The organism is Planomonospora sp. ID82291, from assembly GCF_015711645.1.
Lineage (GTDB): Bacteria > Actinomycetota > Actinomycetes > Streptosporangiales > Streptosporangiaceae > Planomonospora.
On record NZ_JABTEX010000002.1, the window covers coordinates 1309750 to 1365808 of the forward strand.

General features: G+C 74.5%; 53 protein-coding genes (2 of these 53 running past the window's edge). 28 read left to right on the plus strand and 25 right to left on the minus strand.

The window, feature by feature from the left end:
- Together HS045_RS16795 and HS045_RS16800 are read right to left on the minus strand one after the other, a co-directional pair.
- A protein-coding gene (locus tag HS045_RS16795; protein WP_196452270.1) for a HipA family kinase crosses the window boundary here: on the minus strand, positions 1-552 show its 5' portion. The gene continues 270 nt to the left of window position 1, outside the view; only the first 552 of its 822 coding nucleotides appear in the window; the start codon lies at positions 550-552; its stop codon lies beyond the left edge, outside the window.
- A gap of 67 nt (positions 553-619) precedes the next feature.
- Positions 620-1036: an SRPBCC family protein gene (locus HS045_RS16800; protein WP_196452271.1), complete on the minus strand. Its 417-nt coding sequence runs from the start codon at positions 1034-1036 to the stop codon at positions 620-622.
- A gap of 62 nt (positions 1037-1098) precedes the next feature.
- On the opposite strand from HS045_RS16800, the gene HS045_RS16805 reads away from it, so the two are divergent.
- Positions 1099-1644, plus strand: a complete 546-nt coding sequence (locus HS045_RS16805) for a TetR/AcrR family transcriptional regulator (RefSeq protein WP_196452272.1) — start codon at positions 1099-1101, stop codon at positions 1642-1644.
- 99 nt (positions 1645-1743) lie between these two features.
- On the opposite strand, the gene HS045_RS16810 is transcribed toward HS045_RS16805, so the two are convergent.
- Both HS045_RS16810 and HS045_RS16815 read right to left on the minus strand, forming a co-directional pair.
- Positions 1744-2463 carry a hypothetical protein gene (locus tag HS045_RS16810; RefSeq protein ID WP_196452273.1) on the minus strand — a complete coding sequence of 240 codons (720 nt, stop codon included), beginning with the start codon at positions 2461-2463 and terminating at the stop codon, positions 1744-1746.
- Positions 2450-2962 (minus strand): SigE family RNA polymerase sigma factor, encoded by a 513-nt coding sequence (locus HS045_RS16815; RefSeq protein WP_196452274.1) that lies wholly within the window; start codon positions 2960-2962, stop codon positions 2450-2452. The genes HS045_RS16810 and HS045_RS16815 overlap by 14 nt, the downstream gene beginning before the upstream one ends.
- A gap of 130 nt (positions 2963-3092) precedes the next feature.
- Here HS045_RS16815 and HS045_RS16820 point away from each other — a divergent pair, with 130 nt between their 5' ends.
- The 3 genes from HS045_RS16820 (at position 3093) to HS045_RS16830 (ending at position 8775) form a co-directional block, all read left to right on the plus strand.
- Complete coding sequence (locus tag HS045_RS16820; RefSeq protein WP_196452275.1) at positions 3093-4133, plus strand: hypothetical protein; 1041 nt, start codon at positions 3093-3095, stop codon at positions 4131-4133.
- 92 nt (positions 4134-4225) lie between these two features.
- Complete coding sequence (locus HS045_RS16825; protein ID WP_196452276.1) at positions 4226-6373, plus strand: PASTA domain-containing protein; 2148 nt, start codon at positions 4226-4228, stop codon at positions 6371-6373.
- Between the two features lie 218 nt (positions 6374-6591).
- Entirely contained in the window at positions 6592-8775 is a 2184-nt protein-coding gene (locus tag HS045_RS16830; protein WP_307827558.1) for an MMPL family transporter, read from the plus strand.
- A gap of 112 nt (positions 8776-8887) precedes the next feature.
- On the opposite strand, the gene HS045_RS35885 is transcribed toward HS045_RS16830, so the two are convergent.
- Positions 8888-10546: a CHAP domain-containing protein gene (locus HS045_RS35885; protein ID WP_196452278.1), complete on the minus strand. Its 1659-nt coding sequence runs from the start codon at positions 10544-10546 to the stop codon at positions 8888-8890.
- Between the two features lie 380 nt (positions 10547-10926).
- Between HS045_RS35885 and HS045_RS16840 the strand changes: the two genes are divergently transcribed.
- On the plus strand, positions 10927-11604 hold the full coding sequence (locus tag HS045_RS16840) for a PaaI family thioesterase (protein ID WP_196452279.1): 678 nt from the start codon (positions 10927-10929) through the stop codon (positions 11602-11604).
- On the opposite strand, the gene HS045_RS35890 is transcribed toward HS045_RS16840, so the two are convergent.
- A complete protein-coding gene (locus HS045_RS35890; protein ID WP_196452280.1) occupies positions 11580-13517 on the minus strand; it encodes a serine/threonine protein kinase in 1938 nt (645 codons plus the stop codon). The genes HS045_RS16840 and HS045_RS35890 overlap by 25 nt on opposite strands.
- A gap of 392 nt (positions 13518-13909) precedes the next feature.
- Between HS045_RS35890 and HS045_RS16850 the strand changes: the two genes are divergently transcribed.
- From HS045_RS16850 to HS045_RS16860, 3 genes are all read left to right on the plus strand, one after another.
- Positions 13910-15382, plus strand: coding sequence for an EAL domain-containing protein (locus tag HS045_RS16850; RefSeq protein ID WP_196452281.1), 1473 nt, complete (start codon positions 13910-13912; stop codon positions 15380-15382).
- Between the two features lie 213 nt (positions 15383-15595).
- Positions 15596-16264, plus strand: coding sequence for a dihydrofolate reductase family protein (locus tag HS045_RS16855; RefSeq protein WP_196452827.1), 669 nt, complete (start codon positions 15596-15598; stop codon positions 16262-16264).
- A 38-nt stretch (positions 16265-16302) separates the two neighbouring features.
- Entirely contained in the window at positions 16303-16797 is a 495-nt protein-coding gene (locus HS045_RS16860; protein ID WP_196452826.1) for a dCMP deaminase, read from the plus strand.
- Here the strand turns inward: HS045_RS16860 and HS045_RS16865 are convergent.
- The 4 genes from HS045_RS16865 to glnII form a co-directional block, all read right to left on the minus strand.
- On the minus strand, positions 16721-18235 hold the full coding sequence (locus HS045_RS16865) for an ATP-binding protein (protein ID WP_196452282.1): 1515 nt from the start codon (positions 18233-18235) through the stop codon (positions 16721-16723). The genes HS045_RS16860 and HS045_RS16865 overlap by 77 nt on opposite strands.
- Positions 18232-19890 carry an FAD-dependent oxidoreductase gene (locus tag HS045_RS16870; protein WP_196452283.1) on the minus strand — a complete coding sequence of 553 codons (1659 nt, stop codon included), beginning with the start codon at positions 19888-19890 and terminating at the stop codon, positions 18232-18234. Before HS045_RS16870 ends, HS045_RS16865 begins: the two co-directional genes overlap by 4 nt.
- A 54-nt stretch (positions 19891-19944) precedes the next feature.
- Positions 19945-20706, minus strand: coding sequence for an SDR family NAD(P)-dependent oxidoreductase (locus HS045_RS16875; RefSeq protein ID WP_196452284.1), 762 nt, complete (start codon positions 20704-20706; stop codon positions 19945-19947).
- Between the two features lie 179 nt (positions 20707-20885).
- Positions 20886-21905, minus strand: a complete 1020-nt coding sequence (gene glnII / locus HS045_RS16880) for a glutamine synthetase (RefSeq protein WP_196452285.1) — start codon at positions 21903-21905, stop codon at positions 20886-20888.
- 464 nt (positions 21906-22369) lie between these two features.
- Between glnII and HS045_RS16885 the strand changes: the two genes are divergently transcribed.
- Genes HS045_RS16885 through HS045_RS16895 form a run of 3 tightly spaced genes read left to right on the plus strand, consistent with a single transcriptional unit; the run spans position 22370 to position 24419 of the window.
- On the plus strand, positions 22370-22807 hold the full coding sequence (locus HS045_RS16885; protein ID WP_196452286.1) for a DUF1048 domain-containing protein: 438 nt from the start codon (positions 22370-22372) through the stop codon (positions 22805-22807).
- A gap of 34 nt (positions 22808-22841) precedes the next feature.
- Positions 22842-23648, plus strand: a complete 807-nt coding sequence (locus tag HS045_RS16890; RefSeq protein ID WP_196452287.1) for an ABC transporter ATP-binding protein — start codon at positions 22842-22844, stop codon at positions 23646-23648.
- Positions 23649-23657: 9 nt separating this feature from the next.
- Entirely contained in the window at positions 23658-24419 is a 762-nt protein-coding gene (locus HS045_RS16895) for an ABC transporter permease (RefSeq protein WP_196452288.1), read from the plus strand.
- A 99-nt stretch (positions 24420-24518) separates the two neighbouring features.
- Here HS045_RS16895 and HS045_RS16900 read toward each other — a convergent pair whose 3' ends face one another.
- Positions 24519-25163: a MerR family transcriptional regulator gene (locus HS045_RS16900; protein ID WP_196452289.1), complete on the minus strand. Its 645-nt coding sequence runs from the start codon at positions 25161-25163 to the stop codon at positions 24519-24521.
- Positions 25164-25178: 15 nt separating this feature from the next.
- Complete coding sequence (locus tag HS045_RS16905; RefSeq protein ID WP_196452290.1) at positions 25179-25811, minus strand: HAD family phosphatase; 633 nt, start codon at positions 25809-25811, stop codon at positions 25179-25181.
- A 116-nt stretch (positions 25812-25927) separates the two neighbouring features.
- Here HS045_RS16905 and HS045_RS16910 point away from each other — a divergent pair, with 116 nt between their 5' ends.
- Entirely contained in the window at positions 25928-26914 is a 987-nt protein-coding gene (locus tag HS045_RS16910; RefSeq protein ID WP_196452291.1) for an iron ABC transporter permease, read from the plus strand.
- Positions 26911-27951, plus strand: a complete 1041-nt coding sequence (locus tag HS045_RS16915) for an iron chelate uptake ABC transporter family permease subunit (RefSeq protein WP_196452292.1) — start codon at positions 26911-26913, stop codon at positions 27949-27951. Before HS045_RS16910 ends, HS045_RS16915 begins: the two co-directional genes overlap by 4 nt.
- A 118-nt stretch (positions 27952-28069) precedes the next feature.
- Here the strand turns inward: HS045_RS16915 and fepB are convergent, their stop codons facing one another.
- The 3 genes from fepB to HS045_RS16930 form a co-directional block, all read right to left on the minus strand.
- Positions 28070-29098 (minus strand): Fe2+-enterobactin ABC transporter substrate-binding protein, encoded by a 1029-nt coding sequence (fepB, locus tag HS045_RS16920; protein ID WP_196452293.1) that lies wholly within the window; start codon positions 29096-29098, stop codon positions 28070-28072.
- A 142-nt stretch (positions 29099-29240) separates the two neighbouring features.
- The gene (locus HS045_RS16925) at positions 29241-29927 is read right to left on the minus strand and encodes a DNA alkylation repair protein (protein WP_196452294.1); all 687 of its coding nucleotides are present in this window, start codon (positions 29925-29927) and stop codon (positions 29241-29243) included.
- On the minus strand, positions 29924-30613 hold the full coding sequence (locus tag HS045_RS16930) for a TetR/AcrR family transcriptional regulator (RefSeq protein WP_196452295.1): 690 nt from the start codon (positions 30611-30613) through the stop codon (positions 29924-29926). Before HS045_RS16930 ends, HS045_RS16925 begins: the two co-directional genes overlap by 4 nt.
- A gap of 180 nt (positions 30614-30793) precedes the next feature.
- Between HS045_RS16930 and HS045_RS16935 the strand changes: the two genes are divergently transcribed.
- A complete protein-coding gene (locus tag HS045_RS16935) occupies positions 30794-31636 on the plus strand; it encodes a RimK family alpha-L-glutamate ligase (protein WP_196452296.1) in 843 nt (280 codons plus the stop codon).
- Between the two features lie 262 nt (positions 31637-31898).
- Entirely contained in the window at positions 31899-33290 is a 1392-nt protein-coding gene (locus HS045_RS16940) for a VCBS repeat-containing protein (RefSeq protein WP_196452297.1), read from the plus strand.
- A gap of 160 nt (positions 33291-33450) precedes the next feature.
- Here the strand turns inward: HS045_RS16940 and HS045_RS16945 are convergent, their stop codons facing one another.
- The gene (locus HS045_RS16945) at positions 33451-34212 is read right to left on the minus strand and encodes an SDR family oxidoreductase (protein WP_196452298.1); all 762 of its coding nucleotides are present in this window, start codon (positions 34210-34212) and stop codon (positions 33451-33453) included.
- An 81-nt stretch (positions 34213-34293) separates the two neighbouring features.
- Complete coding sequence (locus HS045_RS16950) at positions 34294-35592, minus strand: DUF2252 domain-containing protein (RefSeq protein ID WP_196452299.1); 1299 nt, start codon at positions 35590-35592, stop codon at positions 34294-34296.
- Positions 35593-36006: 414 nt separating this feature from the next.
- Between HS045_RS16950 and HS045_RS16955 the strand changes: the two genes are divergently transcribed.
- Complete coding sequence (locus HS045_RS16955; RefSeq protein ID WP_196452300.1) at positions 36007-36960, plus strand: family 16 glycosylhydrolase; 954 nt, start codon at positions 36007-36009, stop codon at positions 36958-36960.
- A gap of 305 nt (positions 36961-37265) precedes the next feature.
- Here HS045_RS16955 and HS045_RS16960 read toward each other — a convergent pair whose 3' ends face one another.
- Positions 37266-38414, minus strand: a complete 1149-nt coding sequence (locus HS045_RS16960; RefSeq protein ID WP_196452301.1) for an acyl-CoA dehydrogenase family protein — start codon at positions 38412-38414, stop codon at positions 37266-37268.
- Between the two features lie 388 nt (positions 38415-38802).
- Between HS045_RS16960 and HS045_RS16965 the strand changes: the two genes are divergently transcribed.
- From HS045_RS16965 to HS045_RS16975, 3 genes are all read left to right on the plus strand, one after another.
- Positions 38803-39549 (plus strand): GntR family transcriptional regulator, encoded by a 747-nt coding sequence (locus HS045_RS16965; protein ID WP_196452302.1) that lies wholly within the window; start codon positions 38803-38805, stop codon positions 39547-39549.
- A gap of 216 nt (positions 39550-39765) precedes the next feature.
- Entirely contained in the window at positions 39766-40464 is a 699-nt protein-coding gene (locus tag HS045_RS16970) for an N-acetyltransferase (protein WP_196452303.1), read from the plus strand.
- Between the two features lie 43 nt (positions 40465-40507).
- The gene (locus tag HS045_RS16975; RefSeq protein ID WP_196452304.1) at positions 40508-41182 is read left to right on the plus strand and encodes a copper homeostasis protein CutC; all 675 of its coding nucleotides are present in this window, start codon (positions 40508-40510) and stop codon (positions 41180-41182) included.
- Positions 41183-41236: 54 nt separating this feature from the next.
- On the opposite strand, the gene HS045_RS36180 is transcribed toward HS045_RS16975, so the two are convergent.
- Positions 41237-43078 carry a GGDEF domain-containing protein gene (locus HS045_RS36180; RefSeq protein WP_196452305.1) on the minus strand — a complete coding sequence of 614 codons (1842 nt, stop codon included), beginning with the start codon at positions 43076-43078 and terminating at the stop codon, positions 41237-41239.
- Positions 43079-43144: 66 nt separating this feature from the next.
- Entirely contained in the window at positions 43145-44632 is a 1488-nt protein-coding gene (locus HS045_RS16985) for an FAD-dependent oxidoreductase (protein WP_230884379.1), read from the minus strand.
- A gap of 275 nt (positions 44633-44907) precedes the next feature.
- On the opposite strand from HS045_RS16985, the gene HS045_RS16990 reads away from it, so the two are divergent.
- Positions 44908-45360, plus strand: coding sequence for a hypothetical protein (locus HS045_RS16990; protein WP_230884069.1), 453 nt, complete (start codon positions 44908-44910; stop codon positions 45358-45360).
- A 96-nt stretch (positions 45361-45456) separates the two neighbouring features.
- On the opposite strand, the gene HS045_RS16995 is transcribed toward HS045_RS16990, so the two are convergent.
- The gene (locus HS045_RS16995) at positions 45457-46530 is read right to left on the minus strand and encodes an acyl-CoA dehydrogenase family protein (protein WP_307827560.1); all 1074 of its coding nucleotides are present in this window, start codon (positions 46528-46530) and stop codon (positions 45457-45459) included.
- Between the two features lie 119 nt (positions 46531-46649).
- On the opposite strand from HS045_RS16995, the gene HS045_RS17000 reads away from it, so the two are divergent.
- The 4 genes from HS045_RS17000 to HS045_RS17015 all read left to right on the plus strand — a co-directional run bounded on the left by HS045_RS17000 (position 46650) and on the right by HS045_RS17015 (position 50727).
- Positions 46650-47258, plus strand: coding sequence for a hypothetical protein (locus HS045_RS17000; protein WP_196452306.1), 609 nt, complete (start codon positions 46650-46652; stop codon positions 47256-47258).
- An 87-nt stretch (positions 47259-47345) separates the two neighbouring features.
- Entirely contained in the window at positions 47346-49088 is a 1743-nt protein-coding gene (locus HS045_RS17005) for a proline--tRNA ligase (protein WP_196452307.1), read from the plus strand.
- Between the two features lie 173 nt (positions 49089-49261).
- Positions 49262-49564, plus strand: a complete 303-nt coding sequence (locus HS045_RS17010) for a hypothetical protein (RefSeq protein ID WP_196452308.1) — start codon at positions 49262-49264, stop codon at positions 49562-49564.
- Positions 49561-50727: a C40 family peptidase gene (locus HS045_RS17015; RefSeq protein WP_307827561.1), complete on the plus strand. Its 1167-nt coding sequence runs from the start codon at positions 49561-49563 to the stop codon at positions 50725-50727. Before HS045_RS17010 ends, HS045_RS17015 begins: the two co-directional genes overlap by 4 nt.
- A gap of 27 nt (positions 50728-50754) precedes the next feature.
- Here the strand turns inward: HS045_RS17015 and HS045_RS17020 are convergent, their stop codons facing one another.
- From HS045_RS17020 to HS045_RS34650, 4 genes are all read right to left on the minus strand, one after another.
- Positions 50755-50958 carry a DUF4236 domain-containing protein gene (locus tag HS045_RS17020; RefSeq protein ID WP_196452309.1) on the minus strand — a complete coding sequence of 68 codons (204 nt, stop codon included), beginning with the start codon at positions 50956-50958 and terminating at the stop codon, positions 50755-50757.
- Positions 50959-51032: 74 nt separating this feature from the next.
- Positions 51033-51227, minus strand: coding sequence for a DUF4236 domain-containing protein (locus HS045_RS17025; RefSeq protein WP_196452310.1), 195 nt, complete (start codon positions 51225-51227; stop codon positions 51033-51035).
- Positions 51228-51379: 152 nt separating this feature from the next.
- Positions 51380-51901 carry a ferritin-like domain-containing protein gene (locus HS045_RS34645; RefSeq protein ID WP_307827562.1) on the minus strand — a complete coding sequence of 174 codons (522 nt, stop codon included), beginning with the start codon at positions 51899-51901 and terminating at the stop codon, positions 51380-51382.
- Positions 51898-52389, minus strand: a complete 492-nt coding sequence (locus HS045_RS34650; RefSeq protein ID WP_230884070.1) for a hypothetical protein — start codon at positions 52387-52389, stop codon at positions 51898-51900. Before HS045_RS34650 ends, HS045_RS34645 begins: the two co-directional genes overlap by 4 nt.
- A 199-nt stretch (positions 52390-52588) precedes the next feature.
- Between HS045_RS34650 and rimP the strand changes: the two genes are divergently transcribed.
- The 4 genes from rimP to infB form a co-directional block, all read left to right on the plus strand.
- On the plus strand, positions 52589-53098 hold the full coding sequence (gene rimP / locus HS045_RS17035; protein ID WP_196452312.1) for a ribosome maturation factor RimP: 510 nt from the start codon (positions 52589-52591) through the stop codon (positions 53096-53098).
- A gap of 11 nt (positions 53099-53109) precedes the next feature.
- Entirely contained in the window at positions 53110-54114 is a 1005-nt protein-coding gene (gene nusA / locus HS045_RS17040) for a transcription termination factor NusA (RefSeq protein ID WP_307827563.1), read from the plus strand.
- A gap of 40 nt (positions 54115-54154) precedes the next feature.
- Positions 54155-54400 (plus strand): YlxR family protein, encoded by a 246-nt coding sequence (locus HS045_RS17045; RefSeq protein ID WP_307827564.1) that lies wholly within the window; start codon positions 54155-54157, stop codon positions 54398-54400.
- 142 nt (positions 54401-54542) lie between these two features.
- Positions 54543-56059: the 5' end (the start) of a translation initiation factor IF-2 gene (gene infB, locus HS045_RS17050; protein WP_196452314.1), read on the plus strand. 1621 nt of this gene lie beyond the right edge of the window; only the first 1517 of its 3138 coding nucleotides appear in the window; its start codon is at positions 54543-54545; its stop codon lies off the right edge, out of view.

The window sequence follows — 56059 nt, forward strand, 5'->3', positions numbered from 1 at the left end:
GGTGGCGAAGGGGGCCAGGACGTGGTCGGCGGCGTCGAAACCGCGCTGGGGGTCGGCGGTGCGCCAGTTGTGGTGGAACCACAGGGCCGCGCCGTGGTCGATCAGCCAGACGTCGCCGTGCCACAGCAGCAGGTTGGGGTTGCGCCAGCTCCGGTCGACGTTGTGGACCAGCGCGTCGAACCAGAGCAGCCGGGAGGCGAGGACGGGGTCCGGCGGCCAGGTGAGCGGCTCGAAACCGAGGGAGCCCGGCAGGAAGTCGACGGCGAGGTTGCGCCCGGCGCTGGCCTTGAGCAGGTCCTGGATCTCCTCGTCGGGCTCGCGGGCGCCGAGCTGCGGATCCACGTCGATCACCTTCAGGTCGGGGGTGCGGAAACCGAGCCGCCTGGCCAGCTCGGCGCAGATGACCTCCGCGACGAGCACCCGGCGGCCCTGCCCGGCGCCCCGGAACTTCACGGCGTAGGTGCCGAGGTCGTCGGCCTCCATCACGCCGGGCAGCGACCCGCCCTCCCGCAGCGGCGTCACGTAGCGGGTCGCCGCGATCTCTTCCAGCACCTCGCCAGGCTATCGGCTCGCGGGGCGGCTCCCCGCCCGCCGGTCCGGGGCGCAGGTCATCCGGCGGTCACCCCGCGACGGCGCGGCCGGCCTCGCGTTCGAGGTTGTCGAGGAGCCGCTCCAGCACCGCGTCGTGCTGCCGGCGGATGAGCACCGGCCACAGGAGCCGGAACAGGCCGGTGGTCCGGCCGGTGATCTCGTGCCGGACGAGGGTGCCGCCCTCGGCGGGGTGGAGGGTGAAGCCGTGCCCGCCGGTCATCTCCCGGGTGTCGAACCACAGCCGGCGGCAGGGCTCGACGGCGCCGACGCGGTAGCGCATCGGGCCGTGCTCGACGGGGGCGCCGGGGCGGGCGCCCTCGGGCAGGCGGAAGCCGCCCTTCTCCTGCGGCCAGAGCCGGTCGCCCTCGCCGCCGAGCCCCATGAGCAGGTCCCAGACGCGCTCGGGCGAGGCGGGGATGAGGCGTTCGTGCATGTTGTACACCATGGGACTCCTCCATACGGTTGCGTACGGCCCGACTGTACGCCTCCGTATGGAAGACTGTGCGGGTGGGTCGGCTGAACGCGGGGGACTGGGCGAGAGCGGCGCTGGAGGCGCTGGCCGAGGGCGGCCTGGCGGCGGTGGCGGTGGAGCCGGTGGCCGTACGGCTCGGCGCCACCAAGGGCAGCTTCTACTGGCACTTCGCCAACCGCCGGGCGCTGGTCGAGGCGGCGCTGGCGCTCTGGGAGTCCGGCACCGAGGAGATCATCGCCGGGCTGCTGGAGATCCCCGACCCGGCACTGCGCATGCGCACCCTGCTGGAGTTCGCCTTCGGCGACCCGGTGGACTCGAAGATCGCCTTCCAGCTCGTCAGCGCGGCCGACGATCCACTCGTCGCCGAGACGGCCCGGCGGGTGAGCGCGCGCCGGCTGGAGTTCATGGGGGCCACGCTGGAGGAGGCCGGGCAGCCGCCGGGCCTGGCCCGGGGGCGCGCCGTGGCCGGCTACAGCGTCTACCTCGGGATGGCCGCCCTGCACCGGGTCGGCGCGGTGGACGAGCCGATCGGCGCCTTCATGGACCTGGCCCTGTCGGAGATGGGCCTGGCCGGCTCCTGACGCGGTGACGGGCCGGCCGGGGCGGACGGCGCCCCGGCCGGTCGACGGAACGCCGCGCGCCATCCCGCCACGCCGGACCCGTCCCCGGCCGGCCGGGCCCTACCGGCCGTCGGTGAGGCCCTCGGCGACCCTCCTCAGCTCGCGGTCGACGGCCGCGTCGCCCAGTTCCTCGGCGTAGACGGGGCTGAACGCGATCAGGGCCCGCCGCCGCTCGCCCATGGTGAGGTAGAGGACGGGGGTGCCCTTCATGCCGTCCTCGCCGACGCCCATGAGGGCCCGGTAGCCCTTCCGGCCGCCGACGGTCACCTCTCCGCCCTCCCCCTCGCCGCGATGCGCCTGGACGATGTCGTCGAACTCCTGGACGGCCCGGTCCTCGAACACCGTGATCTGGACGCAGTAAGGGCCCTCGGCGTCCCCGTCGCGGTTCCACGAGGTCCAGTAGGTGTCGCCGTTGTCGACGGACCAGTGCGACCACCGCAGACCGGGCGGCAGGTAGCCCGCCTCGACGCGCCCGAACGCCTTGCCGTCGCCCAGGTCCCCGAGGTCCGGGGGAGCGGACTGCGGGAGAGGGGTGTCGTCGACGGCGGGCGGAGCCGGCGTCTCGGTGACGGCGGGCGTCGACAGGGCGCCGGGGGCCGCCGTCAGGTAGGCGGGCGGCGCCACGGCGACGGCCAGCGAGGCGGCCAGGGCCGCGATCCTGTTCTGCTTCCGCCTGCGCCGCGCGGACCGGACGATCCGCTCCGTGAGGTCGGGCGCGGCGTGCAGCCCCGCCGTCGCGTCCGCCATGATCCGGTGGAGCCGGTCCTCAAATGCGGGCATTGCCGATCACTCCTTCCACGGATGTCTCTCCGAGTGCGGTACGCAGCTTGGCCAGCGCCTTCGACGCCTGGCTCTTCACCGTGCCGACCGCGCAGCCGAGCGCCTCCGCGGTCTGGGCCTCGGTGAGGTCCTCCCAGTACCGCAGGACGACCACCGCACGCTGCCGGGGAGGCAGGCCGCGCAGCGCGTCCATGAGGACGTGGCGCAGGTCGACGTCGGCCGGGCGCGTCGGCCGCTCGGGCAGGGCGCGCGCCGGGACGATGCGCAGGATCGCCCGGCGGCGGGCCCGGCTGATGGCGGTGTTGACGATGGTGCGGCGCACATAGGCCTCGACGGTGTCGTGCCGTACCCGCTCCCAGTTCCGGTAGGTGCGCTCCAGCGCGCTCTGCAGCAGGTCCTCCGCCTCCGCCCGGTCCCCGCAGGCGAGATAGGCGACCCGGAGCAGGCTCGTGGCCCGGGCGGCCACGAAGTCGCCGAAGTCGTGGTCGGCGCGGCTCACGATTGTCTGTCCGATTTCACGCCTCCTGATACGCCTCGGCGGCTCGGGAGGTTGCCCCTGCGGCGCGGGCAACCTTCCGGGGCGCCCGGTCGTATCAGAGGGCGTCACCTGGCGAGTCTGGAGGAATCATATGAAGCTCGGGACCGTGCGGATCCGTCCGCTGATCGCGACGGGCGCCGTTCTGGCGGCGTTGGCCGCCGCCGTTCCGTCCGCGCAACCCGGCCCGGGGAGGACGCCGGAGCTGCGGCTCGCGAGCGCCGCGTGGGCTCCCCCCGAAGGCGCCTACTGGCACACGCGGGTGCTGTGGACGACCACCCACCCCCGGCGGTTCGGCGGAGGGCCGCACAAATACCGGTTGACGGTGCGGGAACTGAGCGAGGACTGGTCCGCCCCGGACGGCAGATCCTGGACAGGATGGCGTGAGCCGGGCGTGTACCCCGCGGGCGCGGCGGACCGGCAGGCGTGGCGCCGCGACGGCTCGCCGAAGAAGTGGACCCGTACGGCCGACGGGCAGGTCGTGTCGCTGTCCACCCGGCCCGACAAGGGCCACGTCGGGCCCGTCCCGGGAGACGACACGTTCCTGCTGTCGGAGCAGCGGCTGACGTACGACGAGATCCAGCGGCTGCCCGCGGACCCGGGCGGGCTGACGTCCTGGCTCGCCCGGGTCGCGCGGGTCGAGGGGGGCGAGAAGACGGACGTGGACGACTTCGTCACCGGGACGCTGACGGAGCTGCTCTTCCGGTTCCCCGCGCCGAAGGAGGTCCGCGCCGCGGCCTACCGGGCGTTGCGGACGATGCCCGGTGTCCGGGTGAAGGGAACGGCGAAGGACGGCGCCGGCCGGACCGGCACGCTCCTGTCCATCAGGCGGGGAACCGGGGGCACGGTCGTGCGCGGCGATCTGATCGTCGACACCGCGACGATGCTCCTGCTGGCCGAGGAGCTGGAGACCACGGACGACGGCAAGCCGTTACCGGAGCAGACCGGCACCCGGACCGTGCTCCAGGCCGGCTGGACCGACGCCGGGCCGGCCGTGCCCGCCCTGCCGTGGCGCGGCGCGGCACGGGACCGGAGCGGCGAGGCCGGGCGGCGTGAGCGCCCGCCCGGACGCGCCAGCCGCGGGGGCCGGGCGCGTGCGGGCGGGGCCGGCGGGCCTGGCCTGAGCATCACATGAGTGTCACGGTCATGGGCACAGGGGATTGACTCCCGTTGACTGCGGGGGATGCCTTCTCTTGAGTGGAGGAGTGGCGGCGAGGGGAGGCCCGGGTGCCGTATGCGCAGCCGCTCAGACCGGGGGATCCCGAAAGACTGGGCGCGTACGAGATCGTCGGCCGTCTGGGCGAGGGCGGGCAGGGGACGGTGTACCTCGGGATGCGTCCCGACACCGCTCCCGAGCCGTACGCGGTCAAGGTGCTGCACGGCCGGATCACCGACGAGCGGGAGGCGTTCCTGCGGGAGGTGGGCCTGGCCAAGCAGGTGGCCCGGTTCTGCACCGCGCAGGTGATCGACGCGGGACTGGCCGACGACCGCCCCTACATCGTCAGCGAGTTCGTCGACGGCCCGTCCCTGCACCGCGAGGTCGCCGTCGGCGGGCCGAGGAGGGACGGCGCGCTGGAGCGGCTGGCCATCGGCACGGCCACCGCGCTCACCGCGATCCACCGGGCGGGGATCGTCCACCGGGACTTCAAGCCGCAGAACGTGCTGCTCGGTCCCGACGGGCCCCGGGTCATCGACTTCGGGCTGGCCCGGGCGCTGGACGCGGCGGCCACCCAGAGCGGACGCGGTGCGGGCACCCCCGCCTACATGGCGCCGGAGCAGGTGGAGGGGGCCGAGATCGACCCGGCCGCCGACGTCTTCTCCTGGGGCGCGACCATGTGCTTCGCGGCCAACGCCCAGGCGCCGTTCGGGCAGGACTCGATCGCGGCCGTGCTGCACCGCATCCTCACCGCGGAGCCGGAGCTGGGCGACCTCGACGGGTGGCTCGCCGCGCTGGTCGCCGTCTGCTTGGACAAGGACCCCCGCAACCGGCCCACGAGCCGCGAGCTCCTGCTCACGCTGCTCGGCGACGGCGACGGCGCCGAGCCCGGTGAGAGCGGGGCCGGGCTCACCGCGGAGCCCGGCGGCGGGAGGCCCGCCGCCGGTGCGGACGGGAGCGGGCCCGCCGCCGGTGCGGACGGGAGCGGGCCCGCCGCCGGTGCGGACGGCGGTGTCGCCGCGGGTCCCGGCGGGAGCGGGGAGCGGGGGGAGGAGCGGTCGCTCCGCGCCGGTGCGGCCTCCGTCCGGCCCGTGTCCGGTCCCGTCTCCATCCGCTCGGTCTCCGCTCGGCCGTTTCCCGCCGCTGCGATCCCCGCGGGCGCGCTCCCCGCGCCCTGGGAGGCCGGTGCCGTACGGAGCCTCTCCGAGGAGGAGCCCGCCGGGACGCGCACGCACCCCGGCCGGGCGGCGACCAGGGCGTCGATGGCGGTCTCCGGATCGCTCCTGGTCAGCGCCGCGGTGCTGGTGGGGGTGCTGGTCCCGGCCCTGAGCGGGAACGGGGGACCGATCGGGGGAGGGCGGACGCCCGTGCCGCCGACGGAGTCCGGCCCGTCGTCGGTCCTCGCCGAGCGGGTGGAGACCAGCGCGGAGTCCGGCCCGCTGGTCCCCCGCCGGGAGCACCGCACCGTGCCGGCCAGGAACGTCTCCGGTGCGGGCGGGCCGGCCACGGTCCCGGCCGGAGGGGTCGCGGTGCCGCCGGTGGCGGGACTGGAGCGTTCCGAGGCGCGCCGCGTCCTCGAAGACGCCGGGCTGGCGGCGGGGAGCGTCGTGCGGGCCGACTCCGCCGAGCCGATCGGCCGGGTGCTGGGGAGCGTGCCGGAGGCGCGGACCGTGGTGGCCAGGGGCACCCGGGTCCGGCTGCGGATCTCGGCGGGCGTGCCCGTCCCCGACCTGACGGGGCTGCGCAGGAAGGCGGCCGGGGACGCGCTCCGGGCGGCGGGGCTGGGGGTCGGGGCGGTGACGGCGCTCTGCTCGGACCGCCCCTCCGGGCAGGTGCTCGCGACCAGCCCCGGGGCGGGCGAGCGGATCTCCTCGGGCGGCGCGGTCGCGATGACGGTGGCACGGCGCGGGGCGGCGGTGCCCTCGGTGGTCGGCGCGGCCGAGGCGGACGCGCGCGGCGCGCTGACCGCGGCGGGCTTCGCCGTGCGGACGCGGGCGCGGCCGGTGGACGGGGCGCGGGCCGGGACGGTGCTGGCGCAGAGCGCGGGCCCGGGCGGATGCGTCCGGCCGGGGGTCACGGTGGTGATCACCGTCGGGGTCGGGATGCAGAGCGGGCCCGGCCCGGGGGAGGAGCCGACCCCCGCACCGGATCCCGGGGGACCGGCCGAGCCGACGAGCACGGCGGGCGCGGCGATCCCGGGATCGGTGGAGGTCTCCTGATCGGGAGGCCGTCATTCCTGCCGCGATGTGGTCATCGTCTCATTTCCCGGTCACGGAGGACGTTCCGGAAGGTTCGCCCCTAGGCTTTCGGTAAGCACTGCCGTACAGACCGGTGCCGGGCGGTGTCCCGCGTGTACGACTGAGATCTCAATAGGGCGGTCCCGATGTCTGGGTTGCTGGGGCGACTGGGTGGATGGTGCGCACGGCGCGGGGCGATCGTGCTGACACTCTGGATCCTGCTGGCGGCGGCGCTGACCGCGGGATCGCTGCTGTTCCCCGGACCGGTCAACAACAACGTCGCCATCCCCGGCACGGACGCGCAGCGCGCCCACGACCTGATGCGCGACGGTTTCGGCCCCGGCTACGCCGCGGGCGGCACCGTCCAGATCGTGCTCTACTCCCCCGACGGCCCGCTGATCGACGAGCGGCGCAAGAGCGCCGTGCAGCGCGCCGTGGACGGGATCCGGCGGGTCCCGCACGTCACCGAGGTGCTGACGCCCTACCGGGTCGGCGGCCTGGCGCCCAGCCTGCAGATCGGCCTGATCACGGTCAAGCTGGAGGGCCACGACACCTCCCGGCTGGCCGAGACCGCCAGGACGCTGTCCGCCGCGGCCGAGCCCGTCCGGCGGATCGGCGTCGAGGCGGTGCCCGCCGACTCGGGCACCCCGGCCGACAAGGAGATCAAGACCGGCGTCAGCGAGGTCATCGGCGTCGCCTGCGCGCTGCTCGTCCTGCTGTTCGCCTTCGGCACGCTGGTCGCCGCGATGATCCCGATCTTCGCCGCCCTGGTCAGCATCGCGACCGGTCTGGGCGTGATCAGCCTGCTCGGCCACGTCGTGGACGTGCCCAAGCAGGCCTCGATCATGGCGACGATGATCGGGCTCGGCGTCGGCATCGACTACGCGCTCTTCCTGCTGAGCCGGCACCGCAAGCTGCTGGACGACGGGCTGGCCGTGCACGACGCGGTCCGCCGGACGGCCGCGAGCTCGGGCGGCGCCGTGGTCTTCGCCGGCGGCACGGTGATCATCGCGCTCAGCGCACTGCTGCTCGGCGGGTTCCCGATGCTGCAGACGCTCGGCTGGATCACCGGCATCTCGGTCGTCTGCGCGGTGCTCACCTCGATCACCCTGGTCCCGGCCCTGCTCGGCCTGCTCGGTCACCGGATCGACGCGCTGCGGCTGCCGCTGGCGGGCCGCCGCCGGTCCGCGGACGGCTCCTCGGGCTGGGCGGGACTGGGCCGGTGGGTCTCCCGGCGGCCGTGGCGCGTGCTCGCGCTGAGCGTCGCGGTGCTGGCCGCGCTCACCGCACCGGCCCTCGCGCTCAAGATGGGCCCGCTCGACGACGGCTACGGCGACCGGGGCACCGACGCCCGCCGCTCCTACGAGCTCATGCAGGCCGGGTTCGGGCCGGGCGCCAACGGGCCGCTGATCGTGGTCGCCGAGCTGGCGGAGCCGGTGGCCGACCGGGAGCCCGCCCCCGCCGTCGTGCAGACGCTCAAGGAGCGGGTCGCCGCGGTCGAGGGCGTGGCGCACGCGGGCGAGCCGGTGCTCAACTCCGCGGGGACCGCCGTGATGCTGCAGGCCGTCCCCGCGTTCGCGCCCAGCGACCCCCGGGCCCTGGACGTGGTCGAGGCGGTGCGCGGGCTCCGCATCGCGGGGGCGAGCGTGCACGTGGGCGGCGAGGTGGCGGGGATGGCCGACGCCGGCGCCAGGATCGCCGAGCGCACCCCGATGGTCGTCGGCGTCGTGGTGCTGCTCAGCGCGCTGCTGCTGCTCCTGGCGTTCCGCTCCCCGGTGGTGGCGATCAAGGCCGCGCTGATGAACCTGGTCTCGCTCGGCGCCGCCTTCGGCGCGCTCTCCCTGGTCTTCTCCCTCGGCCTGGGCAGCGGGCTGGTCGGCATGGACCCGCCGGTCAGCGCGGACATGTCCTACCTGACCACGCTGTTCTTCTCGGTGCCGATCGACAGCTACATCCCGCTGATGCTCTTCGCGGTGCTGTTCGGGCTGTCGATGGACTACGAGGTGTTCCTGCTGACCGCCGTGCGCCAGGCCTACCTGCGGCACGGCGACAACCGCAGGGCCGTGGCCGAGGGGCTGGGCTCGACCGGCCGGGTGATCACCTCCGCGGCCCTGATCATGGTCGCCGTGTTCGTCGCCTTCATCGCCTACCCCGATCCCATGGTCAAGATCTTCGGTGTCGGCCTGGCGGTGGCGGTCGCGGTGGACGCCACGATCATCCGGGGCTTCCTGGTCCCGGCGACCATGGTCCTGCTCGGCCGCTTCAACTGGTGGTGCCCGGCCTGGCTGGACCGGATCCTGCCCAACCTCTCCATCGAGGGGCACGAGGAGGAGGAGCCCGGCGAGGACCGGGAGCGGGACCTCGTCGGCGCGGGCCGCGCCTGAGCGGCGGACGGCCGGGCCGCGCCTGAGCGGCGGACGGCCGGGCCGCGCCTGAGCGGCGGACGGCCGGGCCTCCTGCTGAGCGACCACGCCGAACGCGCGCGGGGCGGGCCGCTCAGACCGGTACGGCCTCCCGGCGGCGGCGTCCCCGGTACCCGCCCGAGGGCGGGGCGTCGAGGAGGTCCCGGCCGGCGGGGGCCAGGAGGTCGCCGTGCTCGACGGGGAGGGCGGCCGGGATGGTCGTGCTGACGGCCGGTTCGGTCCGGCGGTGGCGGCGGCCCCGCAGCGGTGCGTCCTGGACGAAGGTCGAGGACGTCGAGGAGACCGCCCGGTGGCGGCGGCCCCGCAGCGGTGCGTCCTGGACGAAGGTCGAGGACTCCACCACCGGGCGTTCCCGCAGGCGGCGCCTGCCCTGGTAGGGGAGGCGGGGCCGCTCGGCGGAGACCGTCTCCTCGATCCGGGCCACGGGGGTCGTGACCGAGGGGAACTCGGAGGTCGGGACCGGTCCGAGCCCGGCTGCCGCGGTGCTCTCGGGTGCGGAGGGCGGCACGGGGAGCCCGCCGGCGGCAGGCGCCTCCCGGGTGAGGGAGAACCCCTGGGTCGCGAAGGACCTCCGGGTGAGCGGAGCGTCCGCGGTGAGCGGGGCGCCCGCGGTGAGCCTGCGGCGACCGGGGGCGCGGCGGCGGCCTCCGGCGCGGTGGGAGCCGGTGGCGCGGTGGGACGGGCGCTCGGCGCCTCCACCGGAGAAGGCCAGGCGCAGCCCCGACTGCTTCAGCCTGGCGTGGGCGATGATCGCGGCGGCGGCGAGCAGGACCGGGGCCAGCACGGTGGGGCTCGACAGATCGGGGGTGGCGGGGGTCAGTCCGCCGCTCGCGGCGGCCGGAGCCGTGGCGATCGCCTGGGTGTCGGCGGCGGCGGGCTTGGCGTGCTTGCCCGGGGCGGTGCGGCCGGCGGCGGCCGGAGCCGGGGCGGAGGCCGGGGTGGAGGCCTGGGTGGTCCCGCCGGAGGCGACGGTCTTCTCCGGGGCGCCGGCCTTCGCGGGCGTCTTCTCCGAACCGGTCCCCGCGCGGCTCGCCGTGCCGCGCTCGGGGGCGGTCTTCGCGGCGGGCGGGGCGGCCTGCGCCTTCGCGGACTCGGCCGCGGCCTGGACGGACTTCTCGGGCGGAGGGGCCCCCTGGTCGGAGGGGAGGGGTACCGGAGCGGGGATGACGGAGAACAGGCTGGTCGGGGGCGCCAGGAAGACGGAGTTGCCCCCCGAGACGTCGGCGGAGGTGTTGACCTCCTGCTTCTCGGCGGCCTGCCTGTCCAGCCGGGCCTTGATCTTCTCCGGGTAGCCGTAGCCGACGACCTTGCCGGTGTCGCGCTCCTTGCGCTTGGCGACGCCGCCGTCGATGTTGCCCTCGATGGTGTGGATGGTCCCGCCGTCCACCCGGGTGACGATCCCGACGTGGTCGATATGACTGATCTTGTTCGTGCCGGTCCAGTCGAAGAAGACGATGGCGCCGGGCTTGGGGGTGGTGCCCCAGGCGTCCTGCTCCTTGAACCACTGGGCGTGGTACACGGTGTAGGCGAACTGGCCGATCCAGTCCTCGTAGCCGAGCTTCTTGGCCGCCCACGACAGGTACATGTCGCACCAGGGGGCATTGGCGAAGTCCTCGTCGATGTCGACGGTGCTGCCGTACCAGTCGCCGAACTTGGTGTAGCCGCTGCTCTTCTCGGTGTAGCCGAGCTGGCTCTCGAGCAGCTCGATGAACTTTTCGATCTCAGGTGTCATATGGAAGTGGGGGACCCTCCGCAAGCCGTGGGGGCATGGTCGCGCCGCCCCGCGACCGGGCTTACGGGAGGTCAGGTCGGACGATGGTGCGGTCACGCGCGCACCTCAGGGGAGAGGAGCGGGGTGCGTGTGGCGGCACCATTGGTCGGTGGTCTTCCGTGACGAGGGAGGTTACCCGCACACAGGGACAGGTCAAGACCGTCCCAAGCGGGCATCAAGCCCCTGGAGGCGCCCGGCGCGATGAAAAGGCCGATGTCAGAGGGTTTCGAGGGATTTCTTGAGGTAAATCGGTCCAACGAAAAAATCTACGGAACCCGGGCGTGGCGTGGCCCGGCCATGATCCGAATGAGATTCTATAGAACGTGTTCTAGTATGCTGCCATGACGATCGACGTCGCCCACACGGAGGACGCCGAGGCCCGCCTCGCCGCCCTGATCGAACTCAGCGGCCGGGCCCGCGCCCTGGCCGACGCGGTCGTGCTGACGGACGTCCCGGGAAGTGAGCTCACCGCCGTCGCCGCAGAGCTGGCCGCCCTCACCGAGCGCCTCGGTGCGCTGCGGCGCGACGCGCCCCGGTCGTTCGAGCTCGGCCCCGGAGGCGTGCCCAGGAACGTGGGCAACGCGGTCACCGGCTCGGCCAACCCGCACGCCCTGCCGCTGGTCGTCCGGGCCACCCCGGAGCGCACGGTCCGCGCCGAGCTGGACTTCCGGCCGGTCCACGAGGGCCCGCCCGCCTCGGTGCACGGCGGCGTCAGCGCGATGGTCCTCGACCACCTGCTGGGCGAGGCCGCGGCGGTGGCCGGTTTCCCCGGGGTCACCGGGACGCTGACCCTGCGCTACCGCCGGCCGGTGCCGTACGGCGAGCCGCTGGTCGCCACCGCGGAGTGCACCGGGTCGCACGGGCGCAAGACCTGGGTCGAGGGCCGCATCGCCCTTGCGGACGGCACCCCGCTGGTCGAGGCGAGCGGGCTGTTCGTCACCCCCGCGGAGTGGCTCGGCCGCGGACCGGGTGCCGCGGCCGGGTCAAGGCCCGGTCAAGCGCCGGCAGGGGAGCGGTAGGGCGCGCGATCGGTCCGCGGGGTCCCGGCCGCGTCCCGCCGCGGGTCCTCCGGCACATTCCGCCGCGGGTCCTCTGACACGTCCCGCCGCGGGTCCTCTGACACGTCCCGCGGCCGGTCCTCTGACACGTCCCCGGGCACGTCTTCCGGCGCGTCCTCGGGCGGTCCGGTGGTCTCCGGGCACGGCGCGCCGGTGACCGCGACCGTACGGCTCCGCACGCCGCCGGGGGACTGCGGCAGGGTCTCGGCGGTGACCCGCCACAGGACGGTCCGGCCGCAGGCCGGGGCGGTGAAGGCGTGCGGGACGGCGGGGAGGTAGGCGGTGGAGCCGCCGAGCAGGAGGGTGCGCGCCGGGGCCTCCGCCGGCCGTTCCCCGGCCGGGCCCTCGGCGAACCGGACCGTCAGCACGACACCGGCCGTGGTGGACGCGCGGACGCTGATCGTCGCCCCGCCGGCGTCGATCCCGGTGACGGCCAGCGCGCCGACCGCGTGCGGCGTGGGCGGGGTCTGCGCACCGCTCTGGCCCGGCGCCGGATCGCCGGGGGAGACCGGGGTCGGACCGGGCTCCGGACTCCGGGACGGAGGTGCGGACGGAGACGAGGACGGGGACGGGGACGAGGACGGGGACGGAGGCGGGGACGGGGACGAGGAGGAGGGCGCGCTGCCGGACGGCGCCGGGGGCCGGGAGGTCGCCGCGGCCGAGGGCGACGGCGCCGTGGAGGGCCGGCGCGTGGGCTGCGGGAGGCCGGCCTCGGGGGGACCGGCGGAGGCGGGAGCGGAGACGCGCGGGGAGGGCGCGCTCCGGCCGCCGGTGGTGTTCCGCGCGGGGGCCGGAGCGCCGGAGGACGCGGGCCCGCCGGTGCGCGCGGCCGGTTCGCGGCCGTGCGCGGGCGCCTCCGGCGGTGGGGTGAAGACCCTGTCCGAGGCGAGCGGGCCGGCCGGACGGCCCGCGGCGACCAGCGCGGCGGTGACTGCGAAGGCCGCCGCCCCCGCCCCCGCCAGGAACCGGGCGCGCAGCCGCGGACGGCGCGGCCCGCCCGACCGGCCGATCGCCTCGCGGCGGGCGCCGCCCCCGGGAGCGGCGCCCGGTCCGCTCCCCCGCGCCGTCCGGGCCAGCGGGAAGGCCAGCGCGAGCAGGGTGGCCGACTCGGCCAGGCGCCGCCGCCCGCGCCGCTCCCACTCCGGGCCGTAGGCCGCCCGCGCCGCCACCTCCAGTTCCGCGGCGAACGCCCGGGCCGTCGGCGGCCGGTCTCCGGGGTCGTCGGCCATGCCGTGCGCGACCAGCCCCCGTACCGGGGCCGGCACCTCCTCCGCCGGCGCGCTCCCGCGCGGATGCGGCCGGCGCCCGGTGAGGCATTCGAGGAACACGCAGGCGGCCGCGTAGAGATCGGCCGCCGCGCTCGGCGGCCCCCCGGCCCGCCGCTCGGGCGCGGTGTAGCCGGGAACGCCCGCCGTACCGGGGGCGACCACGCCGAAGTCCGTGAGTTTGCCCGTCCCGTCGGCCTGGACCAGCACGTTCTCCGGCCGCAGGTCGCGGTGGAGGACGCCCGCCGAGTGGAGCCCGGCCAGGCCCAGCAGGGCGCCCTTGAGCACGGCCAGCGCCGCCTCGGGGCCCATCGCACCGTGGTCGCGGAGGATCCCGCGGAGCGGGACGCCGTCGACCAGTTCCATGACGATCGCCGCTTCGAGCACGTCCTCGTAGTACTCGTAGACCCGGACGAGGTTCGGGTCGTCGAGCTCGACCAGGACGCGCGCCTCCTCGCGGAAACGCGTCACGAACCGGCCGTCGTCCCGCAGCGCGGCGTCCAGGTACTTGACGGCCACGTAGGCGCCGGTACCGGAGTAGGTGGCCAGCACCACCCGTCCGCCGCTCCCGGTGCCGAGCTCTCGAACCTCGCGGTATCCCGGAACCATGCAGTCCCCCTCCGAGCGCCGTCACCCTGTTCGACGGTCTCACCCAGGGGGCCGGTTGTCACGGTTCGCCGTCTTTGACGGAGGGTGGCGGCGGTGTCGCCCTGGGTGATCGCACCGGGCCGGACGCCTGCGGACGGCCCGGCCGGGGCCGGGCGCGCGGTGACCCCGGTCCGTTTTCTTTCCGGTCAGGTGACCGGCGGCGCTGCCGATGAGAGGGACGCTCCTGTCGGAGCAGCGTGCTTCCGGAGCGGCGTGCTTCCGGAGCGGCGTGCTTCCGGAGCCGAGGACCGCATGTGCCCCCGCGCACCGCCGTCACCGCGGACGAGCCGCGGGGCGGGGAGCGCACCCGACCGCTTCTTTCCGCGCGTGCGCGGCGAAGGAAGGATCCGATCATGACCGAGGACCGTTCCACCCGGTGGATCCTCTGGCAGCGCGACCCCAAGCCGGAGGCCCGGGACGATCGTCCCACGGGCGTGCTCTGGGAGAGGCCGGACCCGGTGGCCGGAGAGGGCCCCGGCGCGCTCGCCCCGTCCGCGCCCGGCCGGGTCCGGCCCGCGCCGGGCTCCGGCCCGGCGCGGGCCGCGTACGAGCAGCCCGCGGGGATCACCCAGCACTCCGGCCTGATCGCTGAGATCATCGACAGGCGCCTGGTCGAGGTGGAGTTCCAGCCGGTGGTGGACGTGGTCCACGACCAGGTGGTGGGATTCGAGGCGCTCAGCCGCGGGCCGCGGGACTCGCCGCTGCGCGCCCCGGACCGGATGTTCGCCGCGGCGCGCGCGGTGGGCCGCGCCGGTGAGCTGGACTGGATCTGCCGGGCCGAGGCGTTCCGGCAGATGCTCGCCCGCAAGATGCCGAGCTCGGTCTCGCTGTTCGTCAACGTGGCCGCCGACTCGCTGATCGTGGAGTGCCCCGAGGACCTGCTCCCGGTGGTGTGGGAGGCGACCCGGAAGCTGCGGGTGCTCATCGAGATCACCGGAGAGGCGATGAGCCGCCATCCCCGGCAGGTGCTGGAGACCGTACGGCGCGCCCGGGCCGCACGGTGGGGGGTGGCGATCGGCGAGATCGAGTTCAGCCCGGCGGGGCTGGGGATGCTCCCCGCCCTGGAACCCGACGTGGTCAAGCTCGACCACCACCTGCTCACCTACGGCCGCGCCTACGCGGGCCAGGCGATGACGGCGGTGCTGAGCGAGGTCCAGCACTCCCGGGCCACGCTCCTGGTGGAGAACGTCGAGGACCAGTCGGGCCACCTGACGGGCCGCAGCCTGGGCGGCACCTACCAGCGCGGCTACTTCCACGGCCACCCCGGCGAGCTGCCGGCCTCCGTGCCCCCGCCCAAGGCGCCCATCCGGCTGCGCGAGGTGGCGGAGGAGCCGGAGCTCTCCCCGTGGGACCGGGCCGTGCAGGCGGGGGCGCACGTCTCCAGCGGGCTCAGCTGGGAGGAGGTCAACGGCCTCACCCCGACGCTGGCCGGCCCCGTCGCCCAGGCGAACCTCTCCCCGGTCGTGGCCTTCCTGCTGCCCGACAACCACGGCTGGAACACCGAGATGGCCCTGCTCTACCGCGTCCTGCTGGCCCGCTGCCCGCTGGTGCTGGTGCTGGGCTCCGACGTGGCCAAGTACAGCAGCTGGCGGGTCCTCGGCGCCGACCTGCCGGACGGCCACCCGCTGCTGGACCACGGCTTCCTGGTGGCGCTCTCGCCCTCCTCGGCCCTGGTGGTCATGGCCCGCCGCCAGGACGCGGTCAGGGACCTGTGGGAGGTGGCCATCAGCGAGAACGCCGAACTGGCCCGCGGGCTGCTGCGCCACACCATGGACGTCATCGACGTCCTCGAAGGGGGAGTGCGCCACGGTGCCCGCGCGGCGTGACCCCTGCGCGGTGTGACCCCTGCGCGGTGTGACCCCGCCCCGGCGGGTCCGCCGGTTCTCCGGTGGCGTAGCATCGCGGCCGACTGCCGGTGAGGGCGCGCGGGCGCGCGCTCCGACGGACGCGGGGGAGGCGAGCGGGCCGTGAGCGGATCTGACGGGCCGGGCGACGGGGAAGGACCGGCCGAGCGCCCCTACGTGCTGCTCAGCTGTGCGATGTCCGTCGACGGGTACATCGACGACGGCACGTCCGAGCGGCTGCTGCTCTCCGGGGACGAGGACTTCGACCGGGTCGACGAGGTCCGGGCCGGCTGTGACGCGATCATGGTCGGGGCGGGCACCGTGCGCCGGGACGACCCCCGCCTGCTGGTCCGCTCGCCGGCCCGGCGGCGGGAGCGGGTGGCGCGCGGCCTGCCGGCCTGTCCCGCCAAGGTGACGCTGACCGCCACCGGGGACCTCGACCCGGCGAGCCGGTTCTTCACCGCGGGGGACGCGGAGAAGATCGTGTACGCGGCGTCGGGGGCGGTGGACGGCCTCGTCTCCCGGCTCGGCGCGACCGCCGCGGTGGTCGACGCGGGCGAACCCGCGGACCTCCGCCGGGTCCTGCGCGACCTGGCCGGACGCGGAATCCGGCGGCTCATGGTCGAGGGCGGGGGCGCGGTGCACACCTGGTTCCTCCTGGAGGACCTCGCCGACGAGATCCGGCTCGCCGTCGCGCCGTTCTTCGTCGGCGATCCCGCCGCGCCGCGGTTCGTCGGCGCCGGACGCTTCCCCCAGGGCCCCCTGCGGCGGATGGACCTCGCGGAGGTCCGCGCGCTCGGCGACGTCGTCGTGCTGCGCTACCTGGTCGGCCGGGAGAGGTCTCCGGAGCGGGGGGACCGGTGAGCGGCCGCGACGCCGGCCGGGGGAGGGCCGCGGGACCGGTGGGCGACCGCGACGCCGGCCGGGGGAGGGCTCCGGGACCGGTGGGCGACCGCGACTGGCTCCGGCTGGCCTGCGAGCTGGCCCGGCTCTGCCCGCCCTCGCCGGCGGCCTTCTCCGTCGGGGCCGTCGTGGTCGCCGCCGACGGCACCGAGCTGGCGCGCGGCCACTCCCGGGAGGGCGGCGACCCCCACGTGCACGCCGAGGAGTCCGCGCTCGCCAAGATCCCGGCCGGCGACCCCCGGCTGCCCGGCGCCACCGTCTACAGCAGCCTGGAGCCGTGCAGCGTGCGCCGCTCCCGCCCCCGGACCTGCACCCGGCTGATCATCGGCAGCGGGGTCCGGCGGGTCGTGCTGGCCTGGCGGGAGCCCGTGCTGCTGGCCGACTGCCACGGCGTCGAGGAGCTCGCGGACGCGGGCGTCACCGTGGTGGAGCTGCCCGAGCTGGCCGATCTCGCCCGCCGGCCCAACGCCCACCTGCCGGCCCCGGACTCCTGACGGCCCGGTCCGGGGCGTCCCGGGCGTCCGGCTGCTCGGCGGCCGGGAGGCGGACCTGGAAGCGGGTGTCGCCGGGCGCCGACTCCACCCGCAGGTCGCCGCCATGCCGCCCGGCGACGATCCGGAAGGAGATGTCCAGGCCCAGGCCGGTGCCCTCACCGGCGGGCTTGGTGGTGAAGAACGGCTCGAAGATCCGCTCACGCAGCTCCTCCGGGACGCCGGGACCGGTGTCGCAGATCTCGACCAGCGCGGTGGCCCCGTGCTCCAGCCGGGTGCGGACGGTCAGCGTGCCCTCGCCCGCCATCGCGTCCAGCGCGTTGTGGATCAGGTTGGTCCACACCTGGTTGAGCTCCCCGGCGTAGGCGGGGATCGGCGGCAGGGCGGGGTCGTAGTCGACGGCCACGCCGATCCCGGGCGGGATCTTGCCGCGGAACATGGTGAGCGTGCTGTCCAGCAGCTCCCGCACGTCCACCGTCCGGTACGGCGCGCGGTCCATCTGGGAGTACTGCCTGGCCGAGGCCAGCAGCGAGGAGATCCGCCCGGTCGCGTCGGTGACCTCGTCCAGCATCTGGGAGATCTCGACCGCCTCCGCCAGCCAGTGCACCGCCGCCGCCAGGTGCTCCGGCCCGGCCGCGCCCCGGACCTTCTCCAGCCCCTCCGGCCCGAAACCGGCGGCGACCAGCGGCGGCGCGAGCTCCCAGCCGCCGTCGACCCCCGCCTCCTCCAGCGCGTCGCCCAGCTCGTCCTCGGCGTCGGAGACCTCCAGAGGGGAGCGCGGGGGCAGGGCCGCCGCGCCGGTGGAGCACCGCTCCTCCATGTCGATCAGGGCGCGCAGCCGGTCCGGCGGGATGCCCGCCTCGGCCAGCTCGGCCAGGCGCCGCCGCGAGGACGCGACCTTCTCGCGGAGCTCGCCCACGGCGCGCACGGCCGCCGCCGCCGGGTTGTTGAGCTCGTGCGTGAGCCCGGCGGTGATCGTGCCCAGGGCCGTCAGCCGCTGCCGCCGGTCGATGAACTCCCGCTGCGCCAGCCCGCCCAGGCGCACGCCGTCCAGCAGGTGCACCGCCATCGGGAACCACTCGGTCATCATCCGGGCGAACTCCCCGGCGGGCAGCTCGACGAACCGGGAGGGCCTGGTGGCGCGGAGCGAGTGGGTGTAGGAGGCGGGGGCGCGCTCGCCGAGGTAGGCGGAGGTGGCCCCGGCGTAGACCCCGGGCTGGGAGGTGGGGGTGAGCGAGACCGGCCCGGCGGGGGTCTCGGTGACCATGACCACCTCGCCCTCGACGAGCACGATGAAGCAGTCGGCCGGGTCGCCCTGCCGTACGACCAGCTCGCCCGCGGCGGCCTCGCGCTCGAAGGCGTGGGCGGCCAGCCACGCGAGCCGGTCCTCCTCCAGCCCCTCGAAGAGGAACAGGCCGCGGAGCACGCCGGGGTCGATCACGTCTTCTCCAGGTAGCGGTGGACGAGCGCCACGGCCATCGCCCCCTCGCCGACCGCCGAGGCGACCCGCTTGATCGATCCGGCGCGCACGTCGCCGGCGGCGAAGACACCCGGCACGTTGGTCTCCAGGTGGTACGGCTCCCGCCGGAGCGGCCAGTCGCGGGGCCGGTTCCCGCCCGCGGTCAGGTCGGGGCCGGTCAGCACGAAGCCCCGCTCGTCGCGCTCGACCGCGTCGCCGAGCCAGTCGGTGTGCGGCGCGGCGCCGATGAAGACGAACAGCCACTCGGCGTCGACCGTGCGCTCGCCGTCCGGGCCCTTGAGCGTGAGCCGCTCCAGGTGCTCCGCGCCCTCGGCGGCGACCACCTCGGTGCCGGTGTGCACCTCGATGTTCGGGGTCTGCGCGATCTGCTCGATCAGGTAGTGCGACATGGAGCTCTCCAGCCCGTCGCCCCGGACGATCAGGTGCACCCGGTCGGCGTACCCCGACAGGTGCACGGCGCCCTGCCCGGCCGAGTTGGCCGCGCCGACGATGTAGACGTCGCAGCCGCGGCACTCGGGCGCCTCGGTCACCGCCGCGCCGTAGTAGACGCCCGCGCCGATGAAGTCGTCCAGGCCGGGGGCGGTCAGCCGCCGGTAGGAGACGCCGGTCGCCAGGATCACCGTGTGCGCGGCGATGCCGCCGCCGTCGGCGAAGCCGACCACCCGGGCCCGGCCCCGGACCTCCAGGCTGGTGGCCGTGCGGGCGGTGAGCAGCTCGGCGCCGAACTTCAGCGCCTGGCGGCGGGCCCGGTCGGCGAGCTGGGCGCCGGAGACGCCGTCGGGGAAGCCCAGGTAGTTCTCGATGCGGGAGCTCTGGCCGGCCTGCCCACCGGAGGCGTGCTTCTCCACCAGTACGGTGCGCAGTCCCTCCGAGGCGCCGTAGACCGCCGCGCCCAGGCCGCCGGGACCGCCGCCGATGACGACCAGGTCGTAGAAGTCGGTGGCGGGGTCGGTGGACAGGCCCACGGCCGAGGCGAGCTCGGCGGTGGTCGGCGCGGTGAGCGTCGCGCCCTGCGCGGTGACGACCAGCGGCAGGGCGGCCGGACCCGCGCCCTCCCCGGCGGCGGCCAGCAGCTGCGCGCCCTCGGGCTCGTCGGCCAGCAGCCAGCGGTAGGGGACCTGGTTGCGGGCCAGGAAGTCGCGGACCCGGTAGGAGGGGGCCGACCAGCGCGCCCCCACCACCCGCAGCTCGTCGGCGGCGCGCCGGTCGGTCCGCTGCCAGGCGTCGAGCTGGGCGTCCAGCACCGGGTAGAACTTCTCCTCCGGCGGGTCCCAGGGCTTGAGCAGGTAGTGGTCGAGGTCCACCACGTTGATCGCCTGGATCGCCGCCTCGGTGTCGGCGTAGGCGGTGAGCAGCACCCGGCGGGCGTGGGGGTACAGGTCCATGGCCTGCTCCAGGAACTCCACGCCGTTCATCTGGGGCATCCGGTAGTCGGCCAGGATCGCCGCGACGTCGTCGCCGCGCAGCCGCATCTCGCGGACGCTCTCGATGCCCTGCGCCGCGCTGTCGGCCCTGACGACCCGGTAGGCGTGGCCGTACCGGCGGCGCAGGTCGCGGGCCACGGAGCGCGAGACCCCCGGGTCGTCGTCGACCGTCACGATGACCGGCTTGTTCATTCCCGCCCTTCCCCCGAGAACCGGACGGTTCTCCCGAAGCATGTCACATCCGGATCAAGCGATCACTCTGCTCTGCCCGCCGTCCACCAGGACGGAGACGCCGGTCATGAAGGAGGCCCGCTCGCTCGCCAGGAACGCCACCACGTCGCCGACCTCCTCGGGGCGGCCCAGCCGGCCCACGGGCACGCGCTCGGCCCGCTCGGCCAGGCCCTCCGGGGTGGGCGTCGCCTCCTTGAGCCGGTCGGTGAGGATCGGCCCCGGCAGCACGTTGTTGACCAGTACGCCGTCCCGGCCGACCTCGCGGGCGAGCGTGCGGACCACCCCGGCGACCGCCGGGCGGGTGGCGTTGGACAGCGCCAGCCCGTCGAGCGCCTCGCGCGCCGAGCTGCTGGAGATCGTGACGATCCGTCCCCAGCCGCGCGAGCGCATGTCCGGGAGCACGGCCCGGATCAGCCGGACGGTGCCCAGCAGGTTGCGGTTGACCGCCGTCTCCCAGTCGTCCTGGTCCACCTGCAGGAAGTCCCCCCGCGGGGGTCCGCCCGCGTTCGCGACCAGGATGTCGACCGGTCCCAGCACCTCGCGCGTCTCGGCGACGACCCGCGCGGCCGCCTCCGGGTCCTCCACGTCGGCGAGCACCGCGTGCACCGTCCCGCCGAACTCCTGCAGCTCCACCACGGCGTCGGCGAGCCGCTCGGGGGAGCGGGCGCTCACGCAGACCGCGCAGCCCTCCCGGGCGAGACTCCTGGCCGATGCGAGGCCGAGCCCCGCGCTGCCGCCCGTGATCAGGGCGACCCTGCCTTCGATTCCGAGATCCACGACTCGACGCTACCGCAGGCCGTCCCGGAGCCCGGCGGCGAGGCCGGGCGCGGGCCGGGCGGTACGGCGGGCACGGGCGGAGCGGGCCGGGCGGTACGGCGGGCACGGGCGGAGCGCGGAGGCCGCGGACACCCCCGGCAGGGTGTCCGCGGCCTCCGCGCTCCGGATCGCCCGCGGGATCAGACCTGGCCGGCCTTCTCCAGCGCGGAGCAGCAGGTGTCCACGATCAGGCGGGTCACCACGTACGGGTCGACGTTCGCGTTGGGGCGGCGGTCCTCGATGTAGCCCTTCTTGTCGATCTCGACCTGCCACGGGATGCGGACCGAGGCGCCGCGGTCGGAGACGCCGTAGCTGTACTTGTTCCACGGAGCGGTCTCGTGGTGGCCGGTGAGGCGGTCCTCGATGCCGTGACCGTAGTTCTTGACGTGCTCCAGGGGCTTGTCGCCCTCGCCCAGCGCCTCGCAGGCGGTGATGATCGGGTCGAAGCCCTCGCGCATCGCCTTGGTGGAGAAGTTGGTGTGCGCGCCGGCGCCGTTCCAGTCGCCCTTCACCGGCTTGGCGTCCAGCGTGGCGGCGATGTCGAACTCCTCCGCGGTGCGGTAGAGCAGCCAGCGGGCGACCCACATGTGGTCGGCGACCTCCACCGGGCCCGCCGGGCCCACCTGGAACTCCCACTGGCCGGGCATGACCTCGGCGTTGATGCCGGAGATCGCCAGACCGGCCTCCAGGCAGCGGTCGAGGTGCTTCTCCACGACGTCGCGGCCGAAGACCTCGTCGGCGCCGACGCCGCAGTAGTAGCCGCCCTGCGGGGCCGGGAAGCCGCCCAGCGGGAAGCCGAGCGGGCGGCCCTCCTTGAAGAAGGTGTACTCCTGCTCGATGCCGAACCAGGACTCCTGGTCGGCGTACTTCTCGGCGACCTCGGTGAGGAGCGCGCGGGTGTTGCTGGAGTGCGGGGTCATGTCGGGGTTGAGGACCTCGCACAGGACGAGCACGTCGGCGCCGCCGCGGATCGGGTCCGGGCAGGTGAAGACCGGCTTGAGCACGCGGTCGGAGGAGTGGCCGTCGGCCTGGTTGGTGCTGGACCCGTCGAAGCCCCAGATCGGGAGCTCTGCGCCGTCCGCGAGGACTCGCGTCTTCGAGCGGAGCTTGGCGGTCGGCTCGGTGCCGTCGATCCAGATGTATTCAGCCTTGAAGGTCATCGGCGGAGTCCTTGGGGAGGGAGTGGTCTGCTGCCTCTGAAGAGTCGCAAGTCGCGATTTCGCATCTGTTGCCCATATGTGAACGTGGTGTTACTTGAGTCCGTTTGGCCAGGCAGCGGTGCCGGAGAATCCTCACGGGGCGGTCCGGCGCCTGTGAGCTGGGCGTATCCGGCCGTCACGGCCGGGGTCGCGGCCGGCCGGGCCGTGCGGACTCCTCGACGGCTCCGGCGCGGGGTGGCCGCGGTCGCCCCGGCCGCCCGCGTGCGATCCCGGCCGCCCGGCTATTGAGTGTTGCTATGTACCGGTAGTCGGTGCTACTTTGTACCGGTAGTCAGCGACACCGAGTAGCTGGAGAGGGTGTCCTCGCGGGCGGGCGGATGACCGGGCCGCCCGACGGGACGCCGGAGGGCCTGGAGCCTCCTCGCCGGACGACTCCAGCAGCCCCGCCGAGGAGGAAGGCATCCATGACCGCAGAGTCGAACGAGACGAAGAGCCGCTATCTGCAGTACCTGGAGATGGTCACCGGGCCGTTCGAGGACAAGCGGCGCTACCGGCGGTACAAGGCGCGCGTCAAGGGGCTCCCCGCGGGTCACCGCACGGCGGTCGACGCGCTGGAGCGGTACATGCAGTTCTTCGGGCCGGGGAAGGCGGACAGCCTGCTGGCGATGCTGGACGACCTCGCCGACCTCTTCGAGCAGAGCGCGGCGGACGGAATCCCGGTCCGCGAGATCGTCGGCGAGGACCCGGTGGGGTTCGCCGAGGCGTTCCTCCGCAACTACCCGGAGGGCCAGTGGATCCACCGGGAGCGGGAACTGCTGGCCGACGCCATCGACCGCGCCGCCGACGGCACCGCCGACCGAACTGCAGAAGGCACAGATCATGCCGCGGGCGACGAGACGTGACGCGACAGAGAACGGACATGCGGAGGACATACGGATGACAGTCGATCAGCTCCGGGAACCGGCGATCCGCGTGCAGGGCCTGGAGAAGTCGTACAAAGGGCTGCGGGTGCTGCGCGGCGTGGACTTCGAGGTGGCGCGGGGCGCCATCTTCGCCCTGCTCGGTTCGAACGGGGCGGGCAAGACCACGATCGTGAGGATCCTGTCCACGCTGCTCAGGGCCGACGCGGGCACGGCGGGCGTCAACGGCTTCGACGTCGCCGGGCGACCGGCGGACGTGCGGGAGTCGATCAGCCTGACGGGGCAGTTCGCCGCGGTCGACGAGATCCTCAGCGGGCGGGAGAACCTCGTGCTGATCGCCCGGCTGCGGCACCTGCGGGATCCCGGCGGGGTCGCCGACGACCTGCTCGCGCGTTTCTCGCTCACCGAGGCGGGCGGGCGGAAGGTGTCGACGTACTCGGGCGGCATGCGCCGCCGCCTCGACATCGCGATGAGCCTCATCGGCGATCCGCCGGTCATCTTCCTCGACGAGCCGACGACCGGGCTCGACCCCCAGGCGCGCATCGAGGTGTGGCAGGCCGTCAGGGAACTCGCCGGCCGGGGGACGACGGTGCTGCTCACCACGCAGTACCTGGACGAGGCCGAACAGCTCGCCGACCGGATCGCGATCCTGCACGAGGGCCGGATCCTCGTCGACGGCACCCTGGACGAACTCAGGCGGCTGCTGCCGCCCGCCGAGGTCGAGTACGTCGAGAAGCAGCCGACCCTCGAGGACGTCTTCCTGGCCCTCACCGGCGGCGGAGGCCGGGACGGCCATGACCGCGACGCCGCCACGGACGCGTAAGGAACGATGATGACCAAGCATTTCCTCGGCGACACCGTCACCCTGCTGGGACGCTCCCTGCGCCACATCGCGCGCAGCCCGGACACCGTCATCACCACCGCGGTCATGCCGATCGCGATGATGCTGATGTTCGTCTACGTCTTCGGCGGCGCGATCGACACGGGGCCGACCTCGTACGTGGACTACCAGTTGCCCGGCATCCTGCTCATCACGGTCGCCTCGGGCATCGCCTACACCGCGTTCCGGCTGTTCACGGACATGAAGAGCGGCGTCTTCGAACGCTTCCAGTCCATGCCGATCGCACGCTCGTCCGTCCTGTGGGCGCACGTGCTGACCTCGCTGGTCGCCAATGCGATCTCGCTCGTGGTCGTCGTGCTCGTCGCTCTGCTGATGGGCTTCCGCTCGGCGGCGGGAGCACCGGCGTGGCTCGCGGTCGCCGGCATCCTCGTCCTGTTCACCCTGGCGCTGACCTGGCTGGCCGTCATCCCCGGCCTGACCGCCACGACCATGGAGGGCGCGAGCGCGTTCTCCTACCCGCTCATCTTCCTGCCCTTCCTCAGCTCGGCCTTCGTGCCCACCGACACCATGCCCGGCCCGCTGCGCGCCTTCGCCGAGCACCAGCCGGTGACCTCCATCGTCAACACCATCCGCGGCCTGTTCGCCCGGCAGCCGATCGGCACGGACCTGTGGATCGCCCTGGCCTGGTGCGTCGGCATCCTCGTCGTCGCGTTCGCCCTGGCGATGAACACCTACCGCCGGAAGATCTCCTAGGGCCCGCGAGGCGCGGGCGGCGCCGCCGGACCACCGGGAGCGCGGCGGCGACCGGCGGGCCGGTGCCGCCGGGCCGCCGCGGGATCCGCGGCGGCGGCCTCAGCTCCGCGGGGCCGCCCCGAAGGTCCGGGCCGAGACGGACTCCTGGGCCAGCCGGCGCATCACGTCGAGGACGCGGCCCTTCACGACGGTGCCGACCACCAGCGCCTCGACCGCCTCCTCGCGGGTCCGGTCGGCGGGGATGGTGCGGATCTCGTGCTCGGAGACGAGCCGCATGGCCGCCTCGGCATAGGGGCGCAGGGCGTCGCCGGTGGCCGGCAGGCCGAGCCGGTCGAGGGTGAGGACGGCCTGGGCGAGCTCGTCGCGGGCGGGGGCGGCGGCGTCGACCTGCCAGCCGAGGTCGGCGACGAGGCGGTCGGCCTCGGCCCGGGCGCGCCGCCACTCCGCGTCGTCGGGATGGGCCTCGACCGGCGGGGAGATGGCGTAGTGGGCGGTGCCGAGCACGAGGTGCAGGTCCATGCCCTCGTCCTCCACCGCGGCGACCACCTTGCGGATGGCCGCGATGGACAGGTGGCCGACCTCCAGCAGCGCGCGGATCAGGCGGAGCCGCCGCAGGTGGCGCTCGCCGTACTCGGCCCGGGTGGCGGAGGTCTGCTCCCCGGCGGGCAGCAGGCCCTCGCGCAGGTAGTACTTGATCGTCGGGATGGGGACGCCCGAGGCGGCGCTGAGCTGCGAGATCCTCATCAGTGGATAGTACAGCTAGCCAACGGGTGCGGTGCTCTCGCCGCCGGGGACCGCGTCCCGCAGGGCCGGGCGGACGTCGATGACCTCCATCCCGGCGGCCAGCGCGGCGGCCACCCCCTCGTCGGTGTCCTCGTAGGCGACGCAGGCGTGCGGGAGGACCTCCAGCCGCCGGGCCGCGAGCAGGTAGACGTCGGGGGCGGGCTTGCCCTCCCGGACGTCGTCGCGGGTGACGACCGCGTCGAAGAGCGGGAGCAGGCCGGTGGTGCGCAGGGTCTCGCGCACCCGTCCGCGCGACCCGCCGGAGGCCACCGCCATGGGCACCCGGCCCCGGTGCGCCTCGGCGACCGCGGCCACCTGCGGGTACGGCGCGACGGTGTCCACCAGCCACCGGTAGGCGTCGGCCGCGGCGGCGGACACCGCCCGGTGGTCCAGCTCCGCGCCGGTCTCGGCCTCCAGCTCGGCCAGGAGGCGGTCGGCGGACAGGCCGGTCCGGGCGCGGTACCAGGCGGGGTCGAGCTCGACCTGCCAGGACTCCAGGGCCGCCCGCCACGCGGTCTCGTTGGCGGCGGCGGTGTTCACGAGGGTCCCGTCGCAGTCGAAGATCAGGGCGGCGTACGGCCGCGCCGGCTGGAGTCGTCGGTCGAGCATGGCCGCCTAACGCGCGTGACGTCTGGATCACGGCAACCCTACCGGTGGACGCGGCCGGGCGGGGCGTCCCGTACCACCTGCTATAAGGTAAGCCTTGCCTAAATCAGGGAGGTTCGATGCGCTGGACGGGGCTCGCCGTCTCCTTCGCGGTGCTCGCGGCGGTGGTCGCGCTCAGCATCGCGGTCGGCGCGCAGGCGATCCCGCCCGGGGAGGTCTGGCAGCAGCTCTGGCACCCCGACGGCGGGGAGACCGCCGCGGTCGTGCACGACCTGCGCATCCCGCGGACGCTGCTGGGCGTCCTCGTCGGCGCCGCGCTGGGCCTGTCCGGGGCGCTCATGCAGGCGCTCACCCGCAACCCGCTGGCCGACCCCGGCATGCTCGGGGTCAACGCCGGGGCCTCGCTGGCCGTCGTCTGCGCCATCCTCTTCTTCGGGATCACCGACCTGCGGATCTGGGTCTGGTTCTCCCTCCTCGGGGCGGCGCTGGTCACCGTCGCCGTCCACGCGCTCGGCGCGACGGGGCGCGGCGCTGCCAACCCGGCCCGCCTGGTGCTCGCCGGCGCGGCCGTCAGCGCCTCCCTGCTCGCCGCCATCAACGCGGCGCTCACTCTCGACGCCGGCGTGTTCAACCAGTGGCGGTTCTGGGACGTGGGCGCGCTCGCCGGACGCGACGCGGAGGTCGTCCGGCAGGTCGCGCCGTTCGTCGCGGCCGGCGTGGTCCTCGCCCTCGCCCTCGGCCGGGGTCTCAACGCCATGGCGCTGGGCGAGCAGACGGGGCGGGGCCTCGGGGTGAACCCGGGGCGCGTGCGGCTGGCCGGAGCGGCGGCGATCATGCTGCTCTGCGGGGCGGCGACGGCCGCGGCCGGGCCCATCGGCTTCATCGGGCTCATGGCCCCGCACGCCGTGCGCGCCCTCACCGGCCCCGACCACCGCTGGATCCTGGCGCACTCGGCGCTGCTGGCCCCGGCCCTGCTGCTCACCGCCGACGTCGTGGGCCGGGTCGTCGTCCGGCCCGGCGAGCTGCAGAGCGGCATCGTCACCGCGTTCGTCGGGGCCCCGGTCTTCATCTACCTGCTCCGCCGTCGAAGGATCGCCAGCCTGTGAGCGCCTACCGCATCGTCCGCACCCCGTCGCGCCGCGTCTCCTTCCGGATCCACCTGCGGGCCTCGGCGGTCCTCCTGGGCCTGCTCGGGGCCGCCGCCGCGGTCGGACTGCTCGCCCTGGGGACCGGGTCGGCGATCTCGGTCGGGGACGTCGTCCGGACCCTGGCGGGCCGGGGCGACGCCATGAGCGCGATGGTGGTCTACGAGCTGCGCGCCCCGCGGGTGCTGCTCGCCCTGCTGGTCGGGGCGGCGCTCGGGACCGGCGGCGCCGTCGTGCAGAGCCTGTCGCGCAATCCGCTCGGCAGCCCGGACATCATCGGGGTGAACGCGGGTGCGGCCGTGGGAGCCGTGCTGATGCTCCTGGTCGTCGGCACCGTGACCCCCCTGGCCGTCACCGCGGGCGCGCTGGCCTGCGGCCTGGGCGCGGGACTGCTGGTGTACGTCCTGTCCTTCAAACGGGGCGTGCAGGGCACCCGGCTGGTGCTCGTCGGCATCGGGGTGACCGCCATGCTCCACTCGGTCATCGCCTACCTGCTCACCCGGGCCGACCTGTACGAGTCGCAGGGGGCGAAGGTGTGGCTCGTCGGGAGCCTGGCGGGGACCGGCTGGACGCAGGTGGGGCCGATGGCGGCGGCGCTGGCGGTGCTGCTGCCGTCGGCGCTGGCGCTGAGCCGCTCGCTGAGCGCGATGGAGATGGGCGACGAGACCGCCTCGGCGCTCGGCCTGCCGGTCGAGCGGCTCCGCCTGGCGCTGCTGCTCGTCGCCGTGCTGCTGTCCGGCGCGGCGGTCTCCGTGGCCGGCCCCATCGTCTTCGTGGCGCTCGCCGCGCCGCAGCTCTCCCGGCGGCTGACCGGGGCCCCGGGTGCGGGGGTCGCCACCGCGGCGGCGACCGGCGCCCTGCTGCTGGCCGCCGCCGACGTGGCGGTCCAGCGGCTGCCGACGTCCGGCCAACTGCCGGTGGGGGTGCTGACGGGCGGGCTCGGCGGCCTCTACCTGGCCTGGCTGCTCCACCGGGAGTGGCGTGCGGGCCGTTCCTGAGCGCACGCGGCCTCCCGGGCCGTCCCGCCCGGGAGGCCCGCGGCCGGCGCGGCGACGCGCCGTCCGGTGAGGACCTCGGGCGGGCGGGGGCAGGGGAGCCGGGGCGGGACGTTCCTCATCAGCCGGCGAACTGCTGCTCGATGCGGTCGATGACGTTGGACGCGCTGTAGTAGTCGATGCGGAACGAGTCGAGGCCGAGGTCGTGGACGCGCTTGTCGCCGACGGCGGGCAGGTCCTTCCAGAGCGGCTTGGCCGTGGTGGCGGCGATCTCGTCCGCGGTGTGGCTGACGAAGAACAGCGAGCTGTCCCCGAACCCCTTGACGATGTTCTCCTGCGAGATGGTCAGGATGTCCAGGCGCTTGCCGCCCTCGCGGTTGTCGGCGGAGGCCAGGGAGGAGTCGACGGTGTGCAGCCGGAAGCCGAGGGAGGACAGCAGCGCGCCCTGGGCGGAGGCCTGGGTGAAGACGGGGATGTCGGTGTTGTTGTCGCGCAGCAGCACGACGTCCTGCTCGGGGAGCTTGATCTTCCCCTTCACCTCGGCCACCCGCTGGTCGTAGGCGGCGATGACCTTCTGCGCGTTCGCCTCCAGGCCCAGCGCGCCGCCCAGCTTGGTCATGAGCTCCTGCCAGGAGAGGTCGTCGTGGCGGAAGAGCACGGTCGGCGCGACGGCCTTGAGCCGGTCGTAGACCTTGGCGGTGCTGTCCGCGCCGGACGCCGAGCCGATGATGAGGTCGGGCTTGGCCGCGATGACCTTCTCGATGTCCGCCTCGAAGCCCTGGTAGGCCACCTGGACGCCGCGCTGCTCGGCGACGTCCGCCCACTGGGAGAAGAACCCGTTCGCGTCGGTGATCGGTCCGGGCGGGGTGGCCTGCGAGGCGATCAGGGGGGCCTCCAGCGCGAGCAGGTGGCCGGTCAGGGTGACGCTCACCGAGACGATGCGCTTGGGCGCGGCGGGGACGTCGGTGGTGCCGAGCTCGTGCGTGACGCTGCGCGTCGCGGCGGCGCCCCCGGTCGTGGCGCTCCCGGCCGCGGCGGGCGCGGCGGCCGTGGAGCCGCCGGAGCCGGAACCGCAGGCGGTCAGGCCCAGGACGGCCGTGATCGCGGCGGCCGCGGTCACGGCCCAGCGGCGGCGGATCGGAGTCCTCATGTGCACCTCAGAAGAGTAGATACGTCTTGTCTAAGAAGATATTAGGGCAGGCTAACCTAAATTGATCGCGCGGGGTCGGCGCACGGCGCCGAGGGACGGGCGGGCCGTACCGGGAAGAGGTGGGCGGGCCGTACCGGGGGGTTCAGCGGGAGGGGAGGTTCTTCAGGGCCTCGCGCCGGCTCAGGCCGGTGATGCCCTTGTGGTCGACGTAGCGCACGACCTCGCGCGGGTCGGTCCTGGCGTACTCGCGCAGGGCCCAGCCGATCGCCTTGCGGGCGAAGAAGTCGGTGTCCGACAGGCTCGGCTCGATGCAGGCGTAGAGCAGGCCGGCGTCGGTGGCGGCCCGGAACCTGTTCTGGCAGATGATCGACGTGCGTCGCTTCCACAGGTCGTCGCTGTGCGCCCATTCGAGCATCAGCGGGCGCATGGTGTCGGGGAACTGCCGCAGCAGCGGGCCGATCCGGTGGACGGCCACCTCGTCGACGAAGTCCCACCAGGCCCCGGTGACGATCATCTCCTCGTAGATCGGCAGGGTGTACAGCGTCCGGCCCCAGCGGGGCGGGGACCCGGTGAGGGTGATCGCCGCGTAGCGCTCCTCGCGGTACTCCGCCTCCCGCCACAGGGTCAGCGCCGCCCGGCGCCACTCGGGCGCGGCCTCGAACGGGTGCTCGGCGAAGACCTTCCGCAGCGCCGTGCGGCGCGGTACGGCCTGCACCCCGAGGAACGGCATGGCCGACTTCATGTAGGCCTGCATCGCCGGGGCCTTGGCGGGGTCGGCGGCCTCGGCGAGCGCCAGCCGCACGGCCTTCTGCAGTGCTTCGGCGCTCATCCCCGCTGGCTCGTCCGCTCTCCGGTGGCCAGGCCGTCGAACAGGACGGTGACGTAGTGCTCGGCGATGCCGCCGGTGTCGAGGCGGCCGCCCGGACGGAACCAGCGGACGGCGACCCAGATGCTGTCGCGGATCATGCGGTAGGTGAGCTTGGGGTCCACGTCCGGGCGGAACTGCCCGACGGCCTGCCCACGCTTGATCTGCTCGACCCACATGCGCTCGACCTCGTCCTCGGCCCTGACCAGGTAGTCGAAGCGGTCGCCGGGCAGGGAGCGCAGGTAGTTCCAGTCGTTCTGCATGACGGTGATCGCCGCGCGGTGCGGTTCGAGGGTGCTGAAGCCGATCCGCACCATCTCCGACAGGACCGAGCGGGGGTCGCCGCCCTGCTCCAGCACGGCCCGGTAGCGTCCGACGAGGTCGTCGAGGAAGGTGCTGAGCACCTCGTCGACGATCGTCTCCTTGGAGTCGAAGTGGTGGTAGAGGCTCCCGGACAGGATGCCCGCCTCCTCCGCGATCTCGCGGACGGTGGTCGCCTGGAAGCCCTTGCGCGCGAAGAGGTCCGCGGCGAGCCTGACGAGGTGGTCGCGGCGCTCCGAGGCGGAGCCGGCCGAGGCCGCGCGCTTCGTCGTGCGCTGGCGCTTGACCGGGGTGGTGGTCGCGCCTCCGGAGTTCTTTCGCGTGTTCACGCCTCCCATTATGAGCCCTTGCGCAATCGCTTGTTCGCGTGAACGGCCCGGTCCGTCCCCGGGCGACGGGACGAGTGAATCGGACATACTTCGTAAAGGCCATCCCTGTGGAGAAGAGGTGCGAAGCGGCCTGTGTAGTGTCCCCTCCGGTGTGACGATCCTGAAGTGAAGGGTGTGCCCGTGAACGCTGCCGTGGCGTACGTGACCTACGCGGACCCGGAGGGGCTCGACGACGAGAAGGAGACCGCCCTCGCCGCCTGGGCGCAGGCGGGGATCGCGGGGACCGCCGTGCGCTGGGACGATCCGGCCGTCGACTGGGCGGCCTTCGACCTCGTGGTGGTCCGCTCGGCCTGGGACTACGTGGGCCGGCGCGCGGAGTTCCTGGCCTGGGCGCGCCGGGTCGAGGCGGTGACCCGGCTGGCCAACCCGGCGGCCGTGCTGGAGCGCAACACCGACAAGACCTACCTGCGGGACCTGACGGCGCCGACCATCCCCACCTTCTGGGTCGCGCCCGGCGAGAGCCCGGACCTGCCCGTCCTCGGCGAGTACGTGGTCAAGCCCGCGATCTCGGCGGGCGCCCGCGACACCGTCAGGACCACCGACCGGGACAAGGCGGCGGCCCACGCGGCCCGGCTGGCGGACGCGGGCCGGACCGCGATGGTCCAGCCCTACCTGGACATGGTCGAGGCCGAGGGGGAGACCTCCCTGCTCTACTTCGGCGGCCGGTTCAGCCACGCCGTACGGCGCAACCCGATGCTGGCCGGGGGCGGCGCGGCCCCGGACGCCGACAACGCCCGGGCGGAGCTCCGCATCCCGGACCCCGACCAGGTCGCCCTCGCCGAACGGGTGCTCGCGGAGGCGGCCGGGTCCCCCGGCGTGCTCTACGCCCGGGTGGACCTGGTCCGCCTCCCCGGCGGGGAGCCCGCCCTCATCGAACTGGAGCTCGCCGAGCCGTACCTCTTCCTGCGCTACGCCCCCGGCGCCGCCGGCGACCTGGCCCGGGCCGTCGCCGGGATGCTCTGACCGGCGCACCGCGGGCTTCGCCGCGCGGGCCGCCGGGCCGTACGGCCCGGGAGTACGGCCCGGGAGTACGGCCCGGGAGTACGGCCCGGGAGTACGGCCCGGGAGTACGGCCCGCGCGGGGCGGCTCTCCGGCGGCGGACCCCGGAAAGTACTCATGCGCCTCCGCCCCGCGACGATGGAAGAGGACGTCAGCGTCTGTCGCGCTCATCGTGTCCAGGACGGACCGCGCGCCGGGCATTCACGGCTCATGGAGGAGCTTTCCTTGACCACGTCCATCTCGCCGTCGTCCGGCGCGCCCGCCCGGCGCCGCATGACCGCGCTGCTCACCGCCGCCGCGCTCACCTCCGGGGCGCTGGCCGCGACCGCGGCGCCCGCCTCCGCCGTGACCGCCGGTGCGACCTGCTCGGCGATCACGTTCTCACCGGCCGTCGCGTACCCGACGACGAACTCCGCGTACGTCGCGACCACGGCGGACCTCAACGACGACGGCCGGGCCGACATCGTCACGGCCGGGCTCGCCGGCACCGTCGACGTGCTGCTCGGCAAGGGTGACGGGACCTTCCACCCCTCGGTCGCCACCGCCTCCGGAACGAGTTCGCCCGGCCGCCTCTCCCCGGGGGACTTCGACGGCGACGGCCACACCGATCTGCTGATGGTCGGCCTCGGGACGAACACCGTCGTCGTCCTCCCCGGCAACGGCGACGGCACCTTCGACACGCCCGTCATCAGCCCCACCATCGCCGGTCCCATCGACGCCTTCTCCGCGGACTTCGACGAGGACGGCGATCTCGACGTGGTGGTGACCAACCTCGGCGGCACCTCCCTCCAGATGATGCCCGGCAACGGCGACGGCGGCTTCGGCACGCCCGTCGACCTCGGCATCGCGGCGTCCACCGGCTACACCATCGCGGGCGACTTCGACGGTGACGGCCACGCCGACCTGGCGTTCGGCTCCAACGGCATGGGCAGCAGCGACAGCGGCAGCGGCGGCAGCGGCGGCACCGTCGAGGTCGTGCTCGGCGACGGCGACGGCACCTTCCAGCCGCCCGTCTCCTACCACGTGGACTCGCAGCCCTGGATGGTCGTCAGCGGAGACTACAACGCCGACGGCAAGACCGACCTCGCCGCCAGCGGTTCGCTGGGCGGGTCGGTGCTGCTGGGCAAGGGCGACGGCACCTTCCAGACGCCCGTCGGCTTCGCCGCGGGCACGATGACGGGCTGGCTCCTCAACGGCGACTTCAACCGCGACGGCAAAACCGACCTGTCCACGGTCACCTCCTTCGGCCTCCTGGTGCTGCTGGGCAAGGGCGACGGCACCTTCCACGCCCCCGTGAGCTTCGCCGGCGGCAGCATGATGGGCGGGATGGGGGGCGCCGACTTCAACCGCGACGGCAGGACCGACGTGGTGCTGCCGGACCACGTCGGCAGCAACGTCGTGGTGAGGCTGGCCGGCTGCGCGAGCACCGCCGCGCCCGCGCCCGTGGTCACGCCCAAGCCGAAGCCCGCCGTCACGCCCGTCACCAAGGTGAAGGCCAAGGAGAAGCCGGCGGACACGGCCAAGGCCGCGGCCAAGGCCAAGAAGGCGAAGGCCAAGGCGAAGGCCGTGAAGAAGCTGAAGAGGCTGAAGAAGGCGCGCCGCGGCAACGTCGGGTGAGCCCGCGCCCGTGCACCGGGGCGCCGGGGGCCCGTGCCGGGGCCGCGGTGCCCCGCCGCGGCCCCGGTACGGGGGGCCGTGCCCGGCCGGCCGGGGCGTCGCTCGACCGTGCCCGGTCGGCCGGGGCGTCGCTACCGTGCCCGGTCGGCCGGGGCGTCGCTCAACCGTGCGCGGTCATGCCGCCGTCGACGGGGATCACCACGCCGGTGAGGTAGGCGCCCGCGCGCGACGCGAGGTAGATCGCGGTCCCGGCCATGTCCTCCGGGGTGCCGATCCGGCCCATCGGCACGCTGGAGGCGACCGCCCGCCGCATGTCGGGGTCGTCGAGGGCGAAGGCCATCATCTTGGACTCGAAGGGGCCGGGCGCGATCGCGTTGACGGTGATCGCGTCGCGCACGAGCCGGTGGGCCAGGTGGCGGGTGAGCATGTGCACGGCGGCCTTGGTCGTGGAGTAGGCGTAGGTCTCCAGCGCGGGCACCCGGATGCCGTCGACCGAGCCGATGTTGATCACCCGCGCCGGGTCCTCGGCGGAGGCCCCGGCGCGCAGCAGCGGCAGGAAGCGCTGGGTCAGGTAGAACACGCCCTTGACGTTGATGTCCCAGAGCTTGTCGAAGGCGTGCTCCGGGTACTCCTCCAGCGGCGCTCCCCAGGTCGCGCCGGCGTTGTTGACCAGCACGTCCAGCCGCTCCTCGCGCGCGGAGACCGCCTCCACGAGCGCGGCGACGCCGTCGGGGGTGGACAGGTCGGCCGGTACGGCGACGCAGCCGATCTCGGCCGCGGTCTTCTCCACCTCGGCGGCCTTGCGGGAGGAGATGTAGACCGTGGCCCCCGCCGCGGCGAAGCCTTCGGCGATCATCCGGCCGATGCCCCGCGAACCGCCGGTGACCACCACTTTCTTACCCTGAACCGAGAACAGACTCATGTTCGGTAAGCATGCCGTACGGCCGCCGCCGCGTCCATACCGACTGGTCGGTCCCCGTGGGGGCCGCTCCGGAGGACGAGGTCAGAGCCCCGGGAGGCGGCCGTTGCGGAACAGGTCCACGAAGAGCTGGTGGTCGGCCCTGGCCTGGGCGCCGTAGGCGTGGGCGAAGCCGACGAGCATCTCGGTGAAGCCGTCCCCGTCGCCGCCGATCACGGCCGTGATGGCGTCCTCGGTGGAGAAGTCGACCACGTCGTGACTGGACTCGTCGTCGGCCACCGAGTGCATGCGCGCCACGGCCCGGCCCAGGTCGCCGATGACCGAGGCGAGATCCTCCGGCTCGTTGACGTCGCCCCAGTCGAGGTCGGCGGAGTACGGCGAGACCTCGGCGACCAGCTGGCCGACGCCGTCCAGCGTGGTGTAGCCGAGCCACGGGTCGGCGTAGGCCTGCAAGGCCCGCTGCGACTCGGCGGTGCGGTGCCCCTGGTGCAGGAAGTGGCCGCGCACCCTCTCGTCGGCGATGTGCCGGGCCACGGCCGGGACCTGCGCCTGCTTCATGTAGAGGATGACGTCGTTCTCCAGGGCCTCGGTGTGGCCCTCCAGCAGCAGGTTGTAGGAGGGGAGCCCGGCCGAGCCGATGCCGACGCCGGTGCGCAGCGCGAAGTCCTTGATCCGGTGCTCCACCTCGGAGACGGCGGGAAGGGTGGTCAGGTAGTCGGCGAAGGCGGCCTCGACCGCGCGCCGGGTCTCCTCGCCGACCGGGAAGCGGTCCTCCATGAAGGCGAAGCGGCGGTCGTAGTTCTCGACCGTGGTCTCCCGGTCGAGCAGGGCCACCCGGGTGTGCAGCCGGGCGAGCTGCAGCACCCGGTGGAGCACGCCGGTGGTGGTCGCCAGCGTCAGCGAGCCGATCGCGTCGTCGCCGCCGTGCGCGATGCCGTGCAGCTCGGCCAGGTAGGCGCGGGCGAACCCGGCGACCAGCTCGGAGATCGTCCCGTCGGAGAGCGCCTTGGCGTAGCCGATGAGCGCGACGCTGGCCGCGAACCGCTTGAGGTCCCAGACGTAGGGGCCGACGTAGGCCTCGTCGAAGTCGTTGACGTTGAAGACCAGGACGCCGGAGGCGTTCATGTAGGTGCCGAAGTTCTCGGCGTGCAGGTCGCCGTGGATCCACACCCGGCTGGTCCGCGCGTCCAGGAAGGCCTCGTCGGCGAAGGCGCCGGTCATGTCCGCGTAGAACAGGCAGGCGCTGCCCCGGTAGAACGCGAACGGGGAGGCGGCCATCTTGCGGAACTTGCGCCGGAAGGCGGCGGGGTCGCGCCGGATGGAGTCGCCGAACTCGGTGACGAGGACGTCGAGGATGTGGGCCGAACGCCCCGAGGTGGTCATGGCGGGCACGGTACGTCCGGGAACGGGTCCCTTGCCAGACGTGGCAGATTGCATCTTCGGAACGTATCAATGACATACCGGACGGCCGCCGCCGAGGTCCGGCGGGCGGGGGCCTGCCGGTTCCCCGGCCACCGGGGGCACGGGGCCCTCCCGGAACGCGTGCGGCGACCGTCGGCGCCGACGTGGGTGGCGCGGGCGAGGGGAAAGGCGGCAATCGGCCGCGGGGCTCCGCCGCGGTTCCTCGCCGGAGCCGCCTCCGCACGTTATCGTCATCGATGCGACACGGAGAGTGACATTTCTCTGTGTGATCTCACTGTCCGCAGCGGACGCCGCGGGGTGGAAGGCCGGAGACGGCCGGGATCCGACTCGGAGCGTTCCCGGGAAGGACGGTGCCGTCAGAGAGGGGCGCGGCCGATGGGGGTCGGAAACCGGACCGCGGCCGTCGCGGTCGCGCTGGTGAGCGCGGTGGCCGGGTTCGGGGACGGCGCGGTCGTGGCGGCGCAGGTCCCGCCCCCGGCGGTCCACGACCCCGGGCGCTCCCGGAGCCGGGACTCCGGGAACGCCCGGCTCCACGACCCCGGGCGCTTCCGGGGCCGGGACTCCGGGAACGCCCGGCTCCACGACCCCGGGCGCTCCCGGGGCCGCGAGCCCGGCCCCGCGGAGGGCCGCCGCCTCCGGTCCTTTGCGGCCCGCGGCTTCGAGGACGAGTTCTCCGGTCCCGCGGGGAGCCCTCCGGACCCGTCCCGGTGGGAGCAGCTGACCGGATGCCTGTGGGGGTACCGGGCCGAGCGGCAGTGCTACACCTCCGGCGGGCGCAACGCGCGGCTCGACGGCGACGGGCATCTCGTGATCAACGCCCGCCGCGAGGGCTACACCGGCGACCACGGCGTGCGGCGCAGGTACACCTCGGCGCGCCTGGTCTCCACGTTCGCGAGCGGGGGCGGGAGCGTGCGGGTGCGGGCGAAGGTCTCCGGCCGGCAGCGCGGCGCGTGGCCGGCGATCTGGCTGCACGCCGACCCCCTGCGCAGGCGGCGGCACTACGGCGAGATCGACCTGATGGAGAACGGCCTCAACGGCTCGCGGTGGAGGCCCGAGTACCACGTCCACACCGACCGCTTCAGCGGCGGCGGCGCGTACGACGTCGACGCCACCCGGTGGCACGTCTACGAGGTCTCCTGGACCACGGGCCCGTCCGGCCGGGCCCGGTTCTCCGTCGACGGCCGCGTCGTGCGCTCCTTCCCCTACCGGGTGCCGTCCAGGTCGTCCGCCCGGCTGATCCTCAACGTCGCGGTCGGCTCGCAGGCCGGACGCCCGGCCGCCGACCTCGACAGCACCATGACCGTGGACTACGTGCGGATGGACGGCTGAGCGGGTCCCGGTGGTTCACCGGGTCCCGGGGCCGTCCCCGGGCGCGTCCCGGCCCTGGAGCCCTTCTCCCCCGGGAGCCCGGAGGGCGCCACCGGAGGCCGGGGAACCGAACGAGAGGAGCCCTGTCCTCGGTTTCCGTCGGTTCGCCGGGCGTGGATGCCATGATCAGATGATCCCGGTCCGTCATCGGAAGCGGAAGCCGAACAACCCTCCATCCGGTTGGTCGGTCAGGTGGGGCCCGATGATGTGGGGGTCTGCCTCGAATCCCACGGATGGGACCGTTCGTGAGGCCCCCGCGCTGGAGCTCAGCCCTTGGGCAGGCCCAGGGTGCGCTCGGCGATGATGGTGCGCTGGATCTCGCTGGAGCCCGCGTAGATGGTGTCCGCGCGGCTGAACAGGTAGAGCCGCTGCAGGTCGTTCAGCTCGTACGGCGGGCCGTCGGCGACCAGCCCCGCGCGGCCCTGCACGGCCTGCGCCAGCTCGCCCAGCCGCCGGTGCCACTCCGACCAGTAGAGCTTGGCGATCGAGGCCTCCGGCCCCGGGGTCCCGGCCGACAGCGAGGTCATCGTGCGCAGCGCGTTCAGGCGCATGATCCGCAGCTCCAGCCACGACCGGACCAGCCGGTCGCGCAGCACCGGGTCCCCGGCCGCGCCGGTGCGCCGGGCGGTCTCCACGACGCGGTCGAACTCCCGCTGGAAGCCGATCTGCTGGCCGAGGGTCGAGGCGCCGCGCTCGTATCCCAACGTGGCCATCGCGACCCGCCAGCCCTCGCCGGGGGCGCCCAGGACGTTGCCGGCGGCCGTGCGCGCTCCGTCGAAGAAGACCTCGTTGAACTCGCTGGTCCCGGTGAGCTGGACGATGGGCCGGACCTCGACGCCGGGCTGGTCCATCGGGACCAGCAGGTAGGACAGGCCCGCGTGCCGCCGCGAGCCGGGCTCGGTCCGGGCCAGGACGAAGCACCAGTCGGCGACGTGCGCGAGCGAGGTCCAGGTCTTCTGGCCGGTGAGGACCCACGCGCCGCCCTCCCGCCGGGCCCGGGTCCGCACGCCGGCCAGGTCGGAGCCGGCCTCGGGCTCGGAGTAGCCCTGGCACCACAGCTCGCGGCCCCGCCGGATCGGCGGCAGGAAGCGGCGCCGCTGCTCCTCGGTGCCGAAGTCGATGATCGTGGGGCCGATGAGTCCCTCGCCGATGTGCCCGACCCGGGCCGGGGCGTCGGCCCGCGCGTACTCCTCGTGGAAGGCGACCTGGTCGGCCAGGGACGCGTCCCGCCCGCCGTGCTCCCGGGGCCAGCCCAGGCAGGTCCACCCGGCCTCGCCGAGCCGCCGCTCCCACGCCAGCCGTACCTCGTGGCCCTCGTGCTCGCGGCCCGGCCCGCCCAGCCCGCGGGCGTGGGCGAACTCGCCTTCCAGCTGCTCCCGCAGCCAGGCGCGGATCTCCTCGCGCAAGCCCGTCACGGTCGTCCCGCCTCCTCCGCGCGGTCCGGCCGGCCCTCGGAGAAGGGGCGCCGGTCCCGCGTCCGCCTGTCCGGAAACCTACGGGAGGGCGGCCGGGGAGGGGCGGTGCCGTCCCGGTCTCCGGGAGCGCGCCGTCCCGGGACGGGAAGACGCGCCCTGGCGGGCGTGGGGGACCCGCCAGGACGCGCTTCTCCCCGGTGCGCTGGCGCGAGGACCCCGGCGAGGGATGGGGTCCTCACGCGGTCAGCGGCGTGGGGGGTCGGTGGGGTGGAGCCTTTCAATGGATTTGTACCAACGATTGGATGATGCGGCTCCTGGGAGGCTAGGTCAAGGGGCGGTTCCCCACTAGAACCAAATCGTCTAGTTTTATTGGCACAAAGGGGACTAAATGGCTCGGTCGACGCTGTATCAGCAGGTGGCCTCCGACCTCCGGAGGACCATCTACTCCGGTGCGCTCAAGCCGGGTGATCAGCTGCCGACCGAGGCCGAGCTCATGCTCACCCACCAGGTGAGCCGCAACACCGTGCGGCTCGCCCTCGGCGAACTGGTCAACGAGGGCCTGATCACCCGGACGCCCCGCCGGGGGACCGTGGTCAGGGAGCGCCGCCCCCTGCTGATGCATCCCCAGCGCGAACTCCAGCCGCAGCCCGGGGAGACCCGGGAGGCCTTCTCCTGGGCGGTCTCCCAGGAGGGGCGCGAACCGAGCCAGGAGATCGAGGTGTCGATCGTGAACCCGGCCGAGGAGATCGCCAGCAGGCTGGAGCTGCCCGACGACGGGCTCGCCGTGGTCCGCCGCAGGCTGCGGTTCGTGGACGCGCAGCCGTACAACACCAACGACTCCTACTTCCCGCTCCGGCTGGTCTCCGGATCCGAGATCGCCCGTCCCGGCGACATCGCGCGCGGGGCCAACCGGGTGCTGGAGGAGCTCGGCCACGCCCAGGTGAGGGTCGTGGACGACATCTGGGCGCGGATGCCCACCAGCTCGGAGACCGAACGGCTCCGGCTCCAGTCCGGCACGCCGGTCGTCGTCTACGTCCGCGTCGGATACGACGAGGAGGACGTCCCCGTGCGGGTCGCGGTCTCGGTGCTCCCCGCCGACAAGCACCTGATCCGGTACGAGCTGAAAAGCCGTTGACCTCCCCCTGGCCGCCCTGATGGGACGGCCTCCGCCCCGCCCGCGCGGCGGGCGGCTCCCGGGCCCGGCCCGCCGCACGGGCGGGCGCGCCCCCTTCTCCCAGCTCGCCGCGGACCCCTAGCGCGGGGGTCGCGCGGTCCGGCGCGGATGCCGTGCGTCACCGGACGGACACTTTCCGTGTCATCTCACTCACCCGGCGCAACGAAGGGATCGACCATGCACTCCAGCACCATCACCCCTGCCTCCGCCCCTCTCTCCGCCCCGCCGCGGCGTCCCGCGCCGCGCCGGGCGGGCGCCGCGGACCTGCCGGGGGTGCTCGCGCTCCTGGCGCGGACCGCCGCCTGGCTGAACGGCCGGGGCGTGCGGCAGTGGCCCGCCGGGGGGTTCCCGGCCGAGCGCATCGCCCCGCTGATCGAAAGAGGGGACATGTACCTGCTGGACGGGGAGGACGGGCCGGTCGCCACCGTGGCGCTGGACGGCCACGCCGACCCCGAGTTCTGGACCGCCCAGGACGACCCCGGCTCGGCGCTGTACGTCCACAAGCTCGCGGTGGCGCGCGGCCACTCCGGCCGGGGGCTGGGCGAGGCGCTGCTCGACTGGGCGGGCCTGCGCGCGGTCGCGGCGGGCCGGCGCTGGCTCCGGCTGGACTGCGCCAAGGAGAACCGGCGGTTGCAGGACTACTACCGGCGGCAGCGCTTCACCCACCTGCGCACGGTCGACCTGCCGCACCGTGCCTCGGGCGCGCTGTTCCAGCGGCCCGGCGGCCTGCGCGGCGCCGTTCCGGCCGTCCCGGGATCCGTTCCCGTGGCCGTTCCGGGATCCGTTCCCGCGGGCGTCGCCGTGCAGGCCGCCGGGGCCGCCGGGGCCGTGGCCTCCTCCCCGGGCCGGGGCCCGGTCCCGCCGGAGCGTCCGTGAACCGCGGCGATCCTCGGACAAAGCCATCCGATAGCCTCACTTCATGACCGGATCCCTGCTTGAGGTGATCGCGCTCGACGTGCGCGACGCCGTCGCCGCCGAAGAGGGCGGCGCCGACCGCCTGGAGATCGTCGCCGACATGGCGGCGGGCGGGCTCACCCCGGCGGTGGACACGGTCGCGGCGATCGCCAAGGAGTGCAGGCTGCCGCAGATGGTCATGCTGCGGGGCGAGGCGTCGTTCCTGGCCTCGCCCGAGCGGCTGGAGGGCCTGCGGCGTGACGCGCGGGCCCTCTCCGAGGCGGGCGCGGCCGGGTTCGTGTTCGGCTTCCTCGACTCCACCGGCGCGGTCGACCTGGTCGCCACCGAGGCGCTGATCCACGCGGTGGCCCCGCTGCCCTGGACCTTCCACCGGGCGGTGGACCACGCGGCCGACGTCCAGGCGGGCTGGCGGGCCGTACGGCTGCTGCCCAACCTCGCCACCGTGCTCACCGCGGGCGCGCCCGGCGGGGTCGGGGACGGGATGTCCGCCCTGCGGACCCGCTGCGAGGCCGGCGACGGCCCGCTCATCCTGGCCGGCGGCGGCCTGCGCCCCGGTCACGTCCCGGCCCTGCTGGAGTACGGCGTGCGCGCCTTCCACGTCGGGAGCGCGGTGCGCGCGTCGTGGTCGGACCCGGTCGAGGCGCACCTGGTCCGCCGCTGGCGCGAACTGGTCGACTGACCGGCGGGGCCGGTGCGGGTCCGGCGGGGCCCGCCGGAACCCGCCCGGCGCCCGTCATCCCGCGCCGGGACGCTCCCGTCCGGGTTGTCCCGCGCCGGGCTGCGCCGTACCGGCCCCCGCCGCCCCGGCCGCCTCCGAGCGGGTGCCGGCGTCACGGTGGCGGCGCCGCTCGCCCAGGGGGGCGCTGGAGGTGGCGCAGACGCGGTTGCGGCCCTTGTTCTTGGCCGTGTAGAGGTTCGCGTCGGCCAGGGCGATGAGCTCGGCCTGCGTGCTGTGCGGCTGGGAGGCGGTGACGCCGATGCTCACGGTGACGGGCAGCTCTCCGGTGAGCGCCTGCCAGGGGCGGGACGCGATGGCGGCCCGCAGTTCTTCCAGCCGGGCCACGGCCGCGGCGGGGCTGATCCCGGTCAGCACGACCAGGAACTCCTCGCCGCCCATCCGCGCGGCGAAGCCCAGGCCGGCGCAGGCGGGGTCCGGTACGGCGTCGAGCATCTTGGCGACGGCGACCAGGACCTGGTCGCCCGCGTCGTGGGAGCAGGTGTCGTTGATCCGCTTGAAGTGGTCGAGGTCGACGAGCGCGACCGTCACCGCGTCGTCCGTGAGGGCGGCGGCGGCGAGGAGCTCGGGCAGGTGCTCGTCGACGTAGCGGCGGTTGCGCAGCCCGGTGAGGGGGTCGCGGCGGGCCTGCTCGCGGAAGAGCTCGGCCTCCTGGCGCGCCTCGCTGGCCTCGAACATGACCTGCCGGGTGCGGGCCCGGGCCTCCTGCTGCTGGGAGACCAGGTCCTTCTCCGCGGCATGGTAGGCCTTGTACGCCTCGAAGGCCCGGCGGTGGTCGCCGGTGGCGGCGTGCAGCTCGGCCTGCTCCTGCTGCAGCGGGACGAGGATCCTGCGGTAGCCGTGCTCCTCGCAGATCGACCGGCTGCGGTCCAGGTTCGCCTGGGCCTCCTGCAGGGCGCCCAGATGGCGCTGGGCGATGGCCAGGGTGAGCAGGACCTCGGGGAGCGCGGCCGCCTGCTTCAGCTCCTGGTCCTCGTACATCCGGATGCCCGTCTCGGCCGCCATCACGGCTTCGGCGTGGTGGCCGAGCGGGATCTGGAGGCGGGCGATGGTGTCCAGGTGGGAGACGTCGAGCTCGTAGCCGTGGGCCGAGCTGATCTCCAGCATGCGCTCGACGGACTGCCAGGCGACGTCGTACCGGCCGGCCTCGTACTCGGCGTAGGCGAGGTTGTTGAGGACCGTGACGTGCCGCTCCACGTCGATCGTGGCGGCGAGGCGCTCGGCCTGCCGGTAGCGCTCGCGGGAGGCCTCGATGGAGCCGGTCTCGTCGAGCGCGTCCGCCAGCCGCATCAGGTGGGTCAGCCGGATGCGGGGGTGCGTGCTCTCGTCCAGCGCCTCCACGGAGGTGACGGTGTGCTCCAGCGAGGCGGCCGGATCGCCCAGATCCCGGTAGGCCCGCGCCATCAGCAGGTGGGTGCGGGCCAGCAGCGGACGGCACTCGTTGTCGACCGCCCACCGGTTGACCTGCCACATCACCGGTATCACCGAGGTCAGATCGCCCCAGCGGGTCTGCACGTCGACCTGGACCAGTTTCGCGCGCAGGGCCAGCACGACGTCACCGAGCTCCTCGGCCGCCCGTTCCAGCTCCACCGCGCGGTCGAACGCCGTCTCGATGTTGTAGCCGCTGGTGATCTCCAGTGCCTCCAGCTCCGCCGACAGCTCCGTCGCGGTGAGCGTCCCGGCCGCCTCGCAGGGCGCGGCGGGGGCGGCGTGCACGGGGGGCGCGGCGGGTGCCCCGGAGGCGTCCGGCGGGCCGGCCCCGGCGCCGGAGGAGGCCGGGTCCGCGACGGGGGCCTTCGGCGCCGACGTCGAGGCAGGGTCGGTCCACGGTCCGTTCACGGAGTCCTCATCGGTAGCCGAATCCAGTTCTGTAGAGATTCGGCCCGATGTCGGGTAGATCATTGTTTACCGCGCCGCCAGCCCCTCGGCGTCCTGGGCGCCGGCAGCGCCGGCAGCGCCCGCTGTGCCCGCAGCGCCCGCTGTGCCCGCAGCGCCCGCGGCGCCCGCTGTGCCCGCAGCGCTCGCGGCGCCCGCAGCGCTCGCGGCGCCCGCTGTGCCCTCGGGGTGCTCCGTCCCGTCCGGGAGGCCGTCCTCCCGCCGGCCCCGGTCCTCCAGCACGGCGGCCATCGCGGCGCCGGCCAGCTTCACCCGCTCGCCGCGGCCGAGGGACCGGGCCAGGGCGGCCTCGGCCGCCTCGACGGCCCGCCAGCCGTCGTAGGTCACGGGGGCGAGCCCGCGCCGGGCGAGGAGCGGCTCCAGGTCCGCGTGCCGCGCCGGTGCGCGGCCGGACAGGTCGGCCAGCAGGGTGCGGACGGTCTCGGCGGCGTCGGACTTGTTGGTGCCGATCACCCCGCTGGGCCCGCGCTTGAGCCAGCCGGCGACGTACTCGCGGTCGGCCACCCGCCCCGCCTCGTTCGGCACGGTCATGGTGGCCTCGGAGAACGGGACGCCCGGCAGCGGGACGCTGCGGTACCCGACCGAGCGCAGGACCATGCCGACGGGCAGGACCTCGAACGCGCCGGTGCCGACGACACGGCCGTCGGCCAGGCGGGTCCGCTCCAGGCGGAGGGCCTCCACCCGGTCGCGCCCCAGGATCTCCACCGGCCGCATCCAGAAGCGCACCTCCAGGCGCCGGGGGCGGCCCGCCGGGATGCGGGCGGCCCAGGACTGCAGCACCTCGACGTTCCCCCGGACCTGCCGCGGCAGGTCCTCCACCGAGGCCGCCGCCTCCTCCGGCCGCACGCGCACGTCGGCGTTGGCCAGCTCACCGAGCTCCCGCAGCTCCTTCAGGGTGAACTTGGCGTGCTCCGGGCCCCGGCGGCCGACCATGTGGACGGTCTTCACCCGGCTGGCGGCCAGCCGGGCCAGGACCTCCTCCGGCACGTCGGTGTCGCGCAGCTCCTCGGCGGTCTTGGCCAGGATCCGCACGACGTCCACCGCCACGTTGCCCACGCCGATCACCGCGATCTCGGGGCTGTCCAGCAGGAAGCGGTCGGCGGGCACGTCCGGGTGCCCGCAGTACCAGTTGACGAAGTCGGTGGCCGCCACGCTGCCGGGCAGGTCCTCGCCGGGGACGCCCATCCGCCGGTCCACCATCGCGCCCGTGCAGTAGACCACGGCGTCGTAGCAGGCCAGCAGGTCCTCGCGGCTCACGTCCCGGCCGAACTCGACGCCGCCGAGGAAGCGGACCCCGGGCTGCTCCAGCACCCGGCGCAGGTAGCCGGCTATCGACTTGATCGAGGTGTGGTCGGGGGCCACGCCGTACCGCACCAGTCCGTAGGGGGTGGGCAGCCGTTCCAGCACGTCCACCTCGACGGGGCCGGTGGCCTGCCTCGTCAAGGCCTCGGCGGTGTAGACGCCGGCGGGGCCGGACCCGACGACCGCGACTCGCAGTGACACGTCGCCTCCCAGGGGTTGTGCCGGTGGCCGCGCATCGGCAGGGGCGCGCTTCCTCCAACGTACTCCCGTGACCGCCCGCACGGGACGCATCCGGCGGCATCCGCGCAGGAACGGACGGCGTCGGCGGCGGCCGGGAGCGGTCCGCCGGCAGGCTCCGGCCGGAGGAAGGGAAAGGGGAGGGATGGTTCCCGTGCGGAGCGCGTGAGGAGGAGGCGAAGGAGCGGCAAAGCGCGGCCGGGCCCGGGCGTGGGGCTGGCACGCTCCGACGCATGAGGGGACCGGGCGGGGGCGGGCGCTCCGCGAGTGCGGCCGATGAGATGCAGCCGGTGGGCGTCCACCGGTTCGAGGCGTTCGGCCGGGTGATGGCGGCGCTCGGCGGCGACGCCGGACTGATGGAGTCGTGCCGCGACCTGACCTGGTGGAGGGGGACCGGCGACAGCTGGCACATCGAGTGGCGCGAGGGGCCCTATGCCGCCGAGGTGGCCGAGGCGCTGGCCGAGCGGGTCCGCGAGCGCGGGACCCCGGCGGACCCCGTCGGACGGGCCACCGCGCTGTCCGCCGTCCTCGACGTGGTCGGCGTCCGCTTCGTGCTGCGGGCCGTCGACCCGGTCGGCCGGGACCGCCCCCACCCCCGCCTCGATCCCTGGCACCTGGCCGAGGCCCTCGACACCACCCGCCGCGGCCCTTCCCCGCAGCCCTGGGAGCGGCTCCTCGGCGGTTGACCCGCCACGTTTCCGGCCCGCCGTACGGGGCCGGCCCGGCGCGCCGCGGCCCGCGAGGGCCGGTCCGGCGGTCACCGGCGGCGCGGCCGGGGACCGTCAGAGACCGGCGGCCGCGGCGAGGCGGGCCCGGTGGGCGTGCGGCGGGCCGAAGAGCTGGGCGTCGGCGGCGGCGCGCTTGAGGTGGCGGTGGGCTGAATGCTCCCAGGTGACACCGGTGCCCCCGTGGACCTGGATGTTCTCGCCCGCGGCGGTCAGGTAGGCCTCGGTGCAGTAGGAGCCCGCGATCGCGGCGGCGACCGGGAGCTCGCCGGGCCGGGCGCGGGCGGCGGCCAGCGCGGCCGAGCGGGCGGACTCGACGAGCAGGAGCAGGTCGGCGAGCTTGTGCTTGACGGCCTGGAAGGAGCCGATGGGGCGGCCGAACTGGTGGCGTCCGAGGGCGTGCCGCACGGCGGCCTCCAGGCAGGCGGCGGCCCCTCCGGCCTGCTCGGCCGCCAGGCAGGCGACCCCGGCGTCCCGGACCCGGTCGCGGACCGCGCCGTCGCCGGCGGGCCGTACGGGGACGGCGTCGAAGGACAGGGCGACGAGCGGGCGGGTCTGGTCGAGCGTCGTCAGCGGGGTGCGGGACGAGGGCGCGGCCTCGACCAGTTCGTCGCCGGCGAAGGCCAGGACCACCTCGCCGTCCAGCGCGCAGGGCGCGGTGCCGGTGAGCCGGCCCCGGGACAGGGTCAGGTCGGCGTCGCCGGGCAGCAGGACGGTCGCGGTGCGCGAGCCGTCCGCGATGGCGGGCAGCAGCCGGGCCATCGCGTCGGGGTCGCCCGCGGCCCTGAGCGCCTCGACGGCGAGCACGGCGGTGGCCAGGTAGGGGTGGGGGGACAGGACCCGGCCGAGCTCCTCGCAGACGACCGCCTGCTCGGCCGTGCCGCAGCCCGCCCCGCCGTACTCCTCGGGGACGGCCAGGCCCGCCACGCCGAGCTCCCGGGCGAAGCGGTCCCAGGGAGCGCCGGGACGCCCGGCGAGGAAGGCGCGGACGGCGTCGCGGAGGTCGGCCTGGTCGGCGGTGAGGCCCATGTCGGCGGGCTCGACGGGCTCGACGGGCTCGGCGGGGGCCCCGGATCCCGGGGGCACGGCGCGTCCGGCGGCCGCTGCGGCGGCGGTGTCGTCAGGAGGCACAGGCGCAGCATAAACAAGCGACCGGTTGTTTAGTAGGGCTTGACCGTTTTTGTGTGTTCTTGCAGGTCATATATGCTGCGCGTGGCCACCGGCAGGAGCGGATCGGGGGATCAGCGGCTTTGGTTGGGCAACACGGCACGTACGACTTCACCGCAGGGGACCGCCGGGAGCGGGCGATCCTCTGGCACATGATGCTCTCGCTCGTCGGAGGGCTGCTGCTCGGCGCCTTCGGCGAGATGCTCGCCCCCGGGCCGGGCCCGCTGGTCGCGGCCTACGACCCCTACGCCTACCTGCTGCTCGCCCTCGCCGTCGGCAGGACGGCCACGGGGCTCGGCTGGGCGGCGCTGGCCGGGACGCTCGCCGCCCTCGGGCCGGTCGTCCCGATCCTGGCCGCCGGGGCCTTCCCGTCGGGCTACCACCCCTTCCACGTCGGGGCCGAGGGCACGGTGCCGGGGGTGACGCTCCTGGCCTTCGCCGTCTGCGCCCTGCTGGCCTACGCGACCAGGCGGAAGGGCCCGGGGGGAGACCTCGCCGCGGCGCTGCCCGCCGGGGTCCTGATGATCGAGGCCGTCGAGGCGGCGCAGTCCGGGGCGTGGAGCGTCCAGGCCGCCGCGGTCCTGGTGCTGGCCGTGGTCCTGTCGCTGCGCCGGGGGGCCGGGGCGGTGCGCTCCGCCCTGGCGGGCGCGGTCCTGGCGGCCGCCCACCTGTTCCTCGTCGCCGGTCCGTGACGGGCGGCGGGCCCCGATGGCAGGCGCGGGCCCCGCCGGGCTCGATACCCTGGAGGACACCGATTCCCTGCCAATCTAGGAGTAGCCGTGCTGCTGCGCATGTCGTCGCTGTTTCTTCGAACGCTGAGGGACGACCCGGCAGACGCGGAAGTCCCGAGCCATAAGCTGCTCGTCCGCGCCGGCTACGTCCGCCGGGTCGCCCCCGGCGTCTACTCCTGGCTGCCGCTCGGCAAGATGGTCCTGGAGAACGTCACCCGCGTCGTGCGCGAGGAGATGGACCGCATGGGCGGTCAGGAGGTGCTCTTCCCGGCCCTGCTGCCCCGGGAGTACTACGAGGCCACCGGCCGCTGGACGGAGTACGGCGACACGCTCTTCCGGCTCAAGGACCGCAAGGGCGCCGACTACCTGCTCGGCCCCACCCACGAGGAGATGTTCACCGACATGGTCAAGGGGGAGTACTCCTCCTACAAGGACTACCCGGTGACGCTGTACCAGATCCAGACGAAGTACCGCGACGAGGCCCGGCCCCGGGCCGGCATCCTGCGCGGGCGCGAGTTCGTCATGAAGGACTCCTACTCCTTCGACCTCGACGACGACGGTCTCAAGCGCTCCTACGAGCGGCACCGCGAGACCTACGTCCGCACCTTCGACCGGCTCGGCATCACCTACAAGATCTGCTTCGCCACCTCGGGGGCGATGGGCGGCTCGGCCTCGGAGGAGTTCCTGGCGCCGGCCGAGACCGGTGAGGACACCTTCGTCGCCTGCCACCACTGCGGCTACGCCGCCAACGCCGAGGCGGTCACCACCCCCGCCCCCGCCGCGCCCACCGGTGAGCGGCCGGCCCTGCGGGTGCTGGACACGCCGAACACCCCCACCATCGAGTCGCTGGTCGCCCACCTCAACGAGCACCACGGCCTGGACGTCACCGCCGCCGACACGCTCAAGAACGTGGTGGTCAAGGTGACCGCCCCGGGCTCGGGCAAGACCGAGGTCCTGGTCGTCGGCGTCCCCGGCGACCGCGAGGTGGACTTCAAGCGCCTGGAGGCCGCCCTGGCCCCCGGCGAGCCCGCCATCTTCGAGGCCGAGGACTTCCACCGGCACCCCGGCCTGGTGCGCGGCTACATCGGCCCGCAGGTCCTCAAGGACCTCGGCATCCGCTATCTCGTCGACCCCCGCGTGGTCGACGGCAGCGCCTGGGTGACCGGCGCCAACGAGCCGAACAAGCACGCCGTGGGCGTGGTCGCCGGCCGCGACTTCACCGCCGACGGCACCATCGAGGCCGCCGAGGTCCGCGCCGGGGACGCCTGCCCGGCCTGCGGCTCGGCGCTGTCCATCGACCGCGGCATCGAGATCGGCCACATCTTCCAGCTCGGCCGCAAGTACGCCGACGCCGCCAGGCTCGACGCCCTGGGCCCCGACGGCAAGCCGGTCCGCATCACCATGGGCTCCTACGGCATCGGCGTCTCCCGCGCGGTGGCGGTGCTCGTCGAGCAGCGGCACGACGAGCTCGGGCTCCTGTGGCCGCGCGAGGTGGCCCCCGCCGACGTGCACATCGTGGGCACCGGCAAGGAGAACCAGATCGAGGTCGCCACCCGGCTCGCCGAGGAGCTCCACGCGCGGGGCCTGCGCGTGCTGGTGGACGACCGCGCCGGGGTCTCGCCGGGGGTGAAGTTCAAGGACGCGGAGCTGCTCGGCATGCCCACCATCGTGGTGGTCGGCCGCGGTCTGGCCCAGGGGGTGGCGGAGCTGCGCGACCGGGCCACGGGCGTCAAGGAGGAGATCCCGATCGCCGAGGCCGCCGACCGCGTCGAGGCCGCCTGCCGGGCCTGACCCCGCTCGGGGCGCCGGGCGCGCGCCCGAACCGGACGCGCGCCCGCGGCCGGGCCCCGCTCCGGGGCCCGGCGCGGGATGCGCGCGTTCAGGGGGAGAGCCTTCTTTCTGATCATCCGAGTGGTAGCTTTTACGGACGATCGGCACCCACGAGGCATATGGGGTGGGGTTGCATGAAGGGGTTCGACCTCCATTTCGACGCGCTGGAAGAGTGCGCGAACAAGGCCAGAAGCGTCGCGAACCAGTTCCGGAGCACGGCCGACGAGCGGCCCGCCGGCGTCGGCTCCTCCTGCTTCGGCAAGCTCGGAGACGCGTCCGGCGAACTCGCCGAGGCCGTCCGCAAGCTCGAAGGGAAGATCGGGGCGGAGACCCGGCACGCCCAGCAGAACCTCGACAAGGTCGAGGCGGCGCTGCACACCGTGATCGCCAACGTCCGCAGGTCCGATCGGGTGGACGTCCCGGTGGAGAGCGTGTGACGGGCGGCGGGGGCGGTGAGTTCGGCGCCCTGCTGCGCGTCGTCGACGAGCTGACCGGCGACCAGGCGGAGATCTCCGGCATCGCCCAGCGCTGGCGGGCGCTGGCCTCCGGCGTCGGCACGCACACCGGCGCGCTCAAGCGCGCGGCCGGCACCGTGGACGACGCCTGGAACGGCGGCGCCGCTGAGAGCTTCACCGGGTACATGGCCCGGTACCCGCGGGCCGGCACGTCCTTCAGCGGCGCGCTCAGGAGCTGCGCCGCCGCGCTGGAGGACGCCGGGGGCGCACTGGAGGCCGCCAGGAGCGAGGTCCAGGCGATCTACGAGGAGAAACAGACCTGGCTGGCCGGGCAACGCGAACAGACCGGCGGCGCCGTACCGGCGGAGAGCGTCCAGTCCCAGGCGGCCGACGCCCTGAGGCGGGCCGAAGCCTCGCGGCGCCGGGCCGTCGCGGCGGTCGAGGCGGCCGCCGGCGCGATCGGCGGGCACCTGGGCACCGCGTTCTTCAGCGCCATCCCCGCGCCCGGGGACCAGGACTTCGTCCCCCGCAACAATCCCTCGATGCGCTGGGTGCCCGACCCGGGCTTCCGGCAGGGGAGATCGACGCAGCTGGCCGGGTACGACGGCGCCACCCCGGTGAACGGCGGGAGCGGTCCCGGCGGGAACGGCGGCTCCGGAGGGTACGGCGGGAGCGCCGGGTACGGGCCGGGCGGCGGATCCGGCGGGGCCGGCCACCAGGGAGGGGGCGCGGGCGCCCCGCCCACGGTCCCCAACCTGGGGGCGAACCCCAGCGCCAAGGCGGTCGTGGGGTACGCGCTCAAGCAGCTCGGCGACCCCTACGTCTGGGGAAGGGAAGGCCCGAACGCCTTCGACTGCTCCGGCCTGACGCTCCGGTCGTACGAGGCGGCCGGGATCTCCATCCCCCGGGTCGCCGCGGACCAGTGGCGGCACGGGCCGCGGGTGCCCGACGGCGAGGTGCAGGCCGGAGACCTGATCTTCTTCGACAGCACCGGGGACGGCAAGGCCGACCACGTGGGCATCGTGGTCGACCCCGAGAAGCAGACCATGGTCCACGCGCCCAACTCGCGCTCGGTGGTGCGTCTCGAGAGCTACGGCGACTATCCGACGCACCGCCTGGGCTTCACCCGGCCGGGGGCGGGCTGAGCCCGCCCCCGGCCGGGTGGGGCGGTCCTAGAAGTGGCGGCGGCGCGGCTGGCCGCCGATCGTCTTGCCCAGGTGGAACCCGCCCGGCAGGGTCACGCTCACGTACCTGCGGCCGTCCGGCGTCCGGGTGAGGTGGAACCGGCGACCGCCGAAGCTGTGCCCGACCCCGTGCCGGGACAGGTTGACGCGGAACGGACCCAGCTTGATCGACTTGTGGTAGTTCCAGCCCATGTCTCTCCCCGTCTCCTCTGGAACCCGGATGCCTGCAGGGGGGACAACGCCCGGCGCCCGCCCGGGGTTCCGGATCAGCGGCGGGACGACCCGCTGAGGGTCTTGCGCCAGTGGAGGCCACCGGGCAGGTTGACGCTCAGCGTGCGGCGGCCGTCGGCCGTCCGGGTCACCCGGAACGCGCGGTTGCCCCAGCTGTGGCCGACCCCGGTCCGGGACAGGTTGAGACGGAACGGACCGACCTTCATCGACTTCCTGAATCCCCAGCCCATCGCTTTCCTCCTTGTCGATTCCGTGGAGGTCGGCTACCCGCCACCGGCGCGGCAAACCTGTGCGAAACGGGCTGTGGCGTCCGTGGAGGCCGCCGGAGGCCCGCCGGGCGGGACGGGGGCCGGAGCGCCGTCCTCCCGGATCCTGGAGGCCGTCAGGAGGGGGGAGCGCCGTCCTCGTCGGGGTCCGGGGCCGCGGACGGTGAGGTCGGCGGCGGCGATGCCGATGCCGATGGCGATGCCGAGGGCGCCGGGGGCACCGCGCCGGGCGGCATGCCGGGGAAGGCCTCGATCTCCGGGCGCAGGCCGTACGCGCGCTTGACGCACTCCTGCATGGCCAGCGCGGCCATGCGGCGCAGCGCCGCGTCGTCGTCGGCGGCCAGCTCCAGGTAGGCGGTGGTCACCCCCCTCTCGACCAGCACCGCCAGCTCCACGGCCTGGGCGGCGGTGGACGGGGTGACCGGGAGCGCGTAGGCCGCGTCGGCCTCGGCGGGGACGCCGCCGCGCTCGGTGATCAGGACCCGGAGCCGGTCGCGGCGGACGCGGTGGGACCTGAAGGCCGCCGTCGCGGTGGCGCGCAGGTCGCCCGTGGTCCTGGCGGCGATGACCCCGTAGGCGTAGACGGCCGCGTGCTCGGCGGCCAGGGCCGTGGAGAGCCCGCCGGTCCCCGTGCTCACAGCGACCTCGGCAGGGCCACGGCGTGCGCGGCCTCGCAGGCGCCGATGCACGCGATCAGCTGCGCGAGCGCGGGGGAGACCCCCTCGGTCTGCCGGGGGCGGCGCGCGGCGGCCTCCCGCTCCAGGTCGCGCAGCCTGCGCAGGGACGGCGCCGGGCTGGGCGAGGGGGTCGCCGCGGCGGACGGGGAAGGCGCAGGAGAGATCGCGGCGGACCCCGGAGCGTTCCCGCCGGGCAGTCTCCGGCGCAGCTCGGCCAGGTGCGCCTCGTGCCGCTGCCGGAAGGGGGCGAGCCGCCGCGAGGACAGCGCGGCGTACAGCGCGACGGTCCGCTCCTTCTCCTCGATCAGTCGCCTGAGCAGCACGGTCTCCGGATCGGGCGGCGGCGCGGGAGCCGGCCCGGGCTCCTCGCCGGCGCATCCCGCGACCGTCGCGGCGGCCGCCCCGAGGGCACCGCTCCGCAGCAGCGCGCGCCGGGTGAGGGAACGCACGGACGACCTCCGGTCTCGGGTGGGGTGCTGACGCCTCTAGCATCGTACGGGCTCGCCACCGCGGCCACCCCGTGTCCGGGGACGTCCCGGACGGCTCGGCCACACCGAGTGACGCTCTTTCCGCGCTCCGGTGTGGATAGGCTGGGGAGTCACATGGGCGAGGTGCGCCCGGACGAGATCGTGACAATAGGAGGTCGACATGGGCAGCGTCACATCCCGCGACCGCCTGGTGAAGCTTCTCGAACCCGTCGTCGAAGCCGAGGGGTTCGATCTGGAGGACGTCACGGTCACACCGGCGGGCAGGCGCCGGCTGCTCCGTGTCGTCGTCGACCGCGACGGCGGCGTGAGCCTGGACGGGGTGGCGCAGGTCAGCCACGCCGTCTCCGCCGCGCTGGACGCGGGCGACGCGATGGGCTCCGCCCCCTACGTGCTGGAGGTCTCCTCTCCCGGAGTCGACCGCCCGCTCACCGAGCCGCGCCACTGGCGCCGGGCGGTGGGGCGGCTGGTCAAGGCCGAGCTGAGGGACGGCACCTGCGTGGAGGGCCGGATCGTCGCCACCGACGAGACCGGCGTGGAGCTGGACGTCGAGGGCGCGGCGCACCGCGTCGACCATCAGGACCTGGCCCGAGGACGGGTGCAGGTGGAATTCCGCCGGCTCGATGAGAGCGACGACGCCGAAGACGACGGCGAAGACGGCGACGAGGGCTAAGGGGGAGCCTCGTGGACATCGACATGAGCGTCCTGCGCAGCCTGGAGCGGGAGAAGGACATCTCCTTCGACCTGGTCGTCAAGGCGATCGAGGACGCGCTGCTGATCGCGTATTTCCGGACCGAGGGCGCGGCCGCCAAGGCCCGTGCCGAGCTGGACCGGAGCACCGGTCACGTGGCCATCTACGCCGCGGAGACCGGCGAGGACGGGGAGGTGCTCCGGGAGTACGACGACACCCCGGGCAACTTCAGCCGCATCGCCGCGACCACCGCCAAGCAGATCATCCTGCAGCAGCTCCGGGACGCCGAGGACGAGATCAACTTCGGTGAGTTCGCCAGCCGTGAGGGCGAGCTCGTGGCCGGGGTCGTCCAGCAGGGCAAGGACCCGCGGGTCGTCCTGGTGGACCTGGGCAAGATCGAGGCGGTGCTCCCGCACAACGAGCAGGTCCCCGGTGAGGAGTACGTCCACGGAGAGCGGATCCGCTGCTACGTGGTGCAGGTCAAGAAGGGGCACAAGGGCCCGTCGGTGACGTTGTCGCGGACCCATCCGGGCCTGGTGAAGAAGCTCTTCGCGCTGGAGGTCCCGGAGATCGCCGACGGCACCGTCGAGATCGCCGCGATCGCCCGCGAGGCGGGCCACCGTACCAAGATCGCGGTCCGTTCCCGGCGGCCGGGCGTCAACGCCAAGGGCGCCTGCATCGGCCCGATGGGTTCGCGGGTGCGCAACGTGATGACCGAGCTGCACGGCGAGAAGATCGACATCATCGACTGGTCGGAGGATCCGGCGGAGTTCGTCGGGAATGCCCTGTCCCCCGCCCGTGTTTCGCATGTCGAGGTGATCGACGCCGCCGGCCGTGCGGCGCGGGTGACCGTGCCGGACTACCAGCTCTCCCTCGCCATCGGCAAGGAGGGGCAGAACGCCCGGCTGGCCAACCGCCTGACCGGTTGGCGCATCGACATCCGGCCGGACACCCACGTGGAGGGTGCGGCCGGTTCCGCAGATGCGTCCACACGGTAAGCTGGAATATGGTGGCCGGGCCGCCCCACTGAGAACGTGTGTGGGTTGCCGGGTTCGCACGGTCTCCTCCGAGCTGCTCCGCTTGGTGGCGGTCGAGGGCGTCATCGTCCCCGACCTGCGACGACGGCTCCCGGGGCGTGGTGCTTCACTGCATCCGACCCCGAGATGCCTCGAGCTCGCCGAGCGCAGGCGGGCGTTCCCGCGCGCTTTCCGCGCCGGGGAAACGCTCGACCTGTCGCTCGTGCGCAGCCACCTGGAGGAGCTGCAGGCGGAGAGGACCGGGTGACATGGTTGCCAACTGTCATGTAGGACGCCGAGTTGATGGGCTGGTCAGATAGCTATGAGCGCCTGATGAGCATGCGGCGATGAGTACGTCTACGTAACGACGGTCCGGCGGCACAGCCTCCCGGGCCGAGTAAGGGAGTGCAGTGGCGAAGGTCCGGGTATACGAGCTCGCCAAGGAGTTCGGTGTGGAGAGCAAGGTCGTCATGGCTAAGCTCCAGGAGATGGGCGAGTTCGTTCGTTCGGCGTCCTCGACCATCGAGGCACCGGTGGTCCGCAGGCTCACGGAAGCTTTGGGCGTGCCTACGAAGGGTTCGTCCGACAAGGGTGCCGGAAGGGCGCCCAGGCCGCCCCAGGCGGCCCCCCGGCCGGCGGAGGGCCAGGCCGGAGGCGCTGCGGCGCCCACCGCGGTGCCCAGGCCGGGACCGGCTCCCAAGCCGGGCCCGCGTCCGGGTCCGCGTCCTGTGGCCCCCGCGCCGCAGGCTCCGCAGCCCCAGGTTCAGCAGCCCCCGATCCAGCAGCAGCCGCCGGTGCAGCAGCAGCCGTCGCCGGTCCAGCCGCCGCGGTTCGAGGCCCCCCGCACGGAGGCCCCGCGCCCCGCGGCCCCCGGCGGTCCCGGCGCCAAGCCGGGCCCGCGTCCGGGCCCGCGCCCGGCGCCGCGTCCCGAGGCGGCCGGCCCGCAGGCCCGTCCCGCCGGCGGTCCCGGCGCCCCCTCGGGCCCGCGTCCCGCCGCCGGGGCCCCCGGCGGTCCCGGGGCCAAGCCGGGTCCGCGTCCGGGCCCGCGCGGCCCGCGGCCGGGCAACAACCCGTTCTCCTCGAACGCCAGCGGCATGGGCCAGACCCGTCCGCCGCGCCCGGGCGGCCCCGGCGGTCCCGGTGACCGCGGTCCCCGTCCCGGCGGCGGTCCCCGTGAGGACCGCGGCCCGCGCGACGGTGCGGCTCCGCGTCCTCCGGGCGCCCGTCCCGGCCCGCCCGGTGCGGCCGGTCCCCGTCCGGGGCCCGGCGCGGGCGGTCCGCGTCCGGGCGGCGGTGCCGGCGCGGCCGGTCCGCGCCCCGGCGGCGGCGCGGGTGCCGGCGGTCCGCGTCCCGGCGGTCCGCGTCCCAGCCCGATGATGATGCCCCAGGGCCGTCCGGCGGGTCCGGGCGGCGGCGGTGCCGGTCGTCCCGGCGGCGGCGGTCGTCCGGGCGGCGGTGCCGGTCGTCCGGGCGGCGGTGCCGGTCGTCCCGGCGGCGGCGGCGGTTTCGCCGGTCGTCCCGGCGGCGGTGCCGGTCGTCCCGGAACCGGGACCGGCGCTCCGGGCGGCGGCGGCGGTTTCGCCGGTCGTCCCGGCGGCGGCGGCCGTGGCCGCGGCGGCGGTACGGCCGGCGCCTTCGGCCGTCCGGGCGGACGCCCGGCCCGCGGCCGCAAGTCCAAGCGCCAGAGGCGCCAGGAGTTCGACAACATGCAGGCGCCGGCGATCGGCGGCGTGCAGGCCCCCCGCGGCGGCGGTCAGACGATCCGCCTGTCGCGCGGCGCGTCCCTGGCGGACTTCGCGGACAAGATCGGCGCGAACCCCGCGTCGCTGGTGCAGATCATGCTGCACCTCGGCGAGATGGTGACCGCGACGCAGTCGGTCAACGAGGAGACGCTCCAGCTCCTGGCCGCCGAGCTGGACTACAACCT

Coding starts and splice junctions, on each gene's coding strand:
- HS045_RS16800 (WP_196452271.1), bottom strand. CDS start 1,036: ATGGTGTACAACATGCACGAACGCCTCATCCCCGCCTCGCCCGAGCGC.
- HS045_RS16810 (WP_196452273.1), bottom strand. CDS start 2,463: ATGCCCGCATTTGAGGACCGGCTCCACCGGATCATGGCGGACGCGACG.
- HS045_RS16820 (WP_196452275.1), top strand. CDS start 3,093: ATGAAGCTCGGGACCGTGCGGATCCGTCCGCTGATCGCGACGGGCGCC.
- HS045_RS35885 (WP_196452278.1), bottom strand. CDS start 10,546: ATGACACCTGAGATCGAAAAGTTCATCGAGCTGCTCGAGAGCCAGCTC.
- HS045_RS16840 (WP_196452279.1), top strand. CDS start 10,927: ATGACGATCGACGTCGCCCACACGGAGGACGCCGAGGCCCGCCTCGCC.
- HS045_RS35890 (WP_196452280.1), bottom strand. CDS start 13,517: ATGGTTCCGGGATACCGCGAGGTTCGAGAGCTCGGCACCGGGAGCGGC.
- HS045_RS16850 (WP_196452281.1), top strand. CDS start 13,910: ATGACCGAGGACCGTTCCACCCGGTGGATCCTCTGGCAGCGCGACCCC.
- HS045_RS16855 (WP_196452827.1), top strand. CDS start 15,596: ATGTCCGTCGACGGGTACATCGACGACGGCACGTCCGAGCGGCTGCTG.
- HS045_RS16870 (WP_196452283.1), bottom strand. CDS start 19,890: ATGAACAAGCCGGTCATCGTGACGGTCGACGACGACCCGGGGGTCTCG.
- glnII (WP_196452285.1), bottom strand. CDS start 21,905: ATGACCTTCAAGGCTGAATACATCTGGATCGACGGCACCGAGCCGACC.
- HS045_RS16885 (WP_196452286.1), top strand. CDS start 22,370: ATGACCGCAGAGTCGAACGAGACGAAGAGCCGCTATCTGCAGTACCTG.
- HS045_RS16890 (WP_196452287.1), top strand. CDS start 22,842: ATGACAGTCGATCAGCTCCGGGAACCGGCGATCCGCGTGCAGGGCCTG.
- HS045_RS16895 (WP_196452288.1), top strand. CDS start 23,658: ATGACCAAGCATTTCCTCGGCGACACCGTCACCCTGCTGGGACGCTCC.
- HS045_RS16900 (WP_196452289.1), bottom strand. CDS start 25,163: ATGAGGATCTCGCAGCTCAGCGCCGCCTCGGGCGTCCCCATCCCGACG.
- HS045_RS16905 (WP_196452290.1), bottom strand. CDS start 25,811: ATGCTCGACCGACGACTCCAGCCGGCGCGGCCGTACGCCGCCCTGATC.
- HS045_RS16910 (WP_196452291.1), top strand. CDS start 25,928: ATGCGCTGGACGGGGCTCGCCGTCTCCTTCGCGGTGCTCGCGGCGGTG.
- fepB (WP_196452293.1), bottom strand. CDS start 29,098: ATGAGGACTCCGATCCGCCGCCGCTGGGCCGTGACCGCGGCCGCCGCG.
- HS045_RS16925 (WP_196452294.1), bottom strand. CDS start 29,927: ATGAGCGCCGAAGCACTGCAGAAGGCCGTGCGGCTGGCGCTCGCCGAG.
- HS045_RS16945 (WP_196452298.1), bottom strand. CDS start 34,212: ATGAGTCTGTTCTCGGTTCAGGGTAAGAAAGTGGTGGTCACCGGCGGT.
- HS045_RS16950 (WP_196452299.1), bottom strand. CDS start 35,592: ATGACCACCTCGGGGCGTTCGGCCCACATCCTCGACGTCCTCGTCACC.
- HS045_RS16955 (WP_196452300.1), top strand. CDS start 36,007: ATGGGGGTCGGAAACCGGACCGCGGCCGTCGCGGTCGCGCTGGTGAGC.
- HS045_RS16965 (WP_196452302.1), top strand. CDS start 38,803: ATGGCTCGGTCGACGCTGTATCAGCAGGTGGCCTCCGACCTCCGGAGG.
- HS045_RS16970 (WP_196452303.1), top strand. CDS start 39,766: ATGCACTCCAGCACCATCACCCCTGCCTCCGCCCCTCTCTCCGCCCCG.
- HS045_RS16975 (WP_196452304.1), top strand. CDS start 40,508: ATGACCGGATCCCTGCTTGAGGTGATCGCGCTCGACGTGCGCGACGCC.
- HS045_RS16990 (WP_230884069.1), top strand. CDS start 44,908: ATGAGGGGACCGGGCGGGGGCGGGCGCTCCGCGAGTGCGGCCGATGAG.
- HS045_RS17010 (WP_196452308.1), top strand. CDS start 49,262: ATGAAGGGGTTCGACCTCCATTTCGACGCGCTGGAAGAGTGCGCGAAC.
- HS045_RS17020 (WP_196452309.1), bottom strand. CDS start 50,958: ATGGGCTGGAACTACCACAAGTCGATCAAGCTGGGTCCGTTCCGCGTC.
- HS045_RS17025 (WP_196452310.1), bottom strand. CDS start 51,227: ATGGGCTGGGGATTCAGGAAGTCGATGAAGGTCGGTCCGTTCCGTCTC.
- rimP (WP_196452312.1), top strand. CDS start 52,589: ATGGGCAGCGTCACATCCCGCGACCGCCTGGTGAAGCTTCTCGAACCC.